This window comes from Erwinia sp., assembly GCF_049696395.1.
Taxonomy (GTDB): domain Bacteria; phylum Pseudomonadota; class Gammaproteobacteria; order Enterobacterales; family Enterobacteriaceae; genus Erwinia.
On the sequence record NZ_JBAVTT010000049.1, the window covers coordinates 1 to 56,661 of the forward strand.

A 56,661-nucleotide genomic window follows, 5' to 3' on the forward strand; every position below is an offset into this window, starting at 1 on the left:
CCCGATAATGATCCCACAGATTTCCCAGGCGCCAGGCCTCGTTCAACTGGTGCTGAATTTTTTGCAGGCGTTAGAGCAGCAGGGTTTTAACGGCGATACCGCCACCAGCTATGCCGATCGTCTTACCCTGTCCACCGACAACAGCATCTATCAGCTCCTTCCTGATGCTGCTTTATTCCCCCGTTCCACAGCAGATGTGGCTTTGATAGCCCGCCTGGCGGGTGAAGAGCGCTTCCAGAATCTGGTGTTTACCCCCAGAGGCGGAGGAACTGGCACCAATGGGCAATCCCTGAACCAGGGGATTGTGGTCGACATGTCCCGCTATATGAACCGCATCCTTGAGATCAACGTTGAGCAGGGATGGGTAAAGGTTGAAGCTGGCGTGATCAAAGATCAGCTCAATGCTTATCTGAAGCCGTTTGGCTATTTCTTCTCTCCCGAACTCTCCACCAGTAACCGTGCCACATTAGGCGGAATGATTAACACCGACGCCTCCGGGCAGGGTTCCCTCGTCTACGGAAAAACCTCGGATCATGTGATTGGGCTGAGAGCGGTGCTGCTGGGTGGCGATATTCTTGATACGCGCAGCATACCTGTCGCGCTGGCTGAAAAGCTGGCGACTGAGCAAGGAAATGAGGGCCGGATCTACCGAACCATCCTTGAACGCTGCCGCGATCGTCATCAGACCATCATCGATAAATTCCCTAAACTGAACCGTTTTCTGACGGGTTACGACTTACGTCATGTGGTCAGCGACGACCTTCAGCATATCGACCTGACGCGCATTTTGTGTGGGGCGGAAGGGACGCTGGCCTTTATTACCGAAGCGCGGCTGGATATTACGCCGATCCCGAAAGTTCGTCGGCTGGTAAACATCAAGTACGATTCCTTCGACTCGGCACTTCGCAGTGCTCCGTTTATGGTTGAAGCGAAAGCGCTGTCGGTAGAAACCGTCGATTCAAAAGTGTTGAATCTGGCCCGTGAGGACATTGTCTGGCATTCGGTCAGTGAGCTGATTACCGATGTCCCCGATCAGGAGATGCTCGGTCTGAACATTGTCGAGTTTGCCGGGGACGACAAAGCGCTGATCGATAATCAGTTGGAGTCGCTTTGTCAGCGGCTGGATGGCTTGATCAACAACCGGGAAGCCGGCGTGATTGGCTATCAGCTGTGTGACGATCTCGACGGGATTGAGCGCATCTACGCGATGCGTAAAAAAGCGGTTGGCCTGTTGGGCAATGCCAAAGGTCGCGCCAAGCCGATCCCGTTTGTGGAAGATACCTGCGTACCGCCACAACATCTGGCCGATTACATTGTAGAGTTCCGCGCGTTGCTGGATGGCCACAACCTGAGTTACGGCATGTTTGGTCACGTGGATGCTGGCGTACTGCATGTGCGTCCTGCTCTTGATATGTGCGACCCGCAGCAAGAGATGCTGATGAAACAGATCTCTGACGAAGTGGTAGAGCTGACGGCTCGCTACGGCGGCCTGTTGTGGGGAGAGCACGGTAAAGGCTTCCGCGCTCAGTACAGCCCTGAATTCTTTGGTGAGGAGCTGTTCAACGATCTTCGCCATATTAAAGCGGCCTTCGATCCGGCTAACCGCCTGAACCCTGGGAAAATCTGCCCACCGTTCGGCGTGGATGAACCGATGATGAGAGTGGATGCGACCAAGCGCGGCACCTACGATCGGCAAATCCCGATTAACGTCCGTGCTGACTGGCGCGGTGCTATGGAGTGTAACGGCAACGGACTCTGCTTTAACTTTGATGTACGCAGCCCGATGTGCCCGTCGATGAAAATCACCGGCAACCGTATTCACTCTCCGAAAGGCCGCGCAACCCTGACTCGCGAATGGCTGCGACTGCTGGCGGAGCAGGGCGTCGATCCGCTGGAGCTCGAAAAGAGTCTGCCAGAAGCCAAAGTGACGCTAAGAGGCATGATCGAGCGCACCCGTAACAGCTGGTATGCCCGCCGTGGCGAATATGACTTCTCCCATGAAGTCAAAGAGGCGATGTCCGGTTGTCTGGCCTGCAAAGCCTGCTCAACGCAATGCCCGATCAAAATTGATGTGCCAGGTTTCCGTTCCCGCTTCCTGCAGCTGTACCACACGCGTTATCTGCGCCCGGCCAGCGATTATCTGGTTGGCACCGTGGAGAGCTATGCACCGTTAATGGCTAAAGCGCCAAAATTCTTCAACTTCTTCCTGCGCCAGCCGCTGGTCAGGGAGTTGAGCAAACGGCATGTTGGCATGGTTGATCTGCCTCTTCTCTCCTCACCTAACCTGAAAAAACAGCTTGCCGGTCAGCCAGCCCTCAGCACCACGCTGGAATCACTGGAAGCGATGAGCCCGTCAGAGCGAGAGCGCCATGTGCTGGTGGTGCAGGATCCGTTTACCAGCTATTACGAAGCGCAGCTGGTAACGGACTTCGTCAAGCTTATCGCTAAGCTGGGTTACAAACCGGTAGTCCTGCCATTCTCCCCGAACGGCAAAGCGCAGCATGTGAAAGGCTTTCTGCAAAGTTTTGCGCGAACAGCGAAGAAAACGGCCGATTTCCTTAACCGCGTAGCGAAACTGGAGCTGCCGCTGGTCGGTGTCGATCCGGCGCTGGTGCTCTGCTATCGCGATGAGTACAAAGAGATCCTGAAAGAGGAACGCGGCAACTTCCACGTGCAGCTGGTACATGAGTGGCTGCAACAGGCGCTGCCTCAACAGGATGTGCAGCCAGCCAGTCAGGAAGCCTGGTATTTATTCGGCCACTGCACAGAGGTTACAGCGCTGCCTGCATCAACCAAACAGTGGGAAGGGATCTTTGCCCACTTTGGCGCCAGGTTGGAAAACATCAGCGTGGGCTGCTGCGGCATGGCTGGAACTTACGGTCACGAAAGCAAAAACCTGGAGAACTCGCTGGGTATTTACGAACTCTCCTGGCATCAGGCGCTGCAAAAACTGCCTCGCCAACGCTGTCTGGCAACCGGCTACTCTTGCCGCAGCCAGGTCAAGCGCGTGGAAGGTAATGGCATGCGTCATCCATTACAGGCTCTGTTGGAGTTACTCTGATGGCAATATGGAAGCGTGAATTCAGCCTGGAACAGCTTAATCAGCGCAGTCAGGGCACGCTGGTGGCGCATCTTGGCATCGTGTTTACCGCAGTGGACGAAGAGTCACTGACCGCGATGCTGCCCGTAGACCCGCGCACTCGTCAGCCGTTTGGTCTGTTACATGGCGGGGCATCAGCTGCACTGGCCGAGACATTAGGGTCGATGGCGGGCTATCTTTGCACCGAGGGTGAGGACCATATCGTCGGCCTGGAAATTAATGCCAATCACCTGCGAGCGGTGCGTGACGGAGAGGTGAGGGGAGTCTGCAAGGCTCTGCACCTTGGAAGACGTCATCAGGTCTGGCAGATTGAGATTTACGACCCTCAGCAGCGCCTGTGCTGCACCTCCCGGCTCACCACCACGGTGATTTCAGCCAGGGCAAAAGAGTGATATACTTTACGGCCTTTAAAATCGCCTCAGGAAACCTCACAGTATCCAAGAGGCTTGCTTAACGAACTCGCTTTGCAGCCTGGTGGCTTTGTCCCATTCACCGCGCATGGCCAGTTGATGGCACAAGCGGGTAAGCGAGTGGCGAGCCAGCTGCCAGGCTTGCATACGGAACAACCTGTCGCGTTCAGCGTTACCTAACTCCTGAACAAGGCGATGGTGAAGTTTGCCCATGGCATGCAGGTAGCTGTGGTCGTCACCGTTAAGCTCGCAAAGTTCGGCCATATCCAAACAGGTATCATTAAATTTGCGCAGTTGTTCGAGTGTGCATTCCGGACGGTTAAGTTTGGCTTGCGCCATGTAATAATCGACGGTGATATCACGGATTGAGAACGTGTATTCGTCAATCTTGTGTTGCAGCCAGGCACTAATCGACAGGTTCATGTTAAGGCTCACTCGCTAATGATAATCATTATCATAGAGTAACTGGCGTATTATTCAACGTTGCCGTAAGAAATTTTTATCGATAAATGCGGCCTCTCAGATAAATTGATAATAACGATAACCGGCGAGGGTGAAAGAGTTAAAATGAGTATTATTCCCGTTTAGCGTTAACTCGCCTGGATTTACTGACTTGTTTTCAATGTGTTACCATTTCGTTAAATCGACGCGTGACGCAGATCGCATTCCTTCTTACAGGGTCTAAACTGAATAAAGAGGGCTAAAAAACCCCATTTGGCCTTAATCCCTGCAAAACAAGAGGTTGAAGCGATATTCATTATCACTAACATAGGGGCATTAGCCTTAACGGCTATCGACTCACGAGGTAATGTTATGCCATCAGCAACTACGGCTTCTTTTTCTCCAGACGACTATGTCTGGAAGGGACTGACCATCACTGACAGCGCCGCAAAACAGATCATTGTGCTGGCGGCAGATGATGCTCAAGTGAAGGGCCTTAAGCTGGGCGTGAAAACGTCTGGCTGCGCCGGTTTTGGCTACACCATGGATATGGTGAAAGAGCCTGCCGACGACGATTTGGTCTTTACCCATCAGGGCGCGCATCTGTATGTGCCACTGCAGGCTATGCCTTTCATCGACGGTACCGAAGTAGATTTCGTTCGTGAAGGTCTGAACCAGATTTTCAAATTTAATAATCCTAAAGCTCAACACGCCTGTGGCTGTGGTGAGAGCTTTGGCGTTGAGTAAAACTTATGTCCCGAAATACTGATACATCGGATGATGTGCAGGTCTGGGAAGGAAACCATCAGAAGTACAAAGAAGGTTTCTTCACTCTGCTGCAAACCGAAGAATTTGAAAATGGCATCAACGAAGACGTGGTGCGTGCTATTTCTGCCAAGCGTAACGAGCCAGAGTGGATGCTCGAATTCCGCCTGAAGGCGTTTGCAGCCTGGTTAGAAATGGAAGAGCCGCACTGGTTGAAAGCGAACTACAAACCGCTGGATTACCAGGATTACAGTTATTACTCCGCACCTTCTTGCGGCAACTGTGATGACAGCTGCGCTTCAGAGCCTGGCGCTCAGCAGGCTTCTGGTGCTACGCCTGCTAACTATCTGACTGAAGAAGTGGAAAACGCCTTTAAGCAGCTTGGCGTCCCGGTTCGTGAAGGTCAGGAAGTGGCAGTTGATGCGATTTTTGACTCGGTATCGGTGTCCACCACTTATCGTGGCAAGCTGGCAGAGCAGGGGATCATCTTCTGCTCCTTCGGCGAAGCGATTCACGATCATCCGGAACTGGTAAAACAGTATCTGGGTACTGTGGTTCCAGCTAACGACAACTTCTTTGCTGCGCTGAACTCCGCCGTGGCTTCTGACGGAACTTTTGTGTACATCCCGAAAGGCGTCCGTTGCCCGATGGAGCTGTCGACCTATTTCCGTATCAACGCGGCGAAAACCGGACAGTTCGAGCGCACTATCCTGATTGCCGATGAAGGGAGTTACGTCAGCTACATCGAAGGCTGCTCTGCGCCAGTACGCGACACCTATCAGCTGCATGCGGCTGTGGTTGAAGTGATCATCCATAAAGATGCTGAAGTGAAGTACTCCACCGTGCAGAACTGGTTCTCCGGCGGCGAGTCTGAAGGTGGCATCCTGAACTTCGTGACCAAGCGCGCGTTGTGTGAAGGTGAAAATAGCAAGATGTCCTGGACGCAGTCTGAGACCGGCTCAGCCATCACCTGGAAATACCCAAGCGTGATACTGCGTGGTGACAATTCAGTAGGTGAGTTCTTCTCTGTGGCGCTGACCAGCGGTCATCAGCAGGCTGATACCGGTACCAAGATGATCCACATCGGTAAGAACACCAAGTCGACCATCATCTCCAAAGGCATCTCGGCGGGTAAAAGCCAGAATACCTACCGTGGCCTGGTGAAAATCATGCCTACGGCGACCAACGCCCGTAACTTCACCCAGTGTGACTCGATGCTGATTGGTGCTGACTGTGGCGCGCACACCTTCCCGTACGTGGAAGTGCGCAACAACACGGCGCAGCTGGAGCATGAAGCAACGACCTCACGAATTGGTGAAGATCAGATGTTTTATTGCCTGCAACGCGGGATCAGCGAAGATGATGCGATTTCGATGATTGTTAACGGCTTCTGTAAAGACGTCTTCTCCGAACTGCCGCTGGAATTCGCGGTAGAAGCGCAAAAACTGCTGGCGATCAGCCTTGAACACAGCGTGGGCTAAGCCTCCGCGCTAACGGTCATTGAGTGCAGTGCCGGACAGCACTGCCAGGGAAACACTATGTTAAGTATTAAAGATTTACAGGTTAGCATTGAAGACAAAGAGATCCTGCGTGGGCTGGACCTCGAAGTAAAAGCGGGTGAAGTTCACGCAATCATGGGCCCGAACGGCTCAGGAAAAAGTACGCTGTCTGCCACGCTGGCGGGCCGTGAAGAGTATGAAATCACCGGCGGTTCGGTCAGCTTCAAAGGCAAAGACCTGCTGGAACTCTCTCCGGAAGATCGCGCTGGTGAAGGCATCTTTATGGCGTTCCAGTACCCGGTTGAAATTCCAGGCGTCAGCAACCAGTTCTTCCTGCAGACGGCAGTCAACTCCGTTCGTAAATACCGTGATCAGGACGCACTGGACCGTTTTGACTTCCAGGACTTCATTGAAGACAAAATTCAGCTGCTGAAAATGCCTGAAGATTTGCTGACCCGTTCAGTCAACGTCGGCTTCTCCGGCGGTGAGAAAAAGCGTAACGATATTCTGCAGATGGCCGCTCTGGAACCTGAGCTGTGCATCCTGGATGAAACCGACTCCGGTCTGGATATCGATGCCCTGAAAACCGTAGCCAACGGCGTGAACACGCTGCGTGATGGCAAGCGTGCTTTCATCATCGTCACCCACTATCAGCGTATCCTGGATTACATCAAGCCTGACTTCGTCCACGTGCTGTATCAGGGCAAGATTGTGAAGTCTGGTGACTTCTCGCTGGTGAAACAACTGGAGGAGCAAGGCTATGGCTGGCTTACCGACCAGGAATAGTGACAATGCCCTCCAGCAGTGGCATCACATGTTCGAAACTCAGGGCGAAAACCGTTCCCTGCAGGCGCAGCAGCACTGGCAGCAGGTGCTGCATTTAGGCCTGCCTACGCGTAAGCAGGAAAACTGGAAATACACGCCGCTGGAAGGCTTGTTCGACAATCAGTTTGTCGCCCCTAAAGTGGCTGAAGTCACTGCGGAACAAGTCAAAGCGCTGGCACTGGATATCGACGCGATCAAAATGGTCTTCGTTGATGGCCGCTTTAACGCCGCGCTGAGTGACAGCGAATTTGATCTGTTTGCGGTTCAGGTAACTGACGCCGCGCAGCGTCGCGAATTGAGCGCACCTGTGCAGGCTGAAGTGTTCCTGCATCTGACCGAAAGCCTGGCGGAAGAGGTGACTTCAATTCACCTTGCTCGTGGCAAGTCAGCCGCTCGTGCGCTTTATATGCTGCATATCAGCAGCAGTGCGCAGACAGAAATGAGCACTTCGCATTACCGTCATCATCTGCAGCTGGATGAAGGCGCGGAAGCGACCATTATTGAGCATTACGTCAGCCTGAACGAAGCCAGCCATTTCACCGGCGCGCGCTTCACAGCAAACGTAGCGAACAATGCCCAGTTGAAACATTACAAACTGGCGTTTGAACACAACAGCAGTTATCACTTCTCGCATAATGACCTGGTGATTGAGCGTGATGCGAATGTGAAAAGCCACAGCTTCCTGCTGGGCGCGGGTCTGACCCGTCACAACACCAGCGTTCAGCTGAATGGCGAAGGTACCGATTTGGGTATCAACAGCCTGATGTTGCCAGTAGAGAAAGAAGTCTGCGACAGCCGCACTTACCTTGAGCACAACAAAGGTCATTGCCAGAGTCGTCAGCTGCATAAAACTATCGTGCGTGATAAAGCCCGTGCGGTGTTCAACGGCATGATCAAAGTGGCGAAGCACGCGCTGAAAACCGACGGACAGATGACCAACAACAACCTGTTGCTGGGCCGTCTTGCCGAAGTGGATACCAAGCCTCAGCTGGAAATCTACGCCGATGACGTGAAGTGCAGCCATGGCGCAACCATTGGCCGTATTGACGACGAGCAGATGTTCTACCTTCGTGCCCGTGGCATTAATGAAGAGTCTGCCCAGCGAATGATCATTTACGCCTTTGCCGCCGAACTGACTGAAGCGATTACCGATGAGGTGCTGAAAGAAGCGGTCATGCAGCGCATTGCTCAGCGTTTCCCTGGAGGCATTAAATGAGTTTTGACCTGGCACGCGTCCGGGCTGAATTTCCGGTTCTGTCGCGAGAAGTGAATGGCCAGCCTCTGGCCTATCTCGACAGCGCCGCAAGCGCCCAGAAGCCTCAGGCAGTGATCGATGCGGAAAGCCATTTTTATCAACATGGCTATGCCGCTGTGCACCGGGGTATTCATACCCTGAGTGCTGAAGCGACCACCGAAATGGAAAACGTCCGCACTCAGGCGGCACGTTTTCTGAATGCTGCCTCGCCAGAAGAAATCGTCTTTGTTAAAGGCACCACTGAGGCGATTAATCTGGTCGCCAGCAGCTGGGGCGGAAGTCAGTTGCAAGCGGGTGACAACATCATCATTACCGCGATGGAACACCATGCCAATATTGTTCCATGGCAGATGGTGGCCCAGCGCACCGGGGCTGAAATCCGTTTCATCCCGCTGACCGAAACCGGTGAGCTGGATCTCTCTGCGTTGCCAGGGCTGATCGACAGCCGGACACGTATGCTGGCCTTGACCCAGGTTTCCAACGTGCTTGGCACGGTAAATCCGGTGAAAGAGATTATCGCTCAGGCGAAAGCGGCGGGCGTGGCTACGCTGATTGATGGCGCTCAGGCAGTGATGCACGAGGCTATCGATGTGCAGGATCTGGGCTGTGATTTTTATGCCTTCTCCGGTCATAAAATTTACGGGCCTTCCGGCATTGGTATCCTTTATGGGCGTAAAGCCATGCTGGACCAGATGCCACCCTGGGAAGGCGGCGGATCGATGATCGCTAACGTCAGCCTGACCGAAGGCACCACCTATGCAGCGGCGCCATGGCGCTTCGAAGCGGGATCCCCAAATACCGGCGGCATTATCGGTCTTGGTGCTGCATTGGCCTGGGTGACTGAGCTGGGCCTTGAGGTGATTCAGGAGCGTGAGCAGTCGCTGATGCGTTATGCCCTCGACAAGCTGGCCTCCGTTCCCGATTTGGTGATCTACGGTCCGCAAGAGCGTGCAGGTGTTATCGCCTTTAACCTCGGCAAACATCATGCGTACGATGTGGGCAGCTTCCTCGATCAGTACGGTATTGCTATCCGTACCGGCCACCATTGCGCCATGCCGTTAATGAACCACTACGGCGTGCCTGCGATGTGTCGTGCCTCCTTCGTGATATACAACAGCGAAGAAGAGGCCGATCGTCTGGCGGCAGGCCTGACCCGTATACACCGTCTGCTGGGCTGATTGCCCGGCGGCTTCCGGAGGAACGAATGGCAACCTTGCCAGAGAAAGAAAAACTGGTTCGCAACTTTACCCGCTGTGCGAACTGGGAAGAGAAGTATCTGTACGTGATTGAATTAGGCGCGATGTTGCCAGAATTGTCTGAATCACTGCATCAGCCGGAAAACACCATCTCTGGCTGTCAGAGCCAGGTGTGGATCCTGATGAACACCGATGACAGTGGTCGGGTAGTGTTACGCGGTGACAGCGATGCTGCTATCGTTAAAGGATTGATTGCGGTGGTCTTTATACTGTATCAACAGATGACCCCAGCCGAAATTCTGGCCTTTGATGTCCGACCGTTCTTCGAACAGCTGGCGTTAGCTCAGCACCTTACGCCTTCCCGTTCTCAGGGGCTGGAAGCGATGATCCGCGCTATTCGTCAAAAAGCTCAGGTTCTCAGCCAGGGCTAACTTGCTACACTTCTCGACAGGCTTCCCGCTTCGCAGGCGGGAGGTTTCTTCATTCTAACCGAGAAATTCGCATGAAACCTTTGTCTCCTCTTGCCGCATTGCTCCTTACTCTCCTTGCCTCAACCCAGTATGCCCACGCCACCGACTACCCCTTGCCAGCTGAGAACAGCCGCCTGATCGGGGAAAACGCCACGTATATTGTTCCCAACGATGGTCACCCGCTGGAAGTGGTCGCAGCTAAATACAAAATTGGTCTGTTGGGCATGTTGGAAGCTAACCCTGGTACCGATCCGTGGCTGCCCAAAGCGGGCAGTCAGCTGACCATTCCCACGCAGATGCTGCTTCCGGATACCAAAAGGGAAGGGATCGTGGTTAACGTGGCGGAACTCAGGCTTTATTACTATCCGAAAGATGAAAACAAAGTGGTGGTCTATCCCATCGGCATCGGCCAGTTAGGGGCGAACACGCCACCGATGGTCACCAGCGTTAGCCAGAAAATCCCCAATCCCACCTGGACTCCTACTCCCAACATCCGCAAACGCTATGCTGCTGAGGGCAAAACTCTGCCGGTCACGGTGCCTGCTGGTCCGGATAACCCAATGGGGCTGTATGCCATGCGTCTGGCTTACGGGCAGGGACATTATCTGATCCACGGCACTAATGCGGATTTTGGTATTGGTATGCGCGTCAGCTCTGGCTGTATACGCCTGAGACCTGACGATATCGAAGCGCTTTTCACCAGTGTGCCTAAAGGCACCAGGGTGCAGATTATCAATCAGCCGGTGAAGTACGCGGTTGAACCGGACGGCAAACGCTATCTTGAGGTCCATCAACCGCTCTCACACAGCGATAAGGACGATCCGCAGACCATGCCGCTACCCTTGAATGCCTCAGGCAAGAAGTTCGTTAAAAGCGAGCACAGCGACGCTGAGATGATTAAAGAGGTCATGGCTCGTCGTTCAGGAATGCCGGTGCTGGTCAGTCAGGGTGAAGCGGTGACAGAGGATACCCCAATGCCTGCAATCATGCAGCAGAGCGATTCTGAGGCCACTAAAGCCCAACCTGCGACCATGAGTCAGGCGAAGGGCGAAACCCCGCAGAATTGATTCTGACGCGTTCAGGTTAGGGTTAATTGTCAGAGTATGGCGTTACGCGAAGGATTTTAAGAAAGGGTCAGCAGGGAGGCTGAAAAAAGAGCAAAAAAAATGGCGCACAATGTGCGCCATTTTCAAACCAGAACTCTTACTTACGGTAAGAGTGAGCCTGGTTGTCCAGACGCTGGTTAGCGCGTGCTGCGTCGTCTTTAGCAGCCTGAACGTCAGAACGCATTGCGTTCACGTCGTTGCTCAGCTGGTCAACTTTAGCGTTCAGAGTCTGCACGTCGGTAGACAGCTGATCGATTTTAGCGTTGCTTGAACAACCAGCCAGCAAAGTAGAACCCAGGATTACCGCGCCCAGTACCAGTTTAGTACGATTCATTATTTATACCCTCTAGATTGAGTTAATCTCCATGTAGCGTTACAAGTATTACACAAAGTTTTTTCTAATGAGAATAAATTTTTGATGAGAACGTGCTTAAATTTGATCGTTCGCTCAAAGATGCACCGTCTTTCCAGTTTTATGCAAAAAAATTAGCTAAAACAGACGACTTTAATCGGACACATCTTACGTTTTTTGGAATTCGAACGGGTAATTTCAATTGCCACTTTTATGAAAGGTCGTTATCAAGTTGTAAAAAAAGCGCCACTCAGGGCGCTTTTTATCTACAAGGCGTAATCTTCTATTAGAGCACGTGCACAGAGGCAGTATTGGTAGTTCCGCTTGGCACTAATGCACCAGAAACCATCACTACCACGTCACCCTTCACGCCATAGCCGCTAGCCAGGGCCGCTTCTTTACCTAAACGATAAAAATCGTCAGTAGAAGCAATCTCTTTCACCACTGAGGTGATGATCCCTTTGCTCAACAGCAGCTGACGAGCAGTCTGCTCATTGGTGGTCAGGGCAAGAATTGTGGCGTTCGGGAAGTATTTACGCACAGACTTGGCCGATTTACCGCCTTCGGTCGCTACCACGATGATTGGCGCTTCCAGGTTCTGAGCCGTTTCAACGGCGCCACGGCAGACCGCTTCGGTGATGCGCATCTTGCGGTTGTCGTGCTGAGAGTCAATACGGCTCTTCATTACACGGTCAGTACGCTCGCAGATTGTGGCCATAATGGTCACAGACTCCAGCGGGTATTTCCCTTTAGCACTTTCACCAGACAGCATCACGGCGTCAGTTCCATCCAGGATGGCGTTGGCAACGTCGCCAGCTTCCGCACGGGTAGGGCGCGGGTTTTTGATCATCGAGTCCAGCATCTGCGTAGCAGTGATGACCACTTTGCGTGCGCGATTACACTTCTTGATCATCATCTTCTGCGCGAAGATCACTTCTTCTACCGGGATCTCAACGCCCAGGTCACCACGAGCAACCATGATGCCGTCAGAAGCTTCGAGAATTTCGTCGAAGTTGTTCAGGCCTTCCTGGTTTTCGATTTTAGAGATGATCTGAATGTGCTCGCCACCGTGCTGCTTCAGGTGGTCACGAATTTCCAGCACGTCTGAACGTTTACGGATGAAGGAAGCGGCTACGAAGTCCACGCCTTGCTCACAACCGAAGATCAGGTCGCGCTTGTCTTTTTCAGCCAGAGCTGGCAGCTGGATAGAAACGCCTGGCAGGTTAACGCCTTTGTTTTCACCCAGGTCGCCGTTGTTCAGGACTTTACAAACCACGGTGTTTTCGGTGACTTCAGTCACTTCCATACCGATCAGGCCGTCATCAACCAACACGGTGTTGCCGATTTTCAGGTCAGCAGTTAAGCCCGCGTATGTCACAGCAACACGATCAGCGTTACCAATTACCGACTGGTCGGTAGTAAAGGTAAAGGTCTGGCCGGCTTTCAGTGACGCGTCGTTGCCGCCTTCCAGTTTCATGGTGCGGATTTCAGGGCCTTTGGTATCCAACAGGATAGCCGCCTGATGTCCTGACTTGCTCATCACGGCACGCAGATTAGAGATACGTTTGCCGTGTTCTTCGTAATCGCCGTGGGAGAAGTTAAGGCGCATAACGTTCATGCCTGCATCAAGCAGGTTGGTCAACATTTCTTCAGATTCGGTTTTTGGACCGATAGTACATACGATCTTAGTCTTTTTCATGACGAGTTATCTATTAAGTTGTGATGGATGAGAAAAGCGAGATCCCGGGAGCTGGAAAGCGCCGGCTAAGAATTCGTGCCTGACTGGCGAACTGCGATACAGAATAAGAATAGGTGACTGTGGTAAAGCGTGCAGGGGAAGTTGAGACGCGGTTTCAGCGCGCGCGCAAGAGGGTGTTGCGCAACAAGTTATCGTTTTTGCTAAAGGGTCAACCATACGCTGAAACCATTCAAGTGAAACAACGTTGCACATTATAGTAGTTAAGTTGGCGAAAACCAATTAAAAAGCAGCAGGGAGTGTGGCAAAGATTGCGATAGATCAGCTTGTTGCGCAAAAAATGAGACGGATGTTTTTAGGATTTAACGCAAGAGGAAAGCAGGATGGTGCGTTCTAGAGGACTCGAACCTCCGACCCCCACCATGTCAAGGTGGTGCTCTAACCAACTGAGCTAAGAACGCAAAACTATTGGTGCGTCCGAGTGGACTCGAACCACCGACCCCTACCATGTCAAGGTAGTGCTCTAACCAACTGAGCTACGGACGCACTGTGGTGCGTTCTAGAGGACTCGAACCTCCGACCCCCACCATGTCAAGGTGGTGCTCTAACCAACTGAGCTAAGAACGCACTGATTGCTGTCTTGGTAACAGCGGGGACGAATATTAACGACAGCCTCAACGACTGGCAAGCGGAAATCTGCTTTTTTCTTCCCGATTGCTGCGCAACTGTGCGAAGCGCAGCAATTTTGAACATCAACCGCGGAAAATCACCGAAATATTAATGTGCTGCGCGCGCCAGAATCACCGCTGGAGGCTTTTGCTGCAGACGTCTCATCCGCCAGACCATCATCACCGCCGCTGAGGTCAGGCCAATAATAAAGCCGATCCAGAAGCCTGCTGGCCCCATGCCAGGCACCACCCAGTCGGTCATTGCCAGGATATATCCGCACGGCAATCCCAGGATCCAGTAGGCGACAAAGGTAATGAAGAAGATGGATCGCGTATCCTTATAACCGCGCAGGATCCCGCTGCCAATCACCTGAATTGAATCTGAGAACTGGTAAATTGCCGCCAGCAACATCAGGTGTGCGGCGAGGGTGATCACTTCAGGATTGTCGGTGTACAACTGGGCAATAGGTTCACGGAAGGTGACGGTGAAGATGGCAGTGAGCAACGCCAGCGACACGCCAACGGCCTGAGCCGTCCAGGCTGAAACTCTGGCCGCTTCAGTTGACCCCTGACCAAGGCGGAAGCCAACGCGGATGGTGGTTGCCACGCCAAGCGACAGCGGCAGCACGAACATCAGTGAACTGAAGTTGAGGGCTATCTGATGCCCGGCCACTTTTACAATGCCCATTGGCGACACCAGCAGGGCGACCACGGCGAATAACGTCACTTCAAAGAACAGCGCAAGGGCGACCGGCAGGCCAAGTTTGAACAGACGCCAGAGAACGGCTGTATCCGGGCGAGTGAAACGATCGGGCAGGCGGATGTCACGCATAGAACGTGCGTGGCTTACCCAATACTTCATGGCGATAAACATGACCCAATAGACCGACGCCGTTGCCACGCCACAGCCAACACCACCCAAAGCCGGCATGCCAAAATGGCCGTAGATAAAGATGTAATTAACCGGGATATTGACCAGCAGGCCTATAAAGCCCATCACCATGCCGGGTTTGGTTTTGGAAAGCCCCTCGCACTGATTACGCATCACCTGGAAGAACAGATAACCCGGCGCGCCCCATAACAAGGCATGCAGATAGCCAACGGCAATATCTGCCATCTTAGGATCGATATTCTTCATCGAGTGGATCACGAAACCGGCGTTATACAGCACGACCATGATCATCACGGAGACCACGGCAGCCAGCCAGTAAGCCTGACGGACCTGATAAGCCACGCGATCTCGTCGGCCAGAGCCATTATATTGCGCGACAACAGGCGTAAGTGACAGTAACAGACCATGGCCGAAGAGAATGGTAGGCAACCAGATGGAGGTGCCCACGGCAACGGCGGCCATATCCGTGGCGCTGACTGCGCCGGCCATAATGGTATCAACAAAGCCCATAGCGGTTTGCGCAACTTGCGCAAGGATCACCGGGATTGCCAGCGCTAATAATTGCCGCGCTTCTGTCAGGTACTTCTGCACACATACACCTATTGATTTAGCTGGAGGGAGATGCTCTGCGAAGGCAAAAACGGTATTTTGGCGAAATATCAGCAGGGCAGGCCGCACAGTGTAATGATCGTAGAGGAAATAGCCAATGATTCGCGTTAAGAATAGCTCTATGTGTCACGCTAAAACCCCCGGTTGCATTTGGTTTTCTCTCTTCGCCAGGGCAAACTAGAGCCAGAATTCAATTATTGAGGCCATGACTATGTTTACCGGTATTGTGCAGGGCACCGCAGAGGTGCTGGCAATTGAAGAGAAACCTAATTTCCGCACGCATGTCGTCCGTTTACCGGCGGAGTTACTGCCGGGTCTGGAATTGGGCGCATCTGTTTCTCACAATGGCTGCTGCCTGACGGTAACTGAAGTGCAGGGCGACCGCGTTAGTTTCGATCTGGTGAAAGAGACGTTGCGAATTACTAATCTGGGCGATCTTATCGTCGGCGATACGATTAACGTCGAGCGTGCAGCTAAATTCAGCGATGAAATTGGCGGTCATTTAATGTCCGGGCATATTATGACCACCGCAGAAATCAGCAAGATCATTACGTCTGAGAATAATCGCCAAATCTGGTTTAAGCCACAGGATGCGGAGCAGATGAAATATATCCTGTATAAAGGTTTTATCGGTATTGATGGGATTAGCCTGACTGTCGGTGAAGTGACTAAAACAAAATTCTGCGTACACCTTATTCCTGAAACCCTGGCGAGAACCACGCTGGGTGCGAAACGCTTGGGTGACAGGGTGAATATTGAGATCGATCCTCATACTCAGGCGATTGTCGAAACGGTCGAACGTGTTCTGGCTCAGCGCGAGGCTTCCCTGCTCGCCGCGGCCGCTTCAGAGCTTGGTGATTAAACGTTAATCGTTAAAAATGAAAAAGGCTGACAGGGTTGTCAGCCTTTTTTCTGCACTTTCTTAATGCGGAACGCGTAAGCCGCCTTCCACACCGTGGGTAAAGACCACTTGCCACAGTTGAATGTCACGAGCGCGGAAGGCCCCGGCGCAGGCATTCAGGTAGTAAACGAACATGCGTTTGAAGCGCTCACCGTATTTTTCAGCCAACTGGGGCCAGGCAACAAGAAAACGCTGGTGCCAGGCCATCAAGGTGGTGTCATAGTCCTGGCCAAAGTTGTGCCAGTCTTCCATCACAAAATGCGACTCTTGCGCGTCAGAGATATGGCGGACTGAAGGCAGACAACCATTGGGGAAAATGTACTTATTGATCCAGGGATCAACATGTTCATTGGTCTTATTGGCACCGATAGTATGCAGCAGGAAAATACCGTCAGGTTTGAGGTTACGATTGACCACCTCAAAATACGTGGCGTAGTTTTTAGGTCCAACGTGTTCAAACATGCCTACCGAAGAGATGCGATCAAACTGCTGATTTAAATCCCGGTAATCCTGAAGCAGAATAGTAACATCCAACCCTTTACACCGCTGCTGAGCCATTTTCTGCTGTTCAGCTGAGATGGTTACGCCAACTACACTGACACCATAATGTCTGGCGGCATATTCAGCCAGTCCACCCCAACCACAGCCAATATCCAGCAGTGACATACCCGGCGCTAATTCCAGTTTGTCGCAGATCATTTTTAATTTAGCATTCTGTGCTTCTTCCAGCGTTTCGGCTTCTTTCCAGTAGCCACAGGAATATTGCATATGATCATCAAGCATCAGTGAAAACAGATCGTTACCCAAATCATAATGCTCTTTACCCACAATCCACGCGCGTTTACGTGACTGCAGATTGGTTAATCTGGCGGCCGCTATTCTGAGTGTGTCTTTAAAATGGTGGGGGAGTTGCTGATCGAGTTTGGCTAACAAAACGTGGTGGAAGAACATATCCAGACGTTCGCATTCCCACCAACCGTCCATATAACTTTCACCCAGTCCCAGTGAGCCCTCCTGCAACACGCGCTTGAAGAACGCCGGATTTTTAATCTGGATATCCCAGGGCCGGGTGCCGTTGACCTCAATATCTGCGTTGCGTAGCATTTCCTGGACGATTCGATACCACTGATCCTCGACCAGGTTCACTTCTTCTATACACGATGAACTCATAGCTTCTCCATCACCCTGTGTGATTGAAACCTGAGAAAAAGAATAGACAATTTCTACAGGATTTGAGAACACGCACGGAATAACCGTACGCCTGATATCCGGCGTTACAGAGGATTGATAAGAAAAGTGCCAGTAGAGTTGCGCAACGAGTGCCGCGCGGGATACACCTTGACGACCCTGTCAGGACTCAAAAAAGTGCAACGAACCTGTTATTTTATGTTGCCTGAAATGAGTATATGCTCACGTCAGGCAATATTCAATTGTTTATCGTTAGGGTGCTAATTAATTAGAATCAAGCTGTTAACGCCCGCCGTGCACGTCTGCCAGAGCCAGTTCCGTTGCCTTCACCCGTTGTAAAATATAGCCGATCCCAGCCAGAACAACAGTTGAGATCATCACCAGCGAGGTGGTGAAAAGAGAAGTGCTGATAAACGTCGACACAATCAGACTCGCAATGCAGCACAAGCCCAGCTGCAGCATGTTCTGCAGGGCAGCCGCTTTCCCACTGGACTGCGGGAAAGGTAACAAGGCATTCGATACCACAATCGGATAAATCGCACCGTTTGCTAACGCCATTCCGCAGAACGGCAGCAGTAACGCCACCATTGACGGCGATTCAATTTGCGCGGCGATAAAGAAAGCCACAATGCTAAGGGAATAGATTGCCAGCAGCCATGGCAGCAGGGAGTGCCCTTCAGTGTGTTTCATCAACGTGCGGCAGCCAAAGCCGCCAATCAAAAAGGCTAGCGTCTGCGGAACATAGCTCAGACCAATGTCACCCGGTGACATGCCAAGTTCGCCCAAAATAAATGGAGAACCGGTCAGCCAGGCGAAGAAGCTGGCTGAACAAGCGGCATAGATCAGCACATTACCGCTGTAAACCGGTGACTTAAGCAGGCTGAAGAAGCCCATCGTTTTGCCGCCTTTAGCCGCGGCTTTCTTAACAGCAGGCTTAAGGGACAGCGTGCAAATGAACAGCACCACCGCAATCAACATCAGGGCAATAAAGATGACGCGCCAGTTGAAGTGGTTAAGTAACCATGCACCCATCAGCGGGGCGAGAGCAGGGGAAAGTGCCACTAACGGCATAATTGAGGCAAAGACACGGTTAGCCTGGGTGGCAGAATAGCGGTCGACGACCAGCGCCTGCCAGCTTACCGCCGCGGCGCAAATTCCTACGGCTTGCACAAAGCGTAACGTCAGCAAGGCAGCAGCAGAATCCACCCACCACATCGCACCACAGCTTACGGCGAACAAACTCAGGCCCATCAACAGCACCGGCTTGCGGCCAATACGGTCTGATAACGGGCCCCAAAAAAGCTGGGCGACGGCAAAGCCTGCCAGGAACAGGCTAAGGCTTGCGCTGATGATCCCGGCATCAATTTGCAGGTCTTGTTGCATGGCACCAAAGGCGGGCAGGTACATATCAGTAGCGAGGAAACCTGCCACGCTTAGCAGCGCCAGGTAAATGATAAATCCTTTCGAAGGCATTTTTTTGCTCTTAATGAGTGATGAATGAAACGCGGCAGAGTGTAAACGCGTGCCATACAGCTTGTGAAACGGTAATATTTGCAGGTTGCGTTCAAAAAAATTGCAGGCAGATTATGTGGTCAGAACATTCCCTTGAAGTGGTTGATGCAGTGGCCCGTGGCGGAAGTTTTACGGCCGCCGCCGCGGAGCTCCACCGCGTCCCCTCAGCCATCAGTTATACCGTCAGACAGCTGGAAGAATGGCTTGCTGTTCCGTTATTTGAGCGTCGGCACCGTGATGTGGTGCTAACCGATGCGGGACGGGTGTTTATCCAGGAAGGGCGAAGTGTTATCAAAAAAATGCTTGCCACACGCCGGCAGTGTCAGCAGGTGGCTAATGGCTGGCGTGGGCAGATCAGCATAGCCGTTGACAGGATCGTTAAACCCCAGCGGACAAGGCAGCTGGTGGTCGACTTCTATCGCCATTTTCCGGATATGGAATTGCATCTTTCCGCCGAAGTGTTCAATGGTGTTTGGGATGCGTTGGCCGATGGAAGGGTTGATGTGGCTATCGGCGCTACTCAAGCCATTCCGGTTGGTGGTCGGTTCGCCTTCAGGGATATGGGCGCGCTCAACTGGCGTTGTGTGGTAGCGGCTACCCATCCGCTGGCCCTTGAGCAGGCAGAAACACCGGAAGAGGCGATCGGTGAATGGCCTTCGCTGGTACTGGAAGATACATCCAGAGCGCTGCCAAAGCGCACTACCTGGACACTGGATAATCAGCGGCGACTGGTGGTGCCGGACTGGGAAAGTGCTTTTGACTGTCTGCTGGCAGGTCTTTGCGTGGGAATGGTGCCCGGACATTTAGCGCAACCGTTGCTGCAAACAGGCGCTCTGCACGAGTTGAAGCTTGAGGGCGGATTCCCTGACAGCCCTTGCTGCGTGAGCTGGTCTGAACAGCAGGCTTCACCGGCACTGAGCTGGTTGCTGGACTATCTGGGAGAGAGTGACACGCTGAACAGTGAATGGCTGAGAGAAGAGCAGTAAGCCGGTTGTAAACAGAGGGAGAAGACGGTGAGTCTTACTCCCTCCAGGGGAAAACTTAGCGGCGATAATCCAGGAAGGGACCATCAGCAACCGATCGGCGTTCAATCAACGTCGGGTGGACCTCAATCGTTTGCGGATCTTCACGCTTGCTGGTGATGCGATCCAACAGCATATCGAACGCTGTTTCGCCCAGCTGTTCTTTTGGCTGGTGCACGGTGGTGAGGGCCGGAGTGAAGTAACGGGCGTTGCGCACGTTGTCATAACCGATCACCGAAATATCCTGCGGGACACGCAGACCCATTTCATCAGCCGCACAAATTGCGCCCATTGCCATCACATCTCCACCGCAGAACACTGCCGTTGGACGCTGCTTTTGTGAAAGGATTTGCTGCATCGCCTGGTGACCGGATTCTGGCTCGAAGTTGCCCTGAACCAGCCACTCGTCACGCAATGTGATGCCAGCTTCAGACAGCGCTTTCAGAAATCCTGCGAGACGGCCACCGCCGGTATTGCGTTCCATCTGGCCTGGAATGACACCAATATCACGATGTCCGCGATCGATCAGATAACGGCCAGCCAGATACCCGCCTTCAAAGGCGTTGTCTTCAACCGTATCGGTGAAATCGCCGCGAGATTCGCCCCAGTCCATCACCACCATTGGAATGTTGCGATTCTCTTCCAGCATGGTGATGAGTTCGTCTGGGTATTCGGAACACATCACCAGCAGGCCATCAACGCGCTTTTGCGCCATCATCGAGAGATACGCCTGCTGCTTGGCAAGATCATTGTGCGCGTTGCCAAGGATCAGCGTATAGCCTTTAGCAAAACAGCGGTTTTCGATAGCTTCAATAATTTCGGCGAAATAGGGGGCCTCACTGGACGTCGCCAGCAACCCAATGGTTTTGGTGTGATTCACCTTCAGGCTGCGGGCAACCGCGCTTGGTGAATAGTGAAGGGCTTTAATGGCGGCCCACACTGCTTCTCTCGTCTCTTCAGCTACGAAACGGGTCTTGTTGATGACGTGGGAGACGGTGGTAGTGGAAACCCCGGCCTGCTTTGCCACATCTTTAATTGTTGCCATGAAGTTACTACTCCTGCACCTGTCAGTAACATACTGATAAGTCTGTTGTTAATCGTTTGCCTGGTAAGGACGAAAACCTGACGTCTGAAGTCGTTTTTTTAGTTGCTGTCCGGATACGTCAGGAAGGAAAAAGCGCTGAAGGCAGACCGCTGAACACCTTTTGGTGCGGGCCGTTGCGCAACAAAAGAAGAATTCTAACAAGGCTGGGCAGAGAAAACGAGATTTTTACAGACAAGTATGGGAAAATTGATGGCACCATAAACTGTAGGGCTATTTAGGGCTAAATATGGATACCGATCTGAAGTTCTCGTTACTGACCACGGTTTGCGCACTGTTGATGATTATGGCATTCAGCTTTACTGCTATCATGCATTAAGCGCCAGTAGGGCCGGTCTGACGATCGGCCTTATTAGTCAGACAGTTAGCGAATGGTTTTTGGCGTCATCATCCGGCGCGCACCAATATAGTGGCGCTGCCAGTAGTCATCCGCCAGCGCGCTAACCTGAATATCCTTGCCAGTCCTTGGAGACTGAATAAATTTCCCGCCGCCCAGATACACGCCAACATGATCCGCAACCCCACGTCCGTTGATGCGGAAGAAGACTAAATCTCCTTTCTCCAGATCATCACGCTTAATCGAAGCCGCATCACGTAGGTGATACATCTCATTAGCCGTACGAGGAATTTTAAACTTCACTAAATCTTTGTAGGCATACCAGACAAGGCCGCTGCAGTCGAAGCCGGTTTCAGGCGATGTGCCGCCCCATTGGTAAGGCTTGCCTAACTGGCCCATCAATTTGCTCATGGCTGTCTCACGCGCTTTTTGATAGCGGGCACGGTGAGCTTTGCTTAACTTCAACGGTGAACCAGCAGAATTTGAGGTCAGGGCTTCAGCCGGCTCGATACTCTTGCCACGATGGCGTCCATAGCGTTTTTTCTCAGCGTTCAGCGTGCTTTTCTTTTTGTATTTGCTGGTGGGCACTGAGGCGGTCTGAACTGAGGCGGTTTGCAGCGAAGGTTTTTTCTTGAGCTTGAACTTCTGAACGGAGGTTAAGCGGGATTTTTTGCTGCTGGACTCTTTAACTTTTTTAGTGGTGCTGGCTTTAACCGGTCGGCGTTTACGTCGCTCATCCTCTCGGGCAGGCGTGGCGCTGTCAGCCTTATGGTGATTGGCATTAATAGGGGCATGTGGCGATGCGTGCGCCATATTGAAAAACAGCTGGGCAAAGGCCAGCATGAAGAGCGTGATAAGTAAACGCATCGTTACCATTAACAGTTTGTGCTGCGACCAGGGGCCACAGCGCGTCAGAAACAGGGAGTTCTGCCTTTCAGCAGGGGCATTTTGCAATTCTAATCTAACTCGTTAACAAAAGGTAAGGTCTTTTTTGTTTCAATGATACAGAGCAGGTAAAAACTGTAAAAATTAGCCAAATCAGCTGGTTATCTGCGCAAAACTTGTGCTTTTCTCATGCATTAACTCAGCGCAGGCAAGAGGAAAATGGTATTTTACCGTCATCCCCTGCAAGCTGGCGGCTTCGCCGGGTAGCCCGACAGGTGAAAATGTCGTTTTCATCGGGCGGTGAGAGTCGCTACAATAAATAGACACGAAGTATCCGATTAAGGAAGCCATTTATGAGTACTATTGAGAAAATTGAGCGCCAGATAGCAGAAAACCCGATTCTGCTGTACATGAAAGGCTCACCAAAACTGCCTAGCTGTGGCTTCTCCGCGCAAGCCGTCCAGGCACTTTCAGCCTGTGGCGAGCGTTTTGCCTATGTCGATATTCTGCTGAACCCAGAAATTCGTGCTGAGCTGCCTAAGTACGCTAACTGGCCGACCTTCCCACAGCTGTGGATTGACGGTGAGCTGGTAGGCGGTTGCGATATCATTATTCAGATGTACCAGCAGGGCGAGCTGCAGCAGTTGATTAAAGAGACCGCGCAAAAATACCCTTCTGACGCCGCTGAATAAGCCCGTTAGCGGCAGAAAAAAGGCAGGAGTTAATCACTCCTGCCTTTTTTTACGTTCATTTTTGCTGGTGCGAAACGCATTTTGTTCAGCCAGCGTAATGGCAGATCCCATGGCGCCGGGCGCAACTACAGCAATCGCTTTCATTCAGCCTCTCCACACCAGGCCAGCAGAGTATGGCTGAAAGTTAGCAGGCTAGCTTTCTTCGGCGATCGGCAGCGGCCAGCCGCCCAGACGTTTCCAGCGGTTTACCAGTTCACAGAACAGGTCAGCCGTCTGCACGGTATCGTAAAGCGCGGAATGTGCCTGGCTGCTGTCAAAGGCCATTCCCGCTGCGGCGCAGGCTTTTGCCAGCACGGTTTGACCCAGCACCAGTCCACTCAGTGCTGCCGTATCAAACGTGACGAAAGGATGGAAAGGGTTACGCTTCAATCCCGCGCGCTCGGCGGCGGCATTGGTGAAATTCAGGTCGAAGGTCGCATTGTGCGCCACCATAATGGCGCGATTACAGCCGTGATCTTTAATTCCCTTACGCACTAATTTAAATATAGCGTGCAGGGCATCATATTCACTGACCGCACCGCGAAGCGGGTTCGACGGATCGATACCGTTAAAAGCCAATGCTTCAGGTTGCAGAATGGAACCTTCAAACGGCTCAACGTGGAAATGCAGCGTTTCATCCTTCTCCAGCCAGCCATTCTCATCCATTTTCAGGGTAACGGCGGCCACTTCCAGTAAGGCGTTGGTCTTCGCATCAAACCCGGCGGTTTCCACATCAATTACTACCGGATAAAAACCGCGAAAACGGCTGCTGAGGGCGTTCAGTTCGTTCGATTCAGACATCGGGATCTCATTGGCGAAAAAATGCAGCGCGCATTATGGCAAATTTCACCACGAGATGCAGCAGGGGAAGGGGGAAGAAGGGTGCCATAATGGCACCCCGGAGCATTAATCACCCAGGCCGTGGCCAGCGTGCTTGTTCTCAATCAGCTCAATCTTGTAGCCGTCCGGATCTTCGACGAAGGCGATGATGGTGGTGCCGCCTTTAACCGGGCCAGCTTCACGAGTCACATTGCCGCCATCTTTACGAATACGATCGCAGGTAGCTGCAACGTCATCAACGCCCAGCGCAACGTGGCCGTAAGCATCACCCAGGTTGTAACTGTCTACGCCCCAGTTATAGGTCAGCTCGATAACAGCGCCTTCGCTCTCATCGGTGTAGCCCACAAACGCCAGAGTGTATTTATATTCGCTGTTTTCACTGGTACGCAGCAGGCGCATACCCAGCACTTTGGTATAAAAATCAACGGAACGCTGCAGATCGCCAACGCGAAGCATGGTGTGAAGTAAGCGCATAACATCCTCTTGGTAAAAAACGTCATCATCCGATAACGGGGGGAAAAAATAAGTATAGCGATGATTTGCCAGCTGGGTAATCAGAAGGCTCTGTCTGCCGGGAAATTCATCAGCTTGCCACAACGAAAGAAAAGGCCGCGCGATGCGCAGCCTGTTTCAACACCCAGTCTGGTCTCAGCCAGCCAGGGTTGGGTAATCAGTGTAGCCTTCAGCGCCACCGCCGTAGAACAGCTCAGGGCGAGGGTCATTCAACGGGGCATTTTCACGCAGGCGCTCAACCAGATCCGGGTTAGCGATGTAAACGCGGCCAAACGCAGCCGCATCGACCAGACCTTTTTCAATCAGGTCTTCCGCTTTTTCAGCCGTGTAAGCACCAGCACCGACAATCACACCCGGATAAGCCGCGCGGATCGCTTTACGGAAGGCTTCAGTGTAAGGCTTGCCGCCCGCCCAGTCTGGCTCGGAGATGTGCAGGAAGGCCAGGTTACGTTTCGCCAGTTCAGCGATGTAATACAGCGCTGCGGCTTCCTGATCTTCACCGTTGTCCAGGCCGTTAAACGGGCCCAGCGGAGAAATACGGATACCGATGCGGTCTGCGCTCCAGCCTGCAATTGCAGCATCAACAACTTCCAGTGCGAAGCGCGTGCGGTTCTCAACGCTGCCGCCATAGCTATCAGTACGCTGGTTAGAAGCCGGTGACAGGAACTGGTGGATTAAGTAACCGTGGGCAGAGTGCAGTTCAACCAGGTCGAAATCGGCTTCACGGGCATTCTCTACGGCCTGGCGGAAATCCGCTACTACGCCAGCAATCTCATCCAGCTCAAGGGCGCGTGGCGTGGAAGTGGCTTCACGAATAGCCTGGCCTTGCTCATCACGCAGCGATGTGCGGGTTTCTGCATTGATGGCTGAAGAAGAGACTGGCGCTTTGCCTTCTGGCTGCACGCTGGTATGTGAAATTCGACCTGTGTGCCACAGCTGGACGGCGCTGTGGCCGCCATCCTGATGGATACCGGCATTGATCGCCTTCCAGGCAGCAATCTGTTCGGAAGAGTGCAGACCCGGCGCACCGGCGTACCCTTTTGCCTGAGCGGAAACTTGCGTCGCTTCAGAGATGATCAATCCGGCACTGGCACGTTGACGGTAATATTCAGCCATTAACGGCGTAGGGACATCACCCGGCTCAATGCTACGCAGGCGGGTGAGTGGCGCCATAAAAACGCGGTTCGGAACGGTGATCGCACCCAATTTTAACGGGGTAAAAAGCTTCTTCAATTCCATTACTTACTCCTGGTAGACCGGTCGACTAGTCATAGTGTTTTTTTTTAATGTGGTTCTGGAAGCATCCGCGTCATCTCCTGCCACGCATTCGCCAGCGGCGAAGTATCACGGGAGATTTTACTTTGCAGACTGGCACCCAGCCACAGCATATAAAGATTTTGTGCACAGGCTTCAGAGGAGTTGACCAGAGTCAGCGTCCCTTGTTGCGTGCCACGTTCGATAGCCTGTTTTAGCGTGGCGATCAGTGCTTTTGAACCGGCATCAAGTGCGATGCGCATCGGTTCAGACAGATCGCAGACCTCTGCTGACAGTTTTACGGATAAACACCCTGCGAAGGAACTTTCCTGACAGAAAGTATTCAACGATTGCTGGTAATAGTCGAGGATACGTTGACGCTGATTGCCTTGATGATCATCCAGAAACGCCTGAAGACGTTGATGATAAACGGCAAAATAACGCTCAAGCATCGCTACTCCAAACGCCTCTTTCGAAGGGAAGTAGTGGTAAAACGATCCTTTTGGCACCTCAGCCACCTTCAACAACTCGATCAATCCCATGCCGTTGAAGCCGCGCTGTACGCACAACTGTTCGCCGGTAAGCAGGATATGTTCTCTGGTGTCGAAGCGGGTCGTTTTCATGGTGGACAGAGTAACAGACCGATCGGTCTGGTTCAAATCGGCTTCATCACGGCCGGCACAATCTGCTCATCTCTTAAAAGAGTTCAGGGCTCTTTGGCCGCAGCAGGGGGCAAACGGTCGTCAGTAAACCAGTGGTGTTCGGCGTAGCGTTCAACATTGCTGATCACATTGGCTGGCGTGATCATCATAATCAGGTTTTGATCGTTGCGAACCAGACTGGCGTAATCCCGGTAAAACAGGGCTGCAACCAACAGGACAAGCACCAGAGAGCCCAACGCTATTACGGCACGGAAGGCCATATTCATCCACCACGGACGAGTAGTTTGAATGGTGACCACAGCAATGAATACCGCAGGGATCAGCGCTGAAAAGACCACCCATGGCAAATCACCCATAGTGAAACTGGCGTAGTTTGCCGCGGCGCTGGAAAACAGCAAAAGGATCAGCAGCGGCTTACGCAACCAGGGCACAGCGGTCAGGCTAAAAAAGAACAGGAAGCCACTAAAAAGCACCACAGGTAAGCTTGCGGCAAAAAGATAATCATGCAAATCCCTATAGGAGAGGCTTTCCCAAACTCGCTTGAGAAACAGGGAATTAATAATAAAGGTAAAGAAAAGCGCAGCGTAAAGGGTCATGCTGCCTTCGTTACAGTGTAACTTTAATCGGGCTGTCATCGCTCATTTTCTGCTAATCAGTCTGCCCTGATCTTAGCGTTGTAACCTTAGTGAAACCTTAACCGCAAAGCGCGATGCTTCAGGGCATCCGTCAGCATAATCAGGAAAGTAGCCTGAGTGTTGACAGAAGGAGAACAAAAAACAGCTGACAAACTTGCAGACAACAGAGAACCGATCTTCAATAGAGACTATTGAATCCAACAGGAGGGGCAGTGGCAGAACAACTTGAGTTTTTCCCGGTGCCAAGTCCCTGTCGGGGGATTTGCCAGTCAGACCAGCGCGGATATTGTCGCGGCTGCCTGCGCAGTCGTGATGAACGATTCAACTGGATGAAATTTACCGATGCGCAAAAACGGGAGGTTATACGCCTCTGCCGTCAGCGTTTCCTGCGCCTGCAACGGGCAGGAAAAGTGGATCTGCCAGATGAGCCAGAACAACCCACGCTGTTTTAGGTTGGGAGTAGCCGACCTTCTTATGCAGTGGCTGAGGCGCGAGCTTCTTCAGGTAGCGCTTGCTGAAGTTGCGATAAAGAACAGAAGAGTCGCCAGATAATCCCCGCCAGTTCAGTTTCTCTTGCTCCGCCTTCTGCTGCCAGCGTGGTCACCCTATCCTGCAGTTCATCCAGCGTTGCTGTCAGCGAGCTATGATGAATGCCGCGCTCGCTGATAATCCGCTGTAAATCCCGCAGCGTGGCATCACGTAGAGTGGCCAGCGTGGCAGAATCGGTGGTCCACTCCCTGAGCTGCCAGACGATATGCGAACAGTTAAGTAACACTACACCCCAGCGTAATAACCACAGCCTGGCCTGATCGTCACGGCTGTTATTGAGCTGGTTGATGCGGTGATAGATCAACGACTCAAAACTGCTCTGGCTGAAGTGAGGTCGGCGGCTGAGCTGGTCGAGAAACTCCCGACGCAGTGCTCTGATATGGCGGCGACTCCGGCGTTTATCTGAACTGGGACGCAGGATCTGGAAAGCCAACCATGCCAGCATTACGCCGCAAACCTTGGCGATATTGTCATTCAGGAAGGTCTGGTAATCGTAAGTGGGCGGATTGGTCACGGCGAGAAAAGATCCGCCAAACACAATCAGCTGAGCCCACAGGCTGGCCCGTTTCTTTTGCTGCAATTTAAACAGCTGCAAAGTGATTAGCAGGGGAAACAAGAAAATCAAAAACTGCCACAGCACGCTGACCTGCACCATCAAACCAAATTTGATGATGAAGCTGAAGACGGAGAGCAGCAGCAGCGTTTTGATCAGCAGGGAAACGCTGCTGGTAGGTGAAGGCACGGAGGAATAAAGCACGCAGCTTATCGCCGCCAGAGTGATGGCCGCGTCTCCGGAATCCCATTGCGTGGTAAGAGTAAACGCACAGCCAAGCAGGATGACGACGAAAGTGCGCAGTGCGCTCCAGCTGGCTTCAGCGCTGTCCGTATGGCGGGCAAGGGCAGGGACTGCAGGCGGCGACAGGCTGGTGTCGGCATCTGCCCGTTCAAACTGTCGCAGCCAGCGGCTGATATTCAGGTACATCCAGCAGAAGTAACGCAACCGATGCCAGAATGCCTGATGGCGGTAATCGTCTTTATCCTGAGGAGCCGCCGCGCTAAGTATTTGCGCCAGGCGGTATTTGTTACAGTCACTTTTCGCCAGTTCGCTAAGCAATTCATGCATCGCTGTGAAAAGCACTTCAGGCGGGTCAGGCCAGTTCAATAACATGCGGCGAAGGCTGGAGATGACGCTGGTCATGCGCAGCTGCTGATGCAGCACATAATTGAGCACATTGTTCTGCCGCCTGAAGCGATAATGGCTCCAGAACGCCTGAATACGCAGCAGGTTCATGGTCAGGATCTGGCTGATCACGCCCTCGTGAGCGCTGCGTACATTATCCGTGGTTTCCTTTTGCAGCAACAAACCGGCATGTTCCAGCAGCCTGGTGTGCATCTCTTTCAACGAGTTGATCAGCGCATCGCCGTCTGACGTGCTGGGCAGGATCATCATCATCAGCCCGCCGCACAAAATCCCTGAAATCACCTCGCACACCCTCGCCTGAGTGATATCCCACAAATCGTTAACGTCGGTAATATTGACCGTGGTGAAGGCAATGATGGCGGCGGTATAGCCGGCCAGCGAAAAGGCATAAGCCACATTATTTTGATAATGGTTGGCAATCCAGGTACAGAGCGCCAGCCAGGCGGACATGGCTACGGCAAACAGCCAGGGTTCATTCAGCGTGTGGCCGGCGATCAGCAACGCGGCGCTGGCACCCAGCAGGCTTCCGGCAATACGGCCGAGACTTTTACTGATCACTCCACCAACGGTAGGAAAGCTGACCACAGCCGCCGAGGTCATCGCCCAGTAGGGTTCATCCAGTTGCAGACCATAAGCGATGCTCAATGCCAGACACATAGCGATGGCGTTACGTAAGGCATAACGCCACTGCCCGGCAGTTGCTTTGATCCACGGCAGATTTTGCCAATCCAGCCAGCTGAGGTTCATGGCTGGATGGAAACGGTGCAGGTGGTGCCCGCAACCAGCGGCAGATCTTGGGGAACGTCAGTCAAACGGATACGCACCGGAACGCGCTGAGCAAGCCTTACCCACGGAACATTCGGTTTGATATCGGGCACCAGGCCGCTATCCGTTTCAACGCTCTGGTCGTAGATAGCGCGGCCAATACTTTCCACCTCGCCCTGCAGTTCACGATTGTCGCTGTACAAGCGGATGGAGGCTTTATACCCCGGCCGGATATGTCGCAACTTGGTCTCTTCGAAATAGCCCATCACGTAAAACGAGTGACTGTCTACCAGAGCGAAAACCGGCGTGCCGCTGGTGGCGTAGTTTCCAGGGCGCACCACCAGATTACTGATCCAGCCATCTGTTGGTGCGGTAATCTGAGTTTGTGACAGGTTCCAGTTGGCCTGGTCCAGCTCTGCCTGAGCCGCTTTGGCTGCGGCATCCATCCCTTTCGCCGTAAGATTAGCGGCATCCAGATCCTCCGCAGAAATAACGTTGCGTGGCAGGCTCTGACGACGACGCGCTTCATGCTGCGCTTTCACTAAGTCAGATTGCGCCTTAGCTAATTGCGATTGAGCATTTAACACCGCTATGCGAAAGGGGTCATCATCCAGCACCAGTAGTCTGGTGCCTTTGCTAACAAACTGGTTATCTTTGACCAGCAGTTGCTCAATGCGACCAGAAACCTGCGGCGTGATATTGACCAGTTCGGCGCGGACTTTGCCATCTCTGGTCCAGGGTGACTGCATATAGTAGTTCCACAGCCACCACCCGGCGCACAGGGCAGCAGCAAAGAAAATGACCGTGGAAAAATATTTTAACGTGCTGAATTTCATGCGATCACCAGGAGATAAGCAGCCACAGCGAAGCGCTGACGCAGAGAATAAAAAGGGAGAGGTCTACCAGCGTGGGGTGCCAGATTTCACCAGAATAGATCCAGCCTCGCAGCAGCGGGTGTAGCAACAACCAGATGAAAAAGCCCAACAGCACGGCTTTAAAAAGCGGTGGAAAATAGACGGAAGCTCCGAACACTAAATCGGTCAGCGGTGATGAAGATGAAAAATGTGCGTTATCCACGGGGGAAATCCTTCTTGCCTGGCCGTTTGCGGCGCGCCGGGTAATCAATACGTTTCATGACGGATGAATTTGTATTTTGTCCTGTAAACTCGCAGAATAGTCTAAAATGAGGCATAATAGCTAGCAAGCTAATTATAAGGAGATGAAATTGGATACCCCTTTAGGATCAGACCTTTCACGATTGGTACGTATCTGGCGGTCATTGATTGACCAACGCCTTAAACCGCTGGAACTGACCCAAACTCATTGGGTTACACTGCACAACATTCATCAGTTGCCACCGGATCAATCTCAGATCCAACTGGCTAAAGCGATTGGCATCGAGCAGCCTTCACTGGTTCGTACGCTGGACCAACTGGAAGAGAAGGGGCTGATAACCCGGACAACTTGCGCAAGCGACCGCCGTGCAAAACGCATCAAACTGACGGTAGAAGCGGCACCGGTTATCACTCAGGTTGAGCATGTTATCGATGCGACCCGAGATGACATTCTGTCTGGTATCTCACAAAGTGAGATAGACAAGATGGTGACGCTGATCGCCCGTCTGGAAAAAAACATTCTCGAGCTGCAACATCGGGATGAATAAAAAAACCGGCAATTGCCGGTTTTTTTTATCGCTTAGCGCGGTGAAACGGTGACCTGGCTGCCATTTGAGGCCATGGTCACTCGCTGACCAACAGCATAACGGCTGGCCGCTTGCTTCTGAACCACCATGATGGTGTTGCCATCATCCTTACGGATTTCCAGCTCCACACCCTGCGATTTATTGACCGCTCCCTGTACACCCTGACCCGCTACACCACCGGCCACTGCGCCAGCTGCGGTTGCCAGACTGCGTCCTGTACCGCCGCCAACGGTGTTACCCAGGAAGCCACCCAGCACGGCACCGCCGATTGCGCCGATCACATTACTCTCATCGCCGCCCTGGATTTGTACCGGGCGAACTGAAACCAGCGTTCCGTAGGTCACGTTCTGCACCTGCTTGGCTTCTGAGGCGCTGTAAACATCGCCAGAAAGCGTGTCAGTGTTGGAGCATCCTGCCAAAGTCACGCCGGTCAGTGCCACGATTAATAAGCGCTTAATCATTGTCAAAACTCCTTAGTTATCCATGTGCTGCGGTCAGCTGTGCAGCAACCAATAGGGTAATTATATGTTACAAGCCAGGGTTCCGGGGAAAAAAACTGCTGAGCTGAGTTTACCGCAGAAAAGATAAACCCCGACTCAATCGGCTGCAAAATTGACTAAACAGCACCAGAAAACGCTGTAAGCTCCAATAATGGCTAGTTAATCATAGAATTGTCTGGTTAATTTTGCGAGGCTATAACCAGGATCCTTTTTACACCTAAAGCAAGGGCGAAACCATGAGATCAGGACGTTATATCGGCGTTATGTCCGGAACCAGCCTGGATGGCATTGACGTGGTGCTGGCGGCGATAGATGAGCAGATGGTGGCGCAACAAGCCAGTTACTGTCATCCGATGCCAGCTTCCTTGCGCGAGGCAATTTTATCCATCTGTCAGGGGCAATCATTAACGCTGTCGCAGTTGGGTCAGATTGATACGCAGTTAGGAAGGCTATTCGCTGAAGCCATCCAGACGTTAATCCAGCGTGAAGGTCTGGAGCGCGAAGATATCACCGCCATTGGTTGCCACGGGCAAACCGTCTGGCACGAGCCGCAGGGTGATGCACCCAACACGCTACAAATTGGCGATAATAACCAGATCGTCGCCGCCACGGGCATCACTGTTGTCGGCGATTTTCGCCGCCGTGATATGGCATTAGGTGGGCAGGGCGCACCCCTGGTTCCGGCCTTCCACCAGGCCATACTGATGCACCCTGAAGAACGTCGTATGGTGCTGAATATCGGCGGCATTGCCAATCTGTCGCTGTTAATTCCTGGCAAACCCATTGGCGGGTATGACACCGGCCCTGGCAATATGCTGCTGGACTCGTGGATCTGGCGGCATCAGCAGCAGAGTTATGACAAAGACGGCGAATGGGCTCGCCAGGGCAAGGTTGTCCTGCCATTGCTGCAACAGATGCTGGCCGATCCCTGGTTTGCCCTGCCTGCGCCAAAATCCACTGGCCGTGAATACTTCAATATGAGTTGGGTTGAGCAACAGCTCTCAACTTTCCCTGGCCTTTCTCCTCAGGATGTTCAGGCTACGCTGGTGGAACTGACAGCCAAAACCATTGCCGAACAGGTGATGTTGAGTGGTGGCTGCGAAAAGTTATTAGTTTGCGGTGGCGGCAGCCGGAACCTGCTGCTGATGTCCCGCCTGGCATCATTGCTGGCGGGCACCGAAGTTGGCACCACTGATGAAGCCGGTATCAGCGGGGATGATATGGAAGCGTTGGCCTTCGCCTGGTTGGCTTATCGCACTCTTTCCGGTCTGCCCGGCAATTTACCTTCGGTAACGGGGGCCAGCGAAGCATCAGTTCTCGGGGCAATCTATCCCGCCAACCCTGGCCGTTACCGCTAAATACTGTTCTCAGGAGAGAAGATGAAACGAATTCTGTTAATGACCACCGTTGCGCTGTTATCAGGATGCAGCTATTTCCATAGCGAGCCGGAACCGCTGAAAACCCTGCATTACACCTGCGGCACTTTACCGTTAACGGTCAGCCTTGATAATGCGCGTCAGGAGGTTAACCTTATTCTTGATGGCAATCCGCTGACGTTAAAACAGCAGGTTGCCGCAGATGGTGCGCGCTATAGTGACGGAAAATATGTTTTCTGGTCGAAAGGTGACGGCGCATTTATCGAGCGTAACGACAAAATCATCATTAATGACTGTCGTCTGAACGCCAGTTAAGCCGTTGAAACCCATCGGGATCAGGCGCACTATGTGCCTTCCCCTGTCAGCAGAAGCCTGAGCGATGAACGAGAGTGATAACCTGCAGCAGATTGCCCATCTGCGCCGTGAATATACCCGTGGCGGCCTGCGCCGTAACGATCTGCCTGCCGATCCTCTTGCGCTGTTTGAGCACTGGCTTGGTCAGGCGGTAGAAGCGCAGTTGCCGGATCCTACGGCGATGAGTGTGGCGACCGTGGACGAGTTGGGCCAGCCCTACCAGCGCATTGTGTTGTTGAAGCATTTCGACCCGCGCGGGATGGTGTTTTACACCAACCTCGGCAGCCGTAAAGCGCATCATCTGGAAGCAAATCCGCGCATCAGCCTGCTGTTTCCCTGGCATATGCTCGAGCGTCAGGTGATGGTGCTTGGCACAGTCGAAAAGCTGTCGATGATTGACGTGCTGAAATACTTCCACAGCCGCCCACGTGAAAGCCAGATCGGTGCCTGGGTCTCGAAACAGTCCAGCCGTATTTCCGCCAGAGGCGTGCTGGAAGGCAAATTCCTCGAGCTGAAGCAGAAGTTCCAGCAGGGTGAAGTTCCCTTGCCCAGTTTCTGGGGCGGTTACCGCATCAAAATTGACTCAATGGAGTTCTGGCAGGGCGGCGAACATCGCCTCCACGACCGCTTTTTCTACCAACGTGAAGCCGATGGCTGGAAAATCGACCGCCTGGCCCCGTAATTCCGCTAAATAATCCCCTTAAGCGCTGGCACAGAGTGCGTCAGCGCTTTATTCTATATGCCTTATTTTTTCTTCCGCGAACTAGCGGAAAGCTGTGTACCAGCTAAGGTGCAGACTTTTCAACATGGAGTCACAGATGGCCAGCAGTAACCTGATCAAACAATTGCAAGAGCGTGGGTTGATAGCCCAGGTAACGGATGAAGACGCATTAGCAGAACGACTGGCGCAAGGGCCAATCGCGCTGTATTGCGGTTTCGATCCCACTGCCGACAGCTTGCATTTGGGCCATCTGGTGCCGTTACTCTGCCTGAAACGCTTCCAGGACGCCGGTCACCGCCCGGTCGCGCTGGTTGGCGGAGCAACAGGTCTGATAGGTGATCCAAGCTTTAAAGCTGATGAGCGTAAGCTCAACACCAGTGAAACTGTAGGTGAATGGGTTGAGAAAATTCGTCACCAGGTTGCTCCGTTCCTCGACTTTGACTGCGGTGATAACAGCGCCATTGCCGCCAATAATTACGACTGGTTTGGCAATATGAACGTGCTGACCTTCCTGCGTGATATCGGCAAGCACTTCTCCGTCAATCAGATGATCAATAAAGAAGCGGTGAAGCAGCGTCTGAACCGTGACGACCAGGGCATTTCGTTCACCGAGTTCTCCTACAACCTGCTGCAAGGTTATGACTTTGCCTGCCTGAATGAGCGTCACGGCGTGTCACTGCAGATTGGCGGCTCTGACCAGTGGGGCAACATCACTTCTGGCATCGACCTGACTCGTCGCCTGCACCAGAATCAGGTCTTTGGCCTGACTGTGCCGTTGATCACCAAATCGGACGGCACCAAATTCGGCAAAACCGAAGGGGGCGCAGTCTGGCTGGATGCCAGCAAAACCAGCCCGTACAAGTTCTACCAGTTCTGGATCAACACCGCTGATGCGGATGTGTATCGCTTCCTGAAGTTCTTCACGTTTATGAGCCTGGAAGAGATTAACGCGCTGGAAGAAGAAGACAAAAACAGCGGTAAAGCACCTCGCGCGCAGTATGTGCTGGCGGAGTTGGTCACCCGACTGGTTCACGGTGAAGAAGGTCTGGCTGCGGCAGAACGTATCACAAAAAGCCTGTTCTCCGGCTCGTTAAGCGAAATGACTGAAGCAGACTTCGAGCAGCTGGCACAAGACGGCATCCCGTTTGTCGCGCTGGAGCGCGGCCAGGATCTTCAGCAGGCGATGGTGGACGGCGATCTGGCTCCTTCGCGTGGTCAGGCTCGTAAACTGATTGAATCCAAAGCGGTAAGCCTCAACGGTGAACAGCAGTTAAGCGCTGAATACACCTTTGCCGAGGCCGATCGTCTGTTTGACCGTTATACGCTGCTGCGTCGCGGGAAGAAGAACTACTGTCTGATCGTCTGGAAGTAATAAAATAACGTTAATCAGGCCGGCTTGTCCGGCCTTTATTTTTTGGCAAGTCTCAGGTTTCGCGATGAAAAACATACTTTCTATTCAGTCTCATACCGTTTTTGGTCATGCCGGAAACAGCGCTTCCGAATTTCCTATGCGTCGCATGGGCGCAAACGTTTGGCCGCTGAACACTGTCCAGTTTTCTAATCACACTCAGTACGGCAAATGGGCAGGCATGGTGATGCCCGCCACGCATCTGACCGAGATTGTGAAAGGGATTGCCGAAATCGATCGGCTGAAGACTTGCGATGCGGTGCTGAGCGGCTATCTGGGGTCAGAAGAGCAGGGCGAGCAGATTATGGAGATCGTTCGCCTGGTGAAAGCCGCTAATCCAGAGGCTTTGTACTTCTGCGATCCGGTGATGGGGCACCCTGAAAAAGGCTGTATCGTCGCGCCTGGCGTGGCGGAGTTCCACACCAAAGTTGCCCTGCCAGCCAGCGATATTATTGCACCGAACCTGATTGAGCTTGAAATCCTGAGCGGCCACGCGGTGAACAATGTTGAAGAAGCGGTTGCCACCGCCCGCGAGCTGATTGCTTTGGGTCCCAAAATCGTGCTGATCAAGCATCTGGCAAGGGCTGGCCAGCGCAGCGATCGTTTCGAGATGCTGCTGGTCACCGCAGAGGAAGCCTGGCATATCAGTCGTCCGTTGGTGGATTTTGGCGTACGTCAGCCGGTTGGCGTGGGCGATTTGACCAGCGGCTTGTTGCTGGTGGATATCTTGCAGGGAAAATCTCTGCGCGAGGCGCTGGAACATATCACTGCTGCAGTGTATGAGGTGATGCTGAAAACGCACGAGATGGGCGAGTATGAGCTGCAACTGGTTGCGGCTCAGGACGCTATTGCTAATCCACAGCAGCATTTTGGGGCGATGAAGCTCTAATCCTCTCTTCCCTCAGCCGCGGTGGCTGAGGGAAAATTCAAGCAACAACCTGCTACTCTAAAGCCCTTCTGCCTTCAGCGCCGCTTCTACAGCCGGGCGTTCTGCCACTCGCTTAAACCAGGCCTCCAGCTCGTCAAACCCTGAAAGATCCAGCTTAATGGCTTTTGCCCAGCGCATGACCGTAAACAGATACGCATCCGCCACGCTGAACTTACTCCCCATCAGCCACTGTTTTCCCTCAAGCTGCTGATCCACCCAGCTGAACTTGCCATGCAGTTTCTCACGCAGCTGAGCTTTATACTCTTCCGGGGTGGCAGAGCCGAACAAAGGGCTGAAGGTTTTATGCAGTTCCGTGGCAATAAAGTTAAGCCACTCCACCGTTTGATAGCGAGTCAGGCAGCCGGTCGGGGCCAGAAGATGCCGGTCAGGTTTCAGGTCGGCAAGATACTGAACGATAGCCACGCCTTCTGTCAGGACCGTGCCATCATCCAGCAGCAGGGCCGGAACCTGGCCTTTTGGATTGGTCAGCAGATAATCTTCCTGCTGCTCGGTTTTCTTGCTCTGGAGATCGACGGCGATCAACGTAAAATCGAGGCCTGACTCCTGCAGGATGATATGCGGCGATAGCGAACAGGCGCCGGGTTTATAATACAGTTTCATGCGTGCTCCTTTAGCTCAGTAGCGAAAGATCTCTTCAGCTTACTGGTCGCTGGCGAAAAAGTCAGCGTCTGACGGCGCACTTCCGCAAACAAACTGGCTGATTTTTGTCCTGACTCAGGTTTCGCTGACAAAACAGCTCAGCGCCGGAAGCGTCTCGCGAGCCAGATCCCAGAATGCACGTACTCTTGCGGGCATGTATTTCAGATTCTGCGTGACCAGTTGCACCGGCAAGGCTGGCGGCCGATAAGCAGCCAACACCTCACAAAGCAGCCCCTGTTGCAGATCTTCAAACGCTTGATAAGAAAGCAGCCGGGTGATCCCTTTGCCTGCACGCGCAGCAATCAGCTGTGTCTCCACTTCATTCACCATCATGACCGGTTGGATCCGCACGCGTTCCTGATTTTCCGTTGGGCCAAAACGCCACTCTTTACTGGAACTGATCGACGTACCGGCAATAAGCTGGTGGCTGGCTAATTCGGCTGGTGAGCAGGGCGTGCCTGCTTTTGCCAGGTAATCCGGGCTGGCTAACACAATGCGCTGTACGCTGCCGACTTCAACGGCGACCAGCGAAGAGTCGCGCAGTTGACCAATGCGAACCGCCATATCCAGCCCCTGTTCGATCAAATCCTGATAACTGTCGTTCAGCAGCAGCTCAATCTGAATATCGGGATAGCGCTGCAGAAACTGCATCACCAGCGGGGCAATATGCTTTCTGCCAAACTGAACGGGTGTCGTTATGCGTAACAGGCCGGTCAATTGGGTGCGTGCCGAGTCCTGAATTGCCAGTTGATAGTCGCCTAACAGGGCTTTAGCGCGCTCAAAAAGCATCAAGCCAGCAGGCGTTGGTGAAAGATGCCTGGTGGTTCGCTCAATCAGACTGGCGGCAAAGCGGTTCTCCAGCGAAGCCAGCGCGCGGGTAATGGCAGGCGGGGAACGGCGAAGTTTACGCGCAGCTCCAGCCAGGCTGCCTTGCTGAACCACCGCAACAAACACCTCAAGCTCATCCAGTTTGTCCATGATTGTTCCGGTAAGCGAAATTATGAATTGCCATATTGCAGGTTTTCCCTCGTTTATCGCAAGAGTAAGCTGAATGAAACCCTAGAGGAGAGACTTATGACTGCACTGACTTTGTATAGCACGCCACTTTCCGGCCACGGCCACCGTGTCAAACTCCTGCTGACGTTGCTCGGGTTGCCCTTTGAAGAGAGGCAGGCAGGAGCAGAAGAACGTAAAACGCCCGAATTCCTGGCAGTGAATCCTTTTGGTCAGGTGCCGGTGCTGGTCGATGAGAGTAAGGCGATCGTCGACAGCAATGCGATCCTGATCTGGCTGGTGAAGCGCTATGCGCCAGACAGCCAGTGGTTGCCGAAGGATCTGCAACAGGAAGTGCAGGTGCATCAGTGGCTGGCAAAAGCCGCCGGTGAGATCCGTTATGGTGTGGCTTCTGCCAGGCTGATAAAGCAGTTTTCCACGCCGGAGAACTATGACTCAGCCAAAAGTGTGGCCGCAAAATTTTTGCCACAGATGGAGCAGCACCTCAGCGACAGGCGCTGGCTGGTGGGCGAACAGGCTACGCTGGCTGACCTGGCCTGCTACGCCTACGTAGCTTGTGCACCGGAAGGTGGCATTACCTTGACGCCCTATCCGGCAATACAACGTTGGATACAGCAGGTTGAGGCTCTGCCAGGATTTGTCGGGCTGCCTCCACAACCCCTACCTGAGGCTGGCTAATCATGTTTCACCCTGGCGAAAGACTGGCGCAACAGAAGGCTGGCTACGATGGCGTGCGGGCGGCTGTCTACCCGATCATGCCCGATCAGCATCGGCAATTTTATGCCGGGCTGACAGCGTTCTATCTGTCGGCTCTGGATGAAAAGGGGTTCCCTGTGGCTATGCTGCTTCAGGGAACCGCTGGATTTCTGCACAGCGATGACGGTTCAAGACTCAACATCGCGCTCGCTTCGATCACTGAGGCGCCGTTGTTACCCGCGCTTAAGCCAGGGATGCCGGTTGGTGGACTGGGCATCGACTTCTCCAACAGAAGACGTAACCGGGTAAATGGCACGGTGGAATCGGTAAGCAATCGGCATCTCAGCATCCGTGTGCTGGAGAGTTTTGGCAACTGTCCAAAGTATATCCAGCGGCGGGATTTGCCCGCAGAGGGGCGCAAGGCGAAGGTGGACGTCGAGCATTTACCCGCACTTGATGCCGATGCGCGTTATTTGATTGCCGCCACAGATACCTTGTTTGTCGCCAGTTATGCCCGGCGCGAGAACGGGGTTGGCGGAGTGGACATCTCACATCGTGGTGGTGTTCCCGGCTTTATCCGCTTACAGCAGGGCAAATTATGCCTCCCTGATTACAGTGGTAACCGCTATATGAACACGCTGGGCAATCTGCTGGTTGAACCGAAATGTGCACTGTTGCTGATGGATTTTCATCAGGGATCGGCGTTGCATATTCAGGGGAGGGCAGAAATTGACTGGCAGGCACAGCCGCAGGGACTGACAGAGCGTTACTGGCAGGTCGACATTGAACATATCACTCGTCTTCGCCAGCTGTTTTCCCCTTCAGGACTGAAGGCGGAGTTTGCCGACTCTTCCCTTGCCGCCGGATAGCAGGCAGTAAAAAGGGCGACATACCGTCGCCCTTGTTCGCTTAACCACGTTGTTTTAGGCTTTGGCTGCCTTCAGCTCAGGCTGTTCGTCCTGAGTCATGCGGTTCAGTTTAGGCGCTGTCAGCAGCATCAGAATGGCAATCACACCGGTCGCCAGACCAATCTGCAGGAACACATCACCGTACACGTGCAGAGATTGCAGCGGGTCAGTGATATTTTCCGGTACCGCCATCAGGTTCGCCACTTTACCGGCAATCATCGCTGCGCCAGCGGTGGTCAGGAACCAGGAACCCATAATGAAGCCCATCAGACGCTGTGGCACCAGCTGTGCCACCATCGCCAGACCCAAACCAGAAATCATCAGTTCGCCAACGCTTTGCAGCGCGTAGCTGAGGATTAGCCAGTTCACGGAGACGATGCCCAGCTGGTTGGCAAATTTCGCGCCCATCGGCAGCACCAGGAACGCAGCAGAACAGAGGATCATCCCCAGCGCGAACTTGTGCGGCATTGGCATGCGATCGCCCATCTTGTTATAGATAGCGGCCAGGATCGGACTGAAAATCATAATCCAGAACGGGTTCAGCGCCTGGAACTGCTCAGGTTCAAACGCAATGCCCAGAATGCTGTGCTCAACGTTGCGGATGGCAAAGAAGTTGAGGGACGTTGGCATCTGCATATAGAGCACGAAGAACACCACGGCTTCAAGCATCAGCATAAAGGCCACGATCATCTTACGACGCGCAGCACCTTGCATGGCAAACGCTTCTTTGGCGAAAATCACCACGATACCGGCAGCAATCACCCCCAGCACCAGGCGTGCGATGCCCTGGTTATGCAGCAACCAGGTCGCCAGCACCACCAGTGCGGCCACACCAACCAGCGTAGCCAGCAGTTTGCCCATATGCAGAGGCTGGAAGTCAGGTTTAGACCCGTAATTCTTCACCCACTTGCGGAACATCATAAAGTTCACCAGCGTTAGCAGCATGCCGATAAACGACAGAGAGAACGCTACGCTCCAGCCAAATTTCGCAGCCAGCCAAGGTGTGGCAAGCATAGAGAAGAAGGAGCCGATGTTGATCGCCATGTAATACATGGTGAAGGCACCGTCCAGGCGTGGGTCGTCTTTGTCATAGCAAGTGGAGAGCAGAGCAGACGGGTTCGCTTTGAACAGGCCGTTACCGACGGCAATGGTTGCCATGCCGATGTACACCATACTCACATCGTGGCCGGACCAGGCGACCAGCCCATACCCCAGAGCCAGTACCAGCGTACCTAAAACGATAACGCGTTTTGTTCCCAGTACTTTATCGCCCAGCCAGCCGCCGACGGCAACCAGACCGTAAACCAGCGCACTGAAAGAAGAGAACAGGGTGATCGAGTCGGCTTCTGACATTCCCAGCTGTTTCACCAGGTAGACGGCCATAATGCCTTGCAGGCCGTAATAACCGAAGCGTTCCCACAGTTCTACGGAGAAGATCAGATAGAACGATTTAGGTTGCTTGAACGCATTGAGGCTGCTTGCCTCGGGTTGTTTGTTTGCAGTTGACACTGATACCTCTGAAGTTCGTATCCTGATTCGACAAAGAAAATAAGTCGTCGTCATTCAAGGTGGGCATTCGCCGCATGGTTATAAGAGTGGAAAAGCGGCGATTAATTTCGCCGATCGAGCCACGTCAGGCAAGTGTTTTTTCAAATGTCGCCTGAAAGCGGGCATTAAGTGTTAACGGCAAGTTAATGACCGTATAAAGGATGAATACGCTGATGGATGTTTTTTTAATGGAATAAACAACTTAAATAAGACGCAAGTTTATCCAGTTGGTGGAGTAACCGACTTCAACCACGAATATAGCGCAATCTGTTGTTGATGATTATTCAGGCAAAATTAATCACTATTTAGTCAGTCTTAAAAAGTCGTACGGACTTAAAAGCGCTGAATAACCTGATTTTAGCGCAAGTTGACGCGCTGAATGTGATTTAGATCACTTTAAAATCACATATTAAGTGTTGAAAATTAACTTTGTTCCCTGTCGACCCGCTTCACAGCTGAATTCGCGGATTATTTTCCGATTTCTGCCCTTTTGGGCCGAAATGTGAGAATACTGACATTCAGTAAACCGACCCGCTCAAGCCCCTCTTCTTTTTTATTGATTGAACGTTCAATATAAAAAGTCTATAATCACTCTCATTCAATAGCTAAAACCGATGAAGCACGATGCCAAAAGTGGGAATGAAAGCCATCCGTCAGGCGCAACTGATCCGCGCAACCCTGACGGTAATCGATCGAGTAGGGCTGGCCGATGCCAGTCTGGCTCTGATTGCCAAAGAGGCTGGGGTCTCAACCGGAATTGTCAGCCACTATTTTGGCGACAAGAACGGGTTGCTGGACGCCTGCATGCGCCAGATTCTTTCCGACTTGTATCTGGCCGTCGAACATCATCGTAAAGTGGCGGATGACCAGCCGGCGTCGCAGATTCGCGCCATTATTGATGGCAACTTTGACGTCTCGCAGATTGCCGGGCCGGTGTTGAAAACCTGGTTGGCTTTCTGGACAAACAGCCTTCATCAGCCAGATTTGCAAAGGTTGCAGCGTATTAACGACCGCCGGCTCTATTCGAATCTGGCGGCACAGTTCGCCAGAGTGTTACCGAAAGAGCAGGCCCGCCATGCTGGTGCCAGCCTGGCGGCACTGATTGACGGTTTGTGGCTACGTATGACGTTAGCGCCACAACCCATGGCACACGGCGTAGAAAATGCCCGTGCGCTTTGTTATCAAAATCTCGCGTTGTGGCTAAAAACCGCAGCACACTAACCCCCCAAAGGAGGATGCATGGCAGATATGCAACGCCGTGGACTTTATATCAATGGCCGTGAAGAACCCGGTCATGGCGAAACATTCACCACCATCAATCCCGCCAATGGCGAAGTGCTGGCTGAAATCACCTCTGCCAGCCAACAGGATATTGACCGTGCTGTGGCTTCAGCTGAAGCTGGTCAGCGCATCTGGCGTGGCTATACGCCGGTTGAACGTAGCCGTGTGCTGCTTAAAGCGGTTGCGCTGCTGCGTGAACGTAACCAACAGCTGGCCGAACTGGAAACAGCGGATACCGGTAAACCGATCAGCGAAACGGCTGCGGTAGATATCGTGACCGGGGCTGACGTACTGGAGTATTACGCTGGTCTGGCTGTGGCTGTAGAAGGTGAGTCCATTCCACTGCGTGACAGCGCACTGGTCTATACCCGCCGTGAGCCGCTGGGCGTTTGCGCCGGGATTGGCGCATGGAACTACCCGATTCAGATTGCCCTGTGGAAAAGTGCACCTGCGCTGGCTACCGGTAACGCGATGATCTTCAAACCCAGTGAAGTCACGCCGTTGAGCGTGCTGGAACTGGCAAAAATCTTCACCGAAGCAGGCCTGCCGGATGGCGTCTTCAACGTGGTTCAGGGCGCAGGCGCGGTAGGTCAGGGGCTGAGCCAGCATCCTAAAATTGCCAAAGTCTCTTTCACCGGTGAAGTAAAAACCGGCAAACGCGTGATGGCTGATGCTGCGCTGGCTAACCTCAAGTCTGTCACCATGGAGCTGGGCGGGAAATCTCCGCTGATTGTGTTTGAAGATGCCGAACTTGAGCGCGCAGTTGACGGCGCAATGATGGCCAACTTCTACAGCAGCGGTCAGGTGTGTACCAACGGCACGCGCGTATTTGTTCATCGCTCCCTGCTGCCAGCGTTTGAAAAGCGCCTGCAGGAAAAAATGGCCGGAATCAAAGCCGGTGACCCGCTCGACCCAGACGTTAACTTTGGGCCGCTGGTCAGTGAAGGGCACTGCCAGAAAGTCGTCTCTTACCTTAACATTGGTAAAGAAGAGGGCGCTCGTGTACTGGCAGGCGGTTCACGTATGACTGACGGTGCATTTGCCAAAGGTTGCTACGTAGAAGCCACGGTCTTTACTGACTGCACCGACGAGATGCGTATCGTGCAGGAAGAGATCTTTGGTCCGGTGATGAGTGTGCTGGTCTTTGACGACGAGCAGGAAGTGATCGACCGCGCCAATAACACCGAATACGGTCTGGCCGCAGGGATCTTTACCACTTCTCTGAACCGTGCGCACCGTGTAATCCATCAGATGGAAGCCGGGATTTGCTGGGTCAATACCTGGGGCGAATCACCAGCACCAATGCCTGTTGGAGGCTATAAGCAGTCTGGCGTGGGCCGTGAAAACGGACTGGAAACGCTGCACCACTACACGCGCACCAAATCCATCCTGATTGAGATGGGTGAGTATCCTTCCGCATTCTGATGCGCAGGACCGATTTTTTCGCATACTGATTTTTTTGCCGCGGCTTTTCCGTCGCGGCTGTCTGGAGGTTTAATGCAGAAATTTGATTATATTATTATTGGCGCAGGTTCAGCAGGTAACGTACTGGCCACGCGACTGACTGAGGATGCTGACGTATCGGTACTTTTACTGGAAGCGGGCGGGAAAGATCACCGCTGGGACTTCCGTACCCAAATGCCAGCCGCTTTGGCTTACCCGCTGCAGGGGAAACGTTATAACTGGGCGTTTGAAACCGATCCTGAGCCGAAGATGAACAACCGCCGCATGGAATGTGGACGCGGCAAAGGTCTGGGTGGCTCTTCACTGATCAACGGCATGTGCTACATCCGCGGTAACGCGATGGACTACGACAACTGGGCCAGCAAAAAAGGTCTGGAAAACTGGTCCTATCTGAACTGCCTGCCGTACTTCCGTAAGGCAGAAAAACGCGATATCGGTGAAAACGATTATCACGGCAGCGAAGGGTATCTCAGCGTGACCACGCCGAAAGCAGGCAATAACCCGTTGTTCCGTGCCTTCATTGATGCGGCAACTCAGGCTGGTCACCATGAGACTGATGACCTGAACGGTTATCGTCAGGATGGTTTCGGCCCAATGGATCGCACTGTTACCGCTCAGGGCCGCCGTTCAAGCACGGCAAGAGGCTATCTGGACGTAGCGAAACAGCGTTCAAACCTGACTATCGTCACCCATGCGCAGACTGACCGCATTCTGTTTAGCGGCAAAACGGCCACCGGTGTTTGCTGGTTACGCAACGGCAAAGAAGAGCAGGCTGAAGCCACGCGTGAAGTCCTGCTTTGCGCGGGTGCCATTGCTTCTCCCCAGATCCTTCAACGTTCCGGCGTTGGCCCGGAAGAGTGGCTGCGCGAGCTGGATATCGATGTCGTTCACCCTCTGCCAGGCGTAGGCCGTAACTTGCAGGATCACCTGGAAGTCTATATGCAGTTCCGCTGCAAAAAGCCGGTCAGCCTGTATCCGTCACTGCAGTGGTGGAACCAGCCTGCCATCGGCGCAGAGTGGCTGTTTAACGGCACCGGCATCGGCGCCAGCAACCAGTTTGAAGCCGGGGGTTTTATCCGCAGTGATGACAAGCCAGATTGGCCGGATCTGCAATATCACTTCCTGCCAGTAGCCATTAACTACAACGGCAGTAGCCCGGTGAAAGAGCACGGTTTCCAGGCCCACGTTGGCCCAATGCGCTCAATGAGCCGTGGCCGTGTGAAGCTGACTTCAAAACATCCGTACGCTGCGCCGTCGATTTTCTTCAACTACATGTCTGAAGAGCGCGACTGGGAAGAGTTCCGCAATGCCGTGCGTCTGACGCGTGAAATCATGCAGCAGCAGGCGCTTGCTGAATACTGTGGCGAAGAGATCCAGCCCGGCGCACATGTGCAGAGCGATGAAGATATCGATACCTTTATCCGTGATCACGCAGAGACGGCGTATCACCCGTGCGGCAGTTGCGCAATGGGTAACGATGAGATGGCCGTAGTGGATGCGCAAGGTCGCGTGCACGGCATGCAGAACCTGCGTGTGGTGGATGCATCAATCATGCCGCAGATCACCACCGGTAACCTGAATGCGCCAACGGTAATGATTGCTGAGAAAATGGCGGATCTGATCCGGGGTAAAACGCCGCTGGCTCTGTCTACAGCGGAGTATTATAAGTTGCAGCGTGAACAGGCTGAAGTGGAAGCTGAAGAATAAACAGAGAGAGGTAAGGCAGGGATCATCCTGCCTTGACTGACTGATGAAACGAAAAGGGCGGAATGCAAATTCCGCCCTTTTTTTATCCCGCCCGTTTTGTAAAACAGCCAGCGGGTTATTCACACTTCCGTTTTATCGCTAAACTCGCAGAGATCTTCAATCAAACAAGATCCGCAACGGGGTTTACGCGCCACGCAGGTGTAGCGGCCATGCAGGATAAACCAGTGATGGCAGTCAACTTTGAACTCTTTTGGCACCACTTTCAGCAGCTTCTCTTCGACCAGCTCAACGTTCTTGCCTGGTGCAAAGTTGGTGCGGTTACACACGCGGAAAATATGCGTATCCACCGCAATCGTCGGCCAGCCAAAGGCTGTATTGAGCACCACGTTAGCGGTTTTGCGACCCACGCCTGGCAAGGCTTCTAAGGCTGCCCGGTCTTCCGGCACAACGCCCTGATGCTGCTCATGCAGAATGCGGCAGGTTTTGATCACGTTCTCAGCTTTGGTGTTAAACAGGCCGATGGTCTTGATGTACTCTTTCACCCCCTCGACGCCTAACGCCAGAATGGCTTCTGGCGTGTTGGCAACCGGGTAGAGTTTCGCGGTGGCTTTATTGACGCTGACATCTGTCGCCTGCGCCGATAGCAGCACGGCAATCAACAGTTCAAAAGGGGAAGTGAACACCAGTTCCGTGGTGGGATGCGGGTCGTTATCCCGTAACCGGCTCAAAATGAGCTGACGCTTATCCTTATTCACAGCGCACTCGCTTTTCCTTCTGGCAGGGTTTCCGCTTCCTGAGCCGCTTTCAGCGCCGCTCGGGCCTTCAGTTTATTGTCGATAACGTATTTGGCCGCCAGCAACATTCCCAGACCGATAAACGCGCCCGGTGGCAGCATGGCCAGCAGCATGGGTGAGTCAAAGTGAACCACCTGAATGCGCAGGACTTTCGCCCACGGCCCTAACAGCTGATCTGCGCCATTAAAAAGGGTGCCATTGCCGATAATCTCACGCAGGGAACCTAACACCAGCATCACGCTGGTAGCTCCTATGCCAATGGAAAATCCATCCAGCGCAGCAAGCGGGACGCTGCTTTTTGAGGCAACGGCCTCAGCACGACCCACCACGATGCAGTTGGTGACGATCAGCGGGATAAAGATCCCTAATGACTGATAAAGCCCATAGGCGTAAGCATTCATCAGCAGCTGTACGCAGCTCACCACCGCCGCAATGATCATCACGTAAATAGGAATACGGATTTCAGAAGGCACCCAGCGCCGTGATGCCGAGATAGCCGTGTTGGTGCAGGTCAGAACAAATGTTGTTGCCAGACCCAAACCGAGCGCATTGGTGGCTGTTGAGGTCACCGCCAGAAGAGGACAAAGGCCCAGCAGCTGAACCAGCGCGGAGTTATTTTTCCACAGGCCGCCGACTATCAGCGTTTTTGCTTCACTCATTGGACTCTCCACAAGGTGACAGGGAAGCGAGCTTGTCTGGCACCGATTCAATATAAAGTGTGGCGCGTTTAGAGGCATTCACCACGGCCCTCGGCGTAATGGTCGCCCCGGTGAACTGATCGAAGTTGCCACCGTCTTTCTTCACCGCAAACTGGGTGTCGTCTTTGCCTTTCAGCTGTACACCGTTGAAACTGTTGATCCAGTTTGAAATGCGCAGATCGATTTTATCGCCCAGACCTGGTGTCTCGTGGTGTTCTACCACGCGCACACCCAGCACTTTGCCGGTGAAGTCTGCGCCAACAATCATCTTAATGGCTCCAGAATAGCCGTCCGGCGCCGTTGTCTCAACCGCTGCGGCCACTGGCTTGTCATCTTTCCGCGCCAGATAAAGGTTATGAGGACCACTGCCTAACGCGGGATCGGTGACAATGTAACATTCCTGCTGAATGGTGTTATTGTACAGATCGGTTGGAACCACCTGATCCAGCAGGATTTTCTGTTGCAGTTCGGTCTGATGATCTATCGTTGGTTTGGTCACCGTGTTAACTACCGCAGTCACGCCGGTGGTCACTGCGGCGAACAAGGCCAGCGTGACGCCGTTTTTACGAATAGCATCCAGCATTACTTTTCCTTCCGGTGGCCGTAAACGCGCGGCTGCGTATAGTAATCAATTAACGGCACGGTGATGTTTGCCAGTAGCACGGCAAAGGCCACGCCATCCGGATACCCACCGTAGCTGCGAATTAGCCACACCAGCAGACCAATCAGCACGCCGTACAGCAGGCGGCCTTTATTGGTAGTGGAGGCGGTGACCGGGTCTGTGGCGATAAAGAAGGCGCCCAGCATGGTGGCACCAGAGAACAGATGCACCATCGGCGAGACCAGGCTTTCCGGTGAGAAGAACCAGCCAATCGCTGAAAATACGGCCAGTGACAGCAGGAAGCTGACCGGAATGTGCCAGCGAATGCTGTTAGTAAACAGCAGGAACAGGCCACCGGCCAGATAGCCGATATTGACCCACTGCCAGCCCAGACCGGCAATCACACCGCTATAGATCGGCTGGGCGAGCAATTGCTCAGCACTGTGACCCGCACGCAGACCGGTTTTGAAGGTATCCAGCGGCGTGGCCTGACTGATGCCATCCACGCCAATCTGCAACTGCTGCATAGTATGGCCAGCCAGCGTGTGACCGTGGAAAATCATGCTCAGCGTGTCGCTGAAGCTCGGCGTGATCGTCTGCAGCGTATCCGGCGGCAACCAGCTGGTCATCTGCACCGGGAAGGAAATCAGCAGCACCACATAACCGACCATCGCCGGGTTAAAGGGATTCTGCCCTAATCCGCCATACAGCTGCTTGGCAATCACCACGGCGAAGACCGTACCAATAACAATGATCCACCAGGGCGCTAACGGCGGAATACTTATCCCCAACAGCAGCGCAGTAAGCAGGGCGGAGTTGTCGCCCAGCGTTTTAGACAGCGGCATCTTACGCAGCTTGAGGATGGCGGCTTCAGCGGCGATGCCAGCAACAGCAGCAATCAGCACCTGGATCAGGTTACCCCAGCCAAAGAAGTACAGCTGGGCCGCAATACCGGGAAGGGCTGCAACCAACACCAGCAGCATAATGGTACTGGTGCTGCGGCGGTTGTGAGTGTAGGGCGAACTAGCGATACGAAAAGCCATTTAATCCTCTTGCGTAGATTGCTGCGCTTTGCGCGCTTTAACGCGTGCGATGGCCGCCGCCACTGCCGCTTTGCGGGGATCGTCAGACGGATCGGACGGCCCTGCGGAATGAGTGCCAGTTAAGGGATCTGGTACAGCTTCTGCTTCCTGCCTGACCGGCTCAGGCTCGCCAGCTTGCTCAGCGGCCTGAGCGGCTTTCTTCGCTTTAGCACGGGCTATCGCGGCTTCAATAGCTGCTTTACGCGGATCGACAGGCGCGTCGACTTGTTCAACTTCCTGTTTCACCGGCTCAGGCTCGCCAGCTTGCTCAGCGGCCTGAGCGGCTTTCTTCGCTTTAGCACGGGCTATCGCAGCCTCAATAGCCGCTTTACGCGGATCGACTGGCGCGTCGACTTGTTCAACTTCCTGTTTCACCGGCTCAGACTCGCCAGTTTGCTCTGCGGCCTGAGCGGCTTTCTTCGCCTTAGCGCGAGCAATCGCGGCTTCAATCGCTGCTTTACGCGGATCGACTGGCGCTTCGGTTTGCTCAGGTGCAGCTTCAGCATCCGGCTTCGCATCAGCCGCTTTCTCAGCAGCCAGTTCGGCTTTTCTGGCTTTGGCACGTGCCACTGCAGCTTCCACCGCGGCTTTCCGGGGATCTACAGCCACGTCAGAATCTGTAGCCTCGGGCTCAACCTGAGCCGCCTTTTTGGCTTTAGCGCGGGCAATGGCGGCTTCAACTGCCGCTTTACGAGGATCGCCAACCTGGCGCGTTGCTGGTTCGGTTTCTGACTGACGTTCAGCGCCATGCGCCATCGCCTGGGCATGGCGAGCCGTGCGCTGCGCAGTCTGAGCAGGATCCTCTGTCTCGGTGGCTTGCTGTGCTTCAGCCTCTTTTTTCGCTTTTACGCGAGCTAATGCGGCCTCAACGTTACCCGCATCGCTGGCATTGGCAGGGCGCTTAGCCTGCTGATGACGAGCTTCACGTGCCTGTTTCTCGCGCTCGAGACGTTCCTGACGCGCTTCAAAACGGGCTTTAGCCTGAGCAGTACGTTCCGCTTCAAGATCGATGGCGCGGATCTCGGCCTTCTCCTGGCGGTAATATTGCACCAGCGGAATATTACTCGGGCAGACGTAAGCACAGGCACCGCATTCAATGCAGTCAGCAATGTTGTGCTCGCGCGCTTTATCATGGTCTTTCCCACGGCTGTACCAGTAAAGCTGCTGTGGCAGCAAGGCCGCCGGGCAGGCATCAGCACAGGCGCTGCAACGAATACAGGATTTCTCTTCTTCGTTATTGCCCATCTCGCTGGCGGCTGGGGCCAGGATGCAGTTGGTGATCTTCACTACCGGCACGTTTAAAGTTGGCAAAGTAAAGCCCATTAACGGGCCGCCCATCACCACCATCTGGCCGGACGCCGGAGTAAAGTCGGCATTGTGCAGCAAATGGCTGATCGGCGTGCCAAGGCGGCCCCAAACGTTACCCGGTTTACCGACCGATTCACCGGTCAGCGTCACCACTCGTTCGGTCAGCGGTTCGCCATTGACGATTGCTCGTTTCACTGCATAGGCTGTACCGACGTTCTGCATCAACACGCCAATGTCTGTTGAGCGCCCGCCATGCGGTACTTCAAGACCGGTCAGAATTTTGGTGAGCTGCTTTGCACCGCCCGAAGGGTATTTGGTTGGCACAACGCGGATCTGAATATCCTTCGCCTCGCCCAGCGCTTTTTTCAGCGCCTTAATGGCTTCTGGCTTGTTATCTTCAATGCCAATCAACACGCGATCGGATTGCAGTACCCACGCCAGGATCCGGCTGCCTTCAATCACTTCGTCTGCGCAGTCCTGCATCAGACGATCGTCAGCGGTAATGTAAGGTTCGCATTCTGCCGCGTTAATAATCAGCGTAGTGACCCCGCGCAGCCCGCCTTTAAGCTTGGTGGCGGTAGGGAAGCCAGCGCCACCCAGACCGGCAACGCCAGCCTGATGGATCAGGTTCACAATGTCACTGCGATCGGCCTGACGGTAATCAGCAACAGGCTGAAGGTCACACCAGCGGTCTTCCCCGTCTGGCGTGAGGTAAATACACATTTCTGCCAGCGCAGAAGGGTGCGCCGTCATATGCGGCCCAATCTCTTCAATGGTGCCGGAAGTGGGAGCATGGACCGGCAACATGCGGCCACGACCAAAAGTCAGGGGTTGGCCGCGCAGCACTTTGTCGCCAGGGCTCACCAGCAGCTCACCTTCGTGGCCGATGTGCTGCTTAATCGGGATAATAAATTGCGCTGGCAGAGGAAGCTGGCGTAAAGGCGTGCCGTTAGACTGGGTTTTCATTTCAGGAGGATGAATCCCCCCTTCGAAATCCCAGACTGGCTCTTTTTTAAAGAAATTGAACAGATTACGCATGACGTTCCACAGAAATGACTTTGACCGGGATAGTTTGCAAATCCCACTTCCAGTTGGCAGGAGTTGGCGCAACCGGGCGCATCTCAATACAGTCAGTTGGACAGGGAGCGACACAGAGGTCACAGCCGGTGCAGACGTCGCTCAGCACGGTATGCATGGCGCGGGTAGCGCCGACGATAGCGTCAACCGGGCAGGCCTGAATGCACTTGGTGCAGCCGATGCAATTTTCTTCGTCGATCCAGGCGACTTTGCGCTCTGGCTCCAGCGCGGCTTCGTCACCCAGCGGTTGCGGATCCACGTTCAGTAATGCCGCCAGTTTAAGCATGGTCTGCTCGCCACCGGGCGCACACTTGTTGATCATCTCACCGTTGTTGCCCACCGCATCAGCATAGGGGCGGCAGCCGGGATAGCCGCACTGACCACACTGGCTCTGCGGCAAAATCGCATCAATCTGCTCAACAATCGGGTCTTCTTCTACTTCAAACCGGCGTGAGGCGTAGCCCAACAGGCCACCAAAAATGAGCCCCAGCACGCTCAAAACAGCAATAGCAATCCATACCGCAGTCATCAGAATTTTACCAGTCCGGTGAAGCCCATAAAGGCCAGAGCCATCAGGCCCGCGGTGACCAGCGCAATGGAAGATCCTTTAAACGGGGCAGGGACTTCAGCCAGCACCAGACGTTCGCGGATGCCGGCAAACAGCACCATCACCAGCGAGAAACCCAGCGCGCCGCTAAAGCCAAACAGCGCAGCCTGCAGGAAAGTGTGATTCAGGTTAACGCTCAGCAAAGGCACGCCCAGCACCGCACAGTTAGTGGTGATCAGCGGCAGGAAGATCCCCAGCAGGCGATAGAGATCAGGGCTGGTTTTACGCACCACCATTTCGGTGAACTGCACCACTACCGCGATCACCAGGATATAAGCCATGGTGCGCAAATAAACGAGATCCAGCGGCAGCAGAATAAGGTGGTTTACCAGCCAGGCGCAGATCGAGGCCAGGGTGATAACGAATGTGGTGGCGAGTCCCATGCCAATTGCCGTTTCCAGTTTTTTGGAAACGCCCATAAAGGGACAGAGGCCGAGAAACTTCACCAGAACGAAGTTGTTCACCAGCACTGTGCCAACAAAAAGAAGCAGGTAATCGGTCATGTTTAGGCCTGAGAAAAAGAAAGCCGCCTATTATCGAACATTGGCGGCTTTACGACAACATACCAGCTGTAAGGATATTCCCTAAACGCACGGAGGATTAAAATTTTGCTGGTTTTTTCAGCTTACGGCTCGATAAAGGTGGTTTTCACCCGCTGGGAGCGCTTGAAGTAAGGCACCAGGATGGCTGCAGCCAGCAGCGCGATCAGCAATGTTCTGATCGCAGCGGCATCGCTTACCGGTGAAAACGCAAAGGTTTTAATCGCCAGCAGGACGGTAATCAGTAGCCAGATAATATAGTGACGGGGCAGACGACGAGAGCGTTTGCAAAAAATCCATGTCACCCAAATGCTGTAGGCCCAGACCACCAGTGATATCGCCAGTGAAAGGCCCCACTGCAGCGTAAATTCATGGGTGTTATTAAACAGGGCGCTGCGTAATTCTGGCGTTAATAACGCACTTAAATACATTGCGATCACAATGGCACTGGTCAGCATGGTCATAATTAACCAGGCGAGCGGCACCAGAAGCAGTCCGGCAATGCGTGGGGATGATGCTGTAGCCACTCTTACATCCTTTGAGAACGGGTAAAAAAGACCGTTTGCTGTCCAAACGAGTCACGCACGATAAGGACAAAGGAGTATACGGAAGGCCAGTTAATTATTGAATGGAAAATTTAAATCACATAGCGCCAGACGGATTTTGGCACGCGGCCCAAATCAAACAAACGCCCGCCGGAAGTGAGCTCTGCGCGGCGATGATCGGCAGCGCGATACATATTCGAAATCTCCGTATTATCCGTAAGCGAATAATTCAGATGGTCGAACAGCTTCTCCAGCGTTTCAAGCGAGCTCACTTTACGAAACTTCAACAGATAATTTTCTACTGACATGATGGCCGTTGTGGGTAGGGATCAGGAGGGTCAAGTATATGGCTGGAAGGGTTTCTGTCCAGAGGACAAAGGAGTAACTGACTGTAAATTAAGACTATAGCCCAGGAATTGTGCGCATTTTTAAGGCCATTCGTTCACTCTTCCAGCCGCTTTCCCGGCGCTGGTCTTGTCCAGATGTGTCGCAAGTCACAAAATTGTTAATTCCCTGGGCCAATAAAAGAAGCACAAAGCGTGACAGAACCTGACGCGGTGCTGTAATCGCTTCCATTGAGCCAAATGATAAGCGCTTATGTTTATTACAGTTATTTAACATGCTGAGAAAACGTTCCACGCGTTTCATCCATATCGCCCACCCGGCGCGGCAGCCAGCCAGATCGCGTAACCTCTTTTAATTGTTGTGTTTTGTGAGCATTGTCGTAAATGTTTAATTCAGGATAGTCCAGGATTTAGTGGCGTTTGACCCTACACAACCAAATCCCATCAGAGGAAAAATGATCATGTGGAAGCGTTTACTTTTAACCACCCTCATCAGTGCAAGCCTGACCGGCGCCGCACTGGCTGAATCCATGACGGTCGGTTTCTCGCAGGTTGGCTCCGAATCAGGCTGGCGTGCGGCAGAAACCAGCGTGGCGAAAAGCGAGGCCCAGAAGCGCGGGATCACGCTGAAAATAGCTGATGGTCAGCAGAAACAAGAGAACCAAATCAAGGCTGTGCGTTCGTTCATCGCGCAGGGCGTGGATGCGATTTTTATCGCTCCGGTAGTGCAGACAGGCTGGGAACCGGTGCTTGAAGAAGCGAAAGACGCCAAGATCCCGGTGTTCCTGTTAGACCGTGCCATCGTGGTGAAAGACAAGTCGCTGTATATGGCTGTGGTTACCGCGGATAACGTTTATGAAGGCAAATTAATTGGCGACTGGCTGGTAAAACAGCAGGCGGGCAAACCTTGTAATGTCGTTGAACTGCAGGGCACCGTAGGCGCCAGCGTAGCCATCGACCGTAAAAAAGGCTTTGCTGAAGCCATTTCCAGCGCGCCTGGCATCAAGATCCTTCGATCTCAGTCCGGTGACTTTACTCGCAGTAAGGGTAAAGAGGTGATGGAGAGCTTTATCAAGGCAGAGAACAACGGCAAAAACATCTGCATGGTTTATGCCCACAATGATGATATGGCTATCGGTGCAATTCAGGCGATCAAAGAAGCCGGGCTCAAGCCAGGCAAAGATATCCTGACCGGCTCAATCGACGGTGTTCCAGATATCTATAAAGCGATGCTGGCTGGTGAGGCGAATGCCAACGTAGAACTGACGCCAAACATGGCTGGCCCGGCGTTTGATGCGCTGGAGAAATTTAAGAAAGACGGCACCATGCCGCCAAAAATTATCAAAACCGAATCGAAGCTTTACCTGCCTGCCGATGCGCAGTCTCAGTTAGACAAGAAAAAAGGCATGGGTTACTAACCACCGCGCCGCCTGGCCCTCAGGCGGCTTTTTTCATGGTTGAGGCGAAGTCGTATGAACTCCCAGAACACCTCAATGACGCCGCTGTTAAGTATTAGCGGCGTCAGCAAAGCCTTTCCCGGCGTTAAAGCGCTGGATAATGTTTCCTTTGACGTCCGGCCGGGCGAAATTATGGCGCTGTTGGGGGAAAATGGCGCAGGCAAATCCACCATCATCAAAGTGCTGACTGGCGTATATAAACGCGACAGCGGCAGCGTCATGCTGGAGGGGCACACCATCAATCCGCAAAGCACTGCTGAAGCGCAGAGCATCGGCATTGGTACGGTGTATCAGGAAGTGAACCTGCTGCCTAATATGTCGGTGGCGGACAATTTGTTTATCGGCCGTGAACCGCGCCGTTTTGGTCTGATTGACCGCAAAACCCTGGTGCGTAAAGCCCAGGAGTTACTTCACAGCTACGGTTTTGAACTGGATGTGACCCGCCCGCTGGGCCAGTACTCGGTGGCGATGCAGCAGATCATTGCTATCTGCCGCGCGGTCGATCTCTCGGCCAAAATTCTGATCCTTGATGAGCCCACCGCCAGTCTGGATGCCAGCGAAGTTGAGATGCTTTTTACGCTGATGAACCAGCTGAAGGCTAAGGGCATGGGCCTGATCTTTGTCACCCACTTCCTCGATCAGGTGTACAAAGTCAGCGACCGCATCACCGTCCTCCGTAACGGTCAGTTTGTTGCCACGCGTGAAACCAAAGAGCTGCCGCAAATCGAACTGATCAAGCTGATGCTGGGGCGTGAACTGCTGGAGACCGCGTTGCAACGCGCAGGCAGCACGCTGAAAAGTAATCAGCCGGTGGTTGAATTTAAAGATTACGGCAAGAAAGGGACGATTGAACCCTTCAGCCTCAGCGTCCGCCCTGGCGAAGCCGTGGGTCTGGCTGGATTACTGGGATCCGGCAGGACAGAAACCGCTGAACTGTTATTTGGTATCCGACGTGCCGACAGCGGCACTGCCTTTATCAGAGGTAAAAAACGGACTATTCGCACGCCCGCTCAGGCATCGCACCTTGGGATGGGATTTTGCCCGGAGGATCGTAAAACCGACGGCATAGTGGGTGCGGCTTCGGTCCGAGAAAACATCATTCTGGCCTTGCAGGCTCAGCGCGGCTGGCTGCGGCCGATTAAGCGGCGTGAGCAGCAGCAAATAGCCGATCGTTTTATTAAAGCGATGGGGATTCGCACGCCCAATGCCGAGCAGCCAGTCGAGCTGTTGTCCGGCGGTAATCAGCAAAAAGTCCTGCTCTCACGCTGGCTGGTGACCAAGCCGCAGTTCCTGATCCTGGATGAGCCTACGCGCGGTATCGACGTTGGAGCGCACGCAGAAATCATTCGTCTGATTGAGTCCTTATGTGCTGATGGCCTGGCATTGTTGGTGATCTCCTCTGAACTTGAAGAGTTGGTGGGTTATGCGGATCGGGTTGTGATCCTGAGGGATCGCCAGCAGGTGGCGGAAATCCCCCTGGAACAACTTTCCGTTGCCTCCATTGTTAATGCTATAGCTGCTGGGGGGACACAACATGCTTGAGTCACATCTGGTGCCGGGGAAAACGCGCATGTTCAAACGCAAATTACCAGCAGGGATGCCGCAAATCGCGGCGCTGGTGCTGGTGCTGATTATCGACAGCCTGGTGGCCAATAACTTCTTCGCCATTCACATCCAGGATGGACGGCTGTTTGGTAGCCCTATCGATATCCTCAACCGTGCAGCGCCGGTAGCACTGCTGGCGATTGGTATGACGCTGGTAATCGCCACCGGCGGAATAGACTTGTCCGTGGGTGCCGTGATGGCAATAGCCGGTGCGACCGCAGCCACGCTGACCGTCTCGGGGCACAGTTTGCCCGTAATCGTTCTGGCGACACTGGGAACCGGTATCCTGTGCGGGTTATGGAATGGTGTGCTGGTGGCATTACTGAAGATCCAGCCGTTTGTCGCCACGCTAATCC

57 protein-coding genes and 3 tRNA genes (1 of these 60 only partly in view) are annotated in these 56,661 nt (G+C 53.3%); 28 read left to right on the top strand and 32 right to left on the bottom strand.

The features are described 5' to 3' along the window. The first annotated feature begins 7 nt into the window (after positions 1-7). Positions 8-3,061, top strand: coding sequence for a D-2-hydroxyglutarate dehydrogenase YdiJ (gene ydiJ, locus WCC56_RS06765; protein WP_424691705.1), 3,054 nt, complete (start codon positions 8-10; stop codon positions 3,059-3,061). After that, entirely contained in the window at positions 3,061-3,492 is a 432-nt protein-coding gene (locus WCC56_RS06770) for a hotdog fold thioesterase (RefSeq protein WP_424691648.1), read from the top strand. The genes ydiJ and WCC56_RS06770 overlap by 1 nt, the downstream gene beginning before the upstream one ends. 36 nt (positions 3,493-3,528) lie before the next feature. Here the strand turns inward: WCC56_RS06770 and WCC56_RS06775 are convergent, their stop codons facing one another. Next, positions 3,529-3,933, bottom strand: coding sequence for a hypothetical protein (locus WCC56_RS06775; protein WP_424691649.1), 405 nt, complete (start codon positions 3,931-3,933; stop codon positions 3,529-3,531). Positions 3,934-4,323: 390 nt separating this feature from the next. Between WCC56_RS06775 and sufA the strand changes: the two genes are divergently transcribed. The 7 genes from sufA to WCC56_RS06810 all read left to right on the top strand — a co-directional run bounded on the left by sufA (position 4,324) and on the right by WCC56_RS06810 (position 11,028). Continuing rightward, complete coding sequence (gene sufA, locus WCC56_RS06780; RefSeq protein ID WP_013201922.1) at positions 4,324-4,698, top strand: Fe-S cluster assembly scaffold SufA; 375 nt, start codon at positions 4,324-4,326, stop codon at positions 4,696-4,698. Positions 4,699-4,703: 5 nt separating this feature from the next. Beyond that, positions 4,704-6,197 (top strand): Fe-S cluster assembly protein SufB, encoded by a 1,494-nt coding sequence (sufB, locus tag WCC56_RS06785; protein ID WP_424691650.1) that lies wholly within the window; start codon positions 4,704-4,706, stop codon positions 6,195-6,197. A 57-nt stretch (positions 6,198-6,254) separates the two neighbouring features. Further along, on the top strand, positions 6,255-7,001 hold the full coding sequence (sufC, locus tag WCC56_RS06790) for a Fe-S cluster assembly ATPase SufC (protein ID WP_013201924.1): 747 nt from the start codon (positions 6,255-6,257) through the stop codon (positions 6,999-7,001). Beyond that, on the top strand, positions 6,976-8,256 hold the full coding sequence (gene sufD / locus WCC56_RS06795; RefSeq protein WP_424691651.1) for a Fe-S cluster assembly protein SufD: 1,281 nt from the start codon (positions 6,976-6,978) through the stop codon (positions 8,254-8,256). Before sufC ends, sufD begins: the two co-directional genes overlap by 26 nt. Next, the gene (sufS, locus tag WCC56_RS06800) at positions 8,253-9,473 is read left to right on the top strand and encodes a cysteine desulfurase SufS (protein WP_424691652.1); all 1,221 of its coding nucleotides are present in this window, start codon (positions 8,253-8,255) and stop codon (positions 9,471-9,473) included. The genes sufD and sufS overlap by 4 nt, the downstream gene beginning before the upstream one ends. A 26-nt stretch (positions 9,474-9,499) precedes the next feature. Next, the gene (sufE, locus tag WCC56_RS06805; protein ID WP_424691653.1) at positions 9,500-9,922 is read left to right on the top strand and encodes a cysteine desulfuration protein SufE; all 423 of its coding nucleotides are present in this window, start codon (positions 9,500-9,502) and stop codon (positions 9,920-9,922) included. A 71-nt stretch (positions 9,923-9,993) separates the two neighbouring features. Next, the gene (locus WCC56_RS06810) at positions 9,994-11,028 is read left to right on the top strand and encodes a L,D-transpeptidase family protein (protein ID WP_424691654.1); all 1,035 of its coding nucleotides are present in this window, start codon (positions 9,994-9,996) and stop codon (positions 11,026-11,028) included. A 136-nt stretch (positions 11,029-11,164) separates the two neighbouring features. Here WCC56_RS06810 and WCC56_RS06815 read toward each other — a convergent pair whose 3' ends face one another. From WCC56_RS06815 to WCC56_RS06840, 6 genes are all read right to left on the bottom strand, one after another. Further along, positions 11,165-11,401 carry a major outer membrane lipoprotein gene (locus WCC56_RS06815; RefSeq protein WP_013201929.1) on the bottom strand — a complete coding sequence of 79 codons (237 nt, stop codon included), beginning with the start codon at positions 11,399-11,401 and terminating at the stop codon, positions 11,165-11,167. A gap of 304 nt (positions 11,402-11,705) precedes the next feature. Then, positions 11,706-13,118: a pyruvate kinase PykF gene (pykF, locus tag WCC56_RS06820; RefSeq protein WP_424691655.1), complete on the bottom strand. Its 1,413-nt coding sequence runs from the start codon at positions 13,116-13,118 to the stop codon at positions 11,706-11,708. A gap of 381 nt (positions 13,119-13,499) precedes the next feature. Then, positions 13,500-13,576, bottom strand: a tRNA-Val gene (locus WCC56_RS06825). 8 nt (positions 13,577-13,584) lie between these two features. Further along, positions 13,585-13,661: transfer RNA gene (locus tag WCC56_RS06830), tRNA-Val, on the bottom strand. 4 nt (positions 13,662-13,665) lie between these two features. Then, positions 13,666-13,742, bottom strand: a tRNA-Val gene (locus tag WCC56_RS06835). A gap of 150 nt (positions 13,743-13,892) precedes the next feature. Further along, on the bottom strand, positions 13,893-15,266 hold the full coding sequence (locus tag WCC56_RS06840) for an MATE family efflux transporter (protein WP_424691656.1): 1,374 nt from the start codon (positions 15,264-15,266) through the stop codon (positions 13,893-13,895). A 229-nt stretch (positions 15,267-15,495) separates the two neighbouring features. Between WCC56_RS06840 and WCC56_RS06845 the strand changes: the two genes are divergently transcribed. Continuing rightward, a complete protein-coding gene (locus tag WCC56_RS06845; protein WP_424691706.1) occupies positions 15,496-16,146 on the top strand; it encodes a riboflavin synthase subunit alpha in 651 nt (216 codons plus the stop codon). Between the two features lie 60 nt (positions 16,147-16,206). Here WCC56_RS06845 and cfa read toward each other — a convergent pair whose 3' ends face one another. Together cfa and punC are read right to left on the bottom strand one after the other, a co-directional pair. Next, the gene (cfa, locus tag WCC56_RS06850; protein ID WP_424691657.1) at positions 16,207-17,355 is read right to left on the bottom strand and encodes a cyclopropane fatty acyl phospholipid synthase; all 1,149 of its coding nucleotides are present in this window, start codon (positions 17,353-17,355) and stop codon (positions 16,207-16,209) included. A 300-nt stretch (positions 17,356-17,655) separates the two neighbouring features. Beyond that, entirely contained in the window at positions 17,656-18,846 is a 1,191-nt protein-coding gene (gene punC, locus WCC56_RS06855; RefSeq protein ID WP_424691658.1) for a purine nucleoside transporter PunC, read from the bottom strand. Between the two features lie 113 nt (positions 18,847-18,959). Here punC and punR point away from each other — a divergent pair, with 113 nt between their 5' ends. After that, positions 18,960-19,871, top strand: a complete 912-nt coding sequence (gene punR / locus WCC56_RS06860; RefSeq protein ID WP_424691659.1) for a DNA-binding transcriptional activator PunR — start codon at positions 18,960-18,962, stop codon at positions 19,869-19,871. A gap of 55 nt (positions 19,872-19,926) precedes the next feature. On the opposite strand, the gene purR is transcribed toward punR, so the two are convergent. After that, entirely contained in the window at positions 19,927-20,952 is a 1,026-nt protein-coding gene (gene purR / locus WCC56_RS06865; protein ID WP_424691660.1) for an HTH-type transcriptional repressor PurR, read from the bottom strand. Positions 20,953-21,238: 286 nt separating this feature from the next. Here purR and WCC56_RS06870 point away from each other — a divergent pair, with 286 nt between their 5' ends. Next, positions 21,239-21,328 (top strand): YnhF family membrane protein, encoded by a 90-nt coding sequence (locus tag WCC56_RS06870; RefSeq protein ID WP_041691995.1) that lies wholly within the window; start codon positions 21,239-21,241, stop codon positions 21,326-21,328. A gap of 45 nt (positions 21,329-21,373) precedes the next feature. Here WCC56_RS06870 and WCC56_RS06875 read toward each other — a convergent pair whose 3' ends face one another. Beyond that, a complete protein-coding gene (locus WCC56_RS06875; RefSeq protein ID WP_424691661.1) occupies positions 21,374-22,213 on the bottom strand; it encodes a C40 family peptidase in 840 nt (279 codons plus the stop codon). Between the two features lie 371 nt (positions 22,214-22,584). Here WCC56_RS06875 and WCC56_RS06880 point away from each other — a divergent pair, with 371 nt between their 5' ends. After that, entirely contained in the window at positions 22,585-22,923 is a 339-nt protein-coding gene (locus tag WCC56_RS06880) for a Grx4 family monothiol glutaredoxin (RefSeq protein ID WP_424691662.1), read from the top strand. 192 nt (positions 22,924-23,115) lie between these two features. Here WCC56_RS06880 and rnt read toward each other — a convergent pair whose 3' ends face one another. From rnt to WCC56_RS06905, 5 genes are all read right to left on the bottom strand, one after another. Further along, positions 23,116-23,763 (bottom strand): ribonuclease T, encoded by a 648-nt coding sequence (rnt, locus tag WCC56_RS06885; protein ID WP_424691663.1) that lies wholly within the window; start codon positions 23,761-23,763, stop codon positions 23,116-23,118. A 105-nt stretch (positions 23,764-23,868) separates the two neighbouring features. After that, positions 23,869-24,276 (bottom strand): lactoylglutathione lyase, encoded by a 408-nt coding sequence (gene gloA, locus WCC56_RS06890; RefSeq protein WP_424691664.1) that lies wholly within the window; start codon positions 24,274-24,276, stop codon positions 23,869-23,871. A 174-nt stretch (positions 24,277-24,450) separates the two neighbouring features. After that, on the bottom strand, positions 24,451-25,554 hold the full coding sequence (locus WCC56_RS06895) for an alkene reductase (protein WP_424691665.1): 1,104 nt from the start codon (positions 25,552-25,554) through the stop codon (positions 24,451-24,453). Positions 25,555-25,598: 44 nt separating this feature from the next. Then, the gene (locus WCC56_RS06900; RefSeq protein ID WP_424691707.1) at positions 25,599-26,192 is read right to left on the bottom strand and encodes a TetR/AcrR family transcriptional regulator; all 594 of its coding nucleotides are present in this window, start codon (positions 26,190-26,192) and stop codon (positions 25,599-25,601) included. Positions 26,193-26,275: 83 nt separating this feature from the next. Next, positions 26,276-26,827, bottom strand: a complete 552-nt coding sequence (locus WCC56_RS06905) for a phosphoethanolamine transferase domain-containing protein (RefSeq protein ID WP_424691666.1) — start codon at positions 26,825-26,827, stop codon at positions 26,276-26,278. Positions 26,828-27,078: 251 nt separating this feature from the next. On the opposite strand from WCC56_RS06905, the gene WCC56_RS06910 reads away from it, so the two are divergent. Further along, on the top strand, positions 27,079-27,318 hold the full coding sequence (locus WCC56_RS06910; protein ID WP_424691667.1) for a DUF1289 domain-containing protein: 240 nt from the start codon (positions 27,079-27,081) through the stop codon (positions 27,316-27,318). A gap of 20 nt (positions 27,319-27,338) precedes the next feature. On the opposite strand, the gene WCC56_RS06915 is transcribed toward WCC56_RS06910, so the two are convergent. The 3 genes from WCC56_RS06915 to WCC56_RS06925 are packed head-to-tail and all read right to left on the bottom strand — an operon-like array spanning position 27,339 to position 30,458. Continuing rightward, on the bottom strand, positions 27,339-29,363 hold the full coding sequence (locus tag WCC56_RS06915) for an FUSC family protein (protein WP_424691668.1): 2,025 nt from the start codon (positions 29,361-29,363) through the stop codon (positions 27,339-27,341). Continuing rightward, a complete protein-coding gene (locus WCC56_RS06920; protein ID WP_424691669.1) occupies positions 29,360-30,217 on the bottom strand; it encodes an efflux RND transporter periplasmic adaptor subunit in 858 nt (285 codons plus the stop codon). Before WCC56_RS06920 ends, WCC56_RS06915 begins: the two co-directional genes overlap by 4 nt. 4 nt (positions 30,218-30,221) lie before the next feature. Further along, positions 30,222-30,458 carry a DUF1656 domain-containing protein gene (locus tag WCC56_RS06925; RefSeq protein WP_424691670.1) on the bottom strand — a complete coding sequence of 79 codons (237 nt, stop codon included), beginning with the start codon at positions 30,456-30,458 and terminating at the stop codon, positions 30,222-30,224. A gap of 142 nt (positions 30,459-30,600) precedes the next feature. On the opposite strand from WCC56_RS06925, the gene slyA reads away from it, so the two are divergent. Continuing rightward, positions 30,601-31,044, top strand: a complete 444-nt coding sequence (slyA, locus tag WCC56_RS06930) for a transcriptional regulator SlyA (RefSeq protein ID WP_424691671.1) — start codon at positions 30,601-30,603, stop codon at positions 31,042-31,044. 32 nt (positions 31,045-31,076) lie between these two features. Here slyA and slyB read toward each other — a convergent pair whose 3' ends face one another. Next, positions 31,077-31,544, bottom strand: a complete 468-nt coding sequence (slyB, locus tag WCC56_RS06935) for an outer membrane lipoprotein SlyB (RefSeq protein WP_424691672.1) — start codon at positions 31,542-31,544, stop codon at positions 31,077-31,079. Positions 31,545-31,819: 275 nt separating this feature from the next. On the opposite strand from slyB, the gene anmK reads away from it, so the two are divergent. From anmK to pdxY, 5 genes are all read left to right on the top strand, one after another. Further along, positions 31,820-32,941: an anhydro-N-acetylmuramic acid kinase gene (anmK, locus tag WCC56_RS06940; protein WP_424691673.1), complete on the top strand. Its 1,122-nt coding sequence runs from the start codon at positions 31,820-31,822 to the stop codon at positions 32,939-32,941. 21 nt (positions 32,942-32,962) lie between these two features. After that, positions 32,963-33,274, top strand: coding sequence for an MliC family protein (locus WCC56_RS06945; protein ID WP_424691674.1), 312 nt, complete (start codon positions 32,963-32,965; stop codon positions 33,272-33,274). Between the two features lie 64 nt (positions 33,275-33,338). Then, a complete protein-coding gene (gene pdxH, locus WCC56_RS06950; protein ID WP_424691675.1) occupies positions 33,339-33,995 on the top strand; it encodes a pyridoxamine 5'-phosphate oxidase in 657 nt (218 codons plus the stop codon). 136 nt (positions 33,996-34,131) lie between these two features. Continuing rightward, entirely contained in the window at positions 34,132-35,406 is a 1,275-nt protein-coding gene (gene tyrS / locus WCC56_RS06955) for a tyrosine--tRNA ligase (protein WP_424691676.1), read from the top strand. Positions 35,407-35,470: 64 nt separating this feature from the next. Beyond that, positions 35,471-36,331: a pyridoxal kinase PdxY gene (pdxY, locus tag WCC56_RS06960; protein ID WP_424691677.1), complete on the top strand. Its 861-nt coding sequence runs from the start codon at positions 35,471-35,473 to the stop codon at positions 36,329-36,331. 57 nt (positions 36,332-36,388) lie between these two features. Here pdxY and gstA read toward each other — a convergent pair whose 3' ends face one another. Beyond that, a complete protein-coding gene (gene gstA / locus WCC56_RS06965; protein ID WP_424691678.1) occupies positions 36,389-36,991 on the bottom strand; it encodes a glutathione transferase GstA in 603 nt (200 codons plus the stop codon). A 114-nt stretch (positions 36,992-37,105) separates the two neighbouring features. Next, entirely contained in the window at positions 37,106-38,008 is a 903-nt protein-coding gene (locus tag WCC56_RS06970; RefSeq protein ID WP_424691679.1) for a LysR family transcriptional regulator, read from the bottom strand. Positions 38,009-38,104: 96 nt separating this feature from the next. Between WCC56_RS06970 and WCC56_RS06975 the strand changes: the two genes are divergently transcribed. Continuing rightward, on the top strand, positions 38,105-38,722 hold the full coding sequence (locus WCC56_RS06975; protein WP_424691680.1) for a glutathione S-transferase: 618 nt from the start codon (positions 38,105-38,107) through the stop codon (positions 38,720-38,722). 2 nt (positions 38,723-38,724) lie between these two features. Further along, positions 38,725-39,609: a pyridoxamine 5'-phosphate oxidase family protein gene (locus tag WCC56_RS06980; RefSeq protein WP_424691681.1), complete on the top strand. Its 885-nt coding sequence runs from the start codon at positions 38,725-38,727 to the stop codon at positions 39,607-39,609. A gap of 54 nt (positions 39,610-39,663) precedes the next feature. Here WCC56_RS06980 and dtpA read toward each other — a convergent pair whose 3' ends face one another. Next, positions 39,664-41,157: a dipeptide/tripeptide permease DtpA gene (gene dtpA, locus WCC56_RS06985; RefSeq protein ID WP_424691682.1), complete on the bottom strand. Its 1,494-nt coding sequence runs from the start codon at positions 41,155-41,157 to the stop codon at positions 39,664-39,666. A 663-nt stretch (positions 41,158-41,820) separates the two neighbouring features. On the opposite strand from dtpA, the gene betI reads away from it, so the two are divergent. The 3 genes from betI to betA all read left to right on the top strand — a co-directional run bounded on the left by betI (position 41,821) and on the right by betA (position 45,648). After that, positions 41,821-42,417, top strand: a complete 597-nt coding sequence (betI, locus tag WCC56_RS06990) for a transcriptional regulator BetI (protein WP_424691683.1) — start codon at positions 41,821-41,823, stop codon at positions 42,415-42,417. A 27-nt stretch (positions 42,418-42,444) separates the two neighbouring features. Further along, positions 42,445-43,902: a betaine-aldehyde dehydrogenase gene (gene betB, locus WCC56_RS06995; RefSeq protein ID WP_424691708.1), complete on the top strand. Its 1,458-nt coding sequence runs from the start codon at positions 42,445-42,447 to the stop codon at positions 43,900-43,902. A 72-nt stretch (positions 43,903-43,974) separates the two neighbouring features. Further along, complete coding sequence (betA, locus tag WCC56_RS07000; protein WP_424691684.1) at positions 43,975-45,648, top strand: choline dehydrogenase; 1,674 nt, start codon at positions 43,975-43,977, stop codon at positions 45,646-45,648. A gap of 119 nt (positions 45,649-45,767) precedes the next feature. Here betA and nth read toward each other — a convergent pair whose 3' ends face one another. From nth to ydgT, 9 genes are all read right to left on the bottom strand, one after another. Next, positions 45,768-46,403 (bottom strand): endonuclease III, encoded by a 636-nt coding sequence (gene nth, locus WCC56_RS07005; protein ID WP_424691685.1) that lies wholly within the window; start codon positions 46,401-46,403, stop codon positions 45,768-45,770. Continuing rightward, positions 46,400-47,101 (bottom strand): electron transport complex subunit E, encoded by a 702-nt coding sequence (locus WCC56_RS07010; RefSeq protein ID WP_424691686.1) that lies wholly within the window; start codon positions 47,099-47,101, stop codon positions 46,400-46,402. The genes nth and WCC56_RS07010 overlap by 4 nt, the downstream gene beginning before the upstream one ends. Continuing rightward, a complete protein-coding gene (rsxG, locus tag WCC56_RS07015; RefSeq protein ID WP_424691687.1) occupies positions 47,094-47,723 on the bottom strand; it encodes an electron transport complex subunit RsxG in 630 nt (209 codons plus the stop codon). Before rsxG ends, WCC56_RS07010 begins: the two co-directional genes overlap by 8 nt. Continuing rightward, positions 47,723-48,784: an electron transport complex subunit RsxD gene (gene rsxD, locus WCC56_RS07020; RefSeq protein WP_424691688.1), complete on the bottom strand. Its 1,062-nt coding sequence runs from the start codon at positions 48,782-48,784 to the stop codon at positions 47,723-47,725. The genes rsxG and rsxD overlap by 1 nt, the downstream gene beginning before the upstream one ends. Next, on the bottom strand, positions 48,785-51,169 hold the full coding sequence (rsxC, locus tag WCC56_RS07025; RefSeq protein ID WP_424691689.1) for an electron transport complex subunit RsxC: 2,385 nt from the start codon (positions 51,167-51,169) through the stop codon (positions 48,785-48,787). It abuts the gene before it with no gap. After that, the gene (gene rsxB / locus WCC56_RS07030; RefSeq protein ID WP_424691690.1) at positions 51,162-51,737 is read right to left on the bottom strand and encodes an electron transport complex subunit RsxB; all 576 of its coding nucleotides are present in this window, start codon (positions 51,735-51,737) and stop codon (positions 51,162-51,164) included. Before rsxB ends, rsxC begins: the two co-directional genes overlap by 8 nt. Further along, positions 51,737-52,318 (bottom strand): electron transport complex subunit RsxA, encoded by a 582-nt coding sequence (rsxA, locus tag WCC56_RS07035; RefSeq protein WP_424691691.1) that lies wholly within the window; start codon positions 52,316-52,318, stop codon positions 51,737-51,739. Before rsxA ends, rsxB begins: the two co-directional genes overlap by 1 nt. Before the next feature lie 122 nt (positions 52,319-52,440). Next, positions 52,441-52,881, bottom strand: a complete 441-nt coding sequence (locus tag WCC56_RS07040; RefSeq protein WP_424691692.1) for a DUF2569 domain-containing protein — start codon at positions 52,879-52,881, stop codon at positions 52,441-52,443. Between the two features lie 110 nt (positions 52,882-52,991). After that, on the bottom strand, positions 52,992-53,207 hold the full coding sequence (gene ydgT, locus WCC56_RS07045; RefSeq protein WP_424691693.1) for a transcription modulator YdgT: 216 nt from the start codon (positions 53,205-53,207) through the stop codon (positions 52,992-52,994). Positions 53,208-53,704: 497 nt separating this feature from the next. On the opposite strand from ydgT, the gene ytfQ reads away from it, so the two are divergent. The 3 genes in view from ytfQ to ytfT are tightly spaced (at most 54 nt apart) and all read left to right on the top strand, a layout consistent with a single transcriptional unit that may run on beyond the window. After that, positions 53,705-54,661 carry a galactofuranose ABC transporter, galactofuranose-binding protein YtfQ gene (gene ytfQ, locus WCC56_RS07050; protein ID WP_424691694.1) on the top strand — a complete coding sequence of 319 codons (957 nt, stop codon included), beginning with the start codon at positions 53,705-53,707 and terminating at the stop codon, positions 54,659-54,661. Positions 54,662-54,715: 54 nt separating this feature from the next. After that, entirely contained in the window at positions 54,716-56,242 is a 1,527-nt protein-coding gene (gene ytfR, locus WCC56_RS07055) for a galactofuranose ABC transporter, ATP-binding protein YtfR (RefSeq protein ID WP_424691695.1), read from the top strand. Further along, positions 56,235-56,661, top strand: partial view of a galactofuranose ABC transporter, ATP-binding protein YtfT gene (ytfT, locus tag WCC56_RS07060; RefSeq protein WP_424691696.1) — the beginning only. The gene runs 593 nt beyond the window's last position; only the first 427 of its 1,020 coding nucleotides appear in the window; the start codon lies at positions 56,235-56,237; its stop codon lies beyond the right edge, outside the window. Before ytfR ends, ytfT begins: the two co-directional genes overlap by 8 nt.

Bases quoted from the DNA above. Each gene is read 5' to 3' on its own strand.
- ydiJ (WP_424691705.1), top strand. From the start codon at position 8: ATGATCCCACAGATTTCCCAGGCGCCAGGCCTCGTTCAACTGGTGCTG.
- WCC56_RS06770 (WP_424691648.1), top strand. From the start codon at position 3,061: ATGGCAATATGGAAGCGTGAATTCAGCCTGGAACAGCTTAATCAGCGC.
- WCC56_RS06775 (WP_424691649.1), bottom strand. From the start codon at position 3,933: ATGAACCTGTCGATTAGTGCCTGGCTGCAACACAAGATTGACGAATAC.
- sufA (WP_013201922.1), top strand. From the start codon at position 4,324: ATGCCATCAGCAACTACGGCTTCTTTTTCTCCAGACGACTATGTCTGG.
- sufB (WP_424691650.1), top strand. From the start codon at position 4,704: ATGTCCCGAAATACTGATACATCGGATGATGTGCAGGTCTGGGAAGGA.
- sufC (WP_013201924.1), top strand. From the start codon at position 6,255: ATGTTAAGTATTAAAGATTTACAGGTTAGCATTGAAGACAAAGAGATC.
- sufD (WP_424691651.1), top strand. From the start codon at position 6,976: ATGGCTGGCTTACCGACCAGGAATAGTGACAATGCCCTCCAGCAGTGG.
- sufS (WP_424691652.1), top strand. From the start codon at position 8,253: ATGAGTTTTGACCTGGCACGCGTCCGGGCTGAATTTCCGGTTCTGTCG.
- sufE (WP_424691653.1), top strand. From the start codon at position 9,500: ATGGCAACCTTGCCAGAGAAAGAAAAACTGGTTCGCAACTTTACCCGC.
- WCC56_RS06810 (WP_424691654.1), top strand. From the start codon at position 9,994: ATGAAACCTTTGTCTCCTCTTGCCGCATTGCTCCTTACTCTCCTTGCC.
- WCC56_RS06815 (WP_013201929.1), bottom strand. From the start codon at position 11,401: ATGAATCGTACTAAACTGGTACTGGGCGCGGTAATCCTGGGTTCTACT.
- pykF (WP_424691655.1), bottom strand. From the start codon at position 13,118: ATGAAAAAGACTAAGATCGTATGTACTATCGGTCCAAAAACCGAATCT.
- WCC56_RS06845 (WP_424691706.1), top strand. From the start codon at position 15,496: ATGTTTACCGGTATTGTGCAGGGCACCGCAGAGGTGCTGGCAATTGAA.
- cfa (WP_424691657.1), bottom strand. From the start codon at position 17,355: ATGAGTTCATCGTGTATAGAAGAAGTGAACCTGGTCGAGGATCAGTGG.
- punC (WP_424691658.1), bottom strand. From the start codon at position 18,846: ATGCCTTCGAAAGGATTTATCATTTACCTGGCGCTGCTAAGCGTGGCA.
- punR (WP_424691659.1), top strand. From the start codon at position 18,960: ATGTGGTCAGAACATTCCCTTGAAGTGGTTGATGCAGTGGCCCGTGGC.
- purR (WP_424691660.1), bottom strand. From the start codon at position 20,952: ATGGCAACAATTAAAGATGTGGCAAAGCAGGCCGGGGTTTCCACTACC.
- WCC56_RS06870 (WP_041691995.1), top strand. From the start codon at position 21,239: ATGGATACCGATCTGAAGTTCTCGTTACTGACCACGGTTTGCGCACTG.
- WCC56_RS06875 (WP_424691661.1), bottom strand. From the start codon at position 22,213: ATGCGTTTACTTATCACGCTCTTCATGCTGGCCTTTGCCCAGCTGTTT.
- WCC56_RS06880 (WP_424691662.1), top strand. From the start codon at position 22,585: ATGAGTACTATTGAGAAAATTGAGCGCCAGATAGCAGAAAACCCGATT.
- rnt (WP_424691663.1), bottom strand. From the start codon at position 23,763: ATGTCTGAATCGAACGAACTGAACGCCCTCAGCAGCCGTTTTCGCGGT.
- gloA (WP_424691664.1), bottom strand. From the start codon at position 24,276: ATGCGCTTACTTCACACCATGCTTCGCGTTGGCGATCTGCAGCGTTCC.
- WCC56_RS06895 (WP_424691665.1), bottom strand. From the start codon at position 25,554: ATGGAATTGAAGAAGCTTTTTACCCCGTTAAAATTGGGTGCGATCACC.
- WCC56_RS06900 (WP_424691707.1), bottom strand. From the start codon at position 26,192: ATGAAAACGACCCGCTTCGACACCAGAGAACATATCCTGCTTACCGGC.
- WCC56_RS06905 (WP_424691666.1), bottom strand. From the start codon at position 26,827: ATGACCCTTTACGCTGCGCTTTTCTTTACCTTTATTATTAATTCCCTG.
- WCC56_RS06915 (WP_424691668.1), bottom strand. From the start codon at position 29,363: ATGAACCTCAGCTGGCTGGATTGGCAAAATCTGCCGTGGATCAAAGCA.
- WCC56_RS06920 (WP_424691669.1), bottom strand. From the start codon at position 30,217: ATGAAATTCAGCACGTTAAAATATTTTTCCACGGTCATTTTCTTTGCT.
- slyA (WP_424691671.1), top strand. From the start codon at position 30,601: ATGAAATTGGATACCCCTTTAGGATCAGACCTTTCACGATTGGTACGT.
- slyB (WP_424691672.1), bottom strand. From the start codon at position 31,544: ATGATTAAGCGCTTATTAATCGTGGCACTGACCGGCGTGACTTTGGCA.
- anmK (WP_424691673.1), top strand. From the start codon at position 31,820: ATGAGATCAGGACGTTATATCGGCGTTATGTCCGGAACCAGCCTGGAT.
- WCC56_RS06945 (WP_424691674.1), top strand. From the start codon at position 32,963: ATGAAACGAATTCTGTTAATGACCACCGTTGCGCTGTTATCAGGATGC.
- pdxH (WP_424691675.1), top strand. From the start codon at position 33,339: ATGAACGAGAGTGATAACCTGCAGCAGATTGCCCATCTGCGCCGTGAA.
- tyrS (WP_424691676.1), top strand. From the start codon at position 34,132: ATGGCCAGCAGTAACCTGATCAAACAATTGCAAGAGCGTGGGTTGATA.
- pdxY (WP_424691677.1), top strand. From the start codon at position 35,471: ATGAAAAACATACTTTCTATTCAGTCTCATACCGTTTTTGGTCATGCC.
- gstA (WP_424691678.1), bottom strand. From the start codon at position 36,991: ATGAAACTGTATTATAAACCCGGCGCCTGTTCGCTATCGCCGCATATC.
- WCC56_RS06970 (WP_424691679.1), bottom strand. From the start codon at position 38,008: ATGGACAAACTGGATGAGCTTGAGGTGTTTGTTGCGGTGGTTCAGCAA.
- WCC56_RS06975 (WP_424691680.1), top strand. From the start codon at position 38,105: ATGACTGCACTGACTTTGTATAGCACGCCACTTTCCGGCCACGGCCAC.
- WCC56_RS06980 (WP_424691681.1), top strand. From the start codon at position 38,725: ATGTTTCACCCTGGCGAAAGACTGGCGCAACAGAAGGCTGGCTACGAT.
- betI (WP_424691683.1), top strand. From the start codon at position 41,821: ATGCCAAAAGTGGGAATGAAAGCCATCCGTCAGGCGCAACTGATCCGC.
- betB (WP_424691708.1), top strand. From the start codon at position 42,445: ATGCAACGCCGTGGACTTTATATCAATGGCCGTGAAGAACCCGGTCAT.
- betA (WP_424691684.1), top strand. From the start codon at position 43,975: ATGCAGAAATTTGATTATATTATTATTGGCGCAGGTTCAGCAGGTAAC.
- WCC56_RS07010 (WP_424691686.1), bottom strand. From the start codon at position 47,101: ATGAGTGAAGCAAAAACGCTGATAGTCGGCGGCCTGTGGAAAAATAAC.
- rsxG (WP_424691687.1), bottom strand. From the start codon at position 47,723: ATGCTGGATGCTATTCGTAAAAACGGCGTCACGCTGGCCTTGTTCGCC.
- rsxD (WP_424691688.1), bottom strand. From the start codon at position 48,784: ATGGCTTTTCGTATCGCTAGTTCGCCCTACACTCACAACCGCCGCAGC.
- rsxC (WP_424691689.1), bottom strand. From the start codon at position 51,169: ATGCGTAATCTGTTCAATTTCTTTAAAAAAGAGCCAGTCTGGGATTTC.
- rsxB (WP_424691690.1), bottom strand. From the start codon at position 51,737: ATGACTGCGGTATGGATTGCTATTGCTGTTTTGAGCGTGCTGGGGCTC.
- rsxA (WP_424691691.1), bottom strand. From the start codon at position 52,318: ATGACCGATTACCTGCTTCTTTTTGTTGGCACAGTGCTGGTGAACAAC.
- ydgT (WP_424691693.1), bottom strand. From the start codon at position 53,207: ATGTCAGTAGAAAATTATCTGTTGAAGTTTCGTAAAGTGAGCTCGCTT.
- ytfQ (WP_424691694.1), top strand. From the start codon at position 53,705: ATGTGGAAGCGTTTACTTTTAACCACCCTCATCAGTGCAAGCCTGACC.
- ytfR (WP_424691695.1), top strand. From the start codon at position 54,716: ATGAACTCCCAGAACACCTCAATGACGCCGCTGTTAAGTATTAGCGGC.